Origin of the sequence: Mycolicibacterium aurum (genome assembly GCF_900637195.1) — a bacterium.
Lineage (GTDB): Bacteria > Actinomycetota > Actinomycetes > Mycobacteriales > Mycobacteriaceae > Mycobacterium > Mycobacterium aurum.
The window spans coordinates 917,068-974,336 of the sequence record NZ_LR134356.1 but is presented as its reverse complement, the minus strand read 5'-3'; the positions used below and the strand labels follow the sequence as shown (position 1 = coordinate 974,336).

The following is a 57,269-nucleotide window of genomic DNA, read 5'->3' as shown; positions in this document are numbered from 1 at the left end:
GGTGTGTCGAATTCCCCCATCAGCAGCGTGACCGGGTCACCCGGAGACAGATGTACGGCCAGGAACGCCGCCGACGCCGCCAACCACAGCACCACCACGGCAGCGAAGAGCTTCTCGCCGATGTAGCGGGCCTGGAAGGCGACACCTGCCCAGCGGCCCACCTGCCGCGGCGGCGCGGTGCGCCCAGAATCCTGGGCCACCGCGGCGTCCGCGCCGGGCAGGCTGGTGTGCGAGGTCTCGAGGACGGTCATAGATTTGCGCAGTCGGCCGGTCAGCCGAACGCTGCCTCCCCTACCGTATGCAGGCTCTTGGTGTGGACATGGTCGTCGAATCCGTCGCCGGGACGCTCGAGCCCGAGGGTGTCGCGCAGCGTCGTGCCCGGGTACTCGGTGCGGAAGATGCCCTTGCGCTGCAGCAGCGGCACCACGTGGTCGACGAATTCGGTCGCCACATCGGGTAATTGGGCCGACATGATGTTGAAGCCGTCGGAAGCCCCGGCCTGCACCCAGGTCTCGATCTGGTCGGCGACCTGTTCGGGTGAGCCGATCGCGGTGACGTGGGTCAGACCACCGCCCTGGCGGGCGATGATCTCGCGCACGGTGAACTTCTCGCGCCGGGCGGTGCCGATCAGCGCGGCGAAATGCCCGCCGGAGGCGCCGAGTTCGCCGTCCGCGGGAACGAGGTCCCACGGTAGTTCCTTGTCCAGATCCAGAGCTTCTACCGGCACACCGATCTGCAGGGCCAGCGCGTTGATGGCGAAGCGCTCGGTGTGCAACTCCCGCAGTTCGATCTCGCGCTTGCGGGCCTCGGCCTCGGTGGGAGCGACCAGCGTGATGAGGCCGGGGAGCACGCGGATGGTGTCGGGGTTGCGGCCCCAGCCGGCGGCGCGTTCGCGGACGGTGTTGCGGAACGCGATCGCTGATTCGATGGTCGGCTGCACGGTGTAGACGGCGTCCGCGAACCGCGATGCCAGGCCGATGCCGTCCGGCGAGGACCCGGCCTGCACCAGAACCGGATGGCCCTGCGGTGAGCGTGGAAGCGGCAGTGGGCCTGAGGTTTTCACGTGCTCGCCGGTGTAGTCGACGGCGCGAATCCGCGCTTCGTCGACGTAGGTACCGGTCTCCCGGTCGGCCACCCATGCATCGTCGGCCCAGCCGTCCCACAGCGCGATGACGGCCTCGACGAACTCGTGAGCGCGCTGATAGCGGGCATCGTGGTCGAGTCCGTGCTCACGGCCGAAGTTGCGCGCCACGTCGTCGCCGTTGGTGGCGACGATGTTCCATGCGGCGCGACCATTGCTGATGTGGTCCAGCGTCGAGATACGGCGCGCCAGATTGTAGGCCGAGTTGTACGAGCTGGATCCGGTGGCGACCAGGCCGATGTGGCTGGTGTGTTGCGCGACGGCGGCGAACGCGAGCGTCGGGTCGAGACCGCGGAAGGGTCGGTACTCGCCGCGGTAACGCCACACCGGGGTGTCGGCGAGGAACACGGCGTCAAAGAGGCCTCGCTCGGCGATCTTGGCAACCTCGATGTAGTGCTCGAGGCTGCTGTACTGCTGGGCGTCACCGTGGCCGGCGCGCCAGGCGCCCGGGAACACGCCGCCCGGAATCAGGTTGAGATTTAACGTGATCGAATCATGTGGGAAAGTCATCGTTCTCTACCTCTCTACCGGGAAGCCGACGATGCTCCCCCATTCGGTCCATGAGCCGTCGTACACGCGCACGTTGTCGTAGCCCAGCACTTCAGACAGCGCGATCCACCCGAGTGTGGACCGGTGCGACAGCCGGCAGTAGTTGACGATGAGAGCCGCTGTGTCGCCTACCTTCTCGTCCACCAGATGCTGGAGCTCGGCCCGCTCACGCAGCCGGCCGTACTCGTCGAGCAGGTCGCGGAAGAACAGGTGCTTCGCACCGGGGATGCGGCCGTGCCGCTCGGCACCGTGGTCGATCGGGGCGTTCGGGCCGCTGACACGCGCGCCGCTGTACTCCTGGGGGGTGCGGTAGTCCAGGATCACGACGTCGTCGCGGCCCAGCAGGGCGCGGACGTCATCCCGTCCGATCCGCAGGCGTTCGTCGGCCTCGGTGGGTTCGGGGACCGGCAGCCGCGCTTCGGGTGCGGTCCGCTCGACGGTGCCGCCGGTGCGCAACCCGCCGGCCCGCCATGCCTCCAGTCCGCCGTCCAGGTAGGCGACGTCGGTGTAGCCGCGAACCCGCAGTGTCCACAGCACATATGCCGCGAACTGGGTGGGGTCACCGGCGAGCACGATCCGGGATCCCTCGCCGGCGCCCAGCGCGAACAGACGCTCCGACAGTTCGGCGCCGGTGGCCAGTTCGCGTTCCAGCGGGTGCCAGGCGAGGTCCTTCCAGAACACCGGGCGAGCACCGGGGATCACTGGGCCGTCGGGAGCCGCGGCGTGCACTTCGATGACCGCCAGCTTGGGGTCGTCGAGCGTCGCGTCCAGTTCCTCGACGGAGATCACGCTCTGGGTGATCAGGGTCATGTGGGGCCATCCCGGGGTTTATTGTTACAAATGTCTTTGATACAAAATGTGTTGGCTTGCAAGCACATTAAAAGCCGCCCGGGGTGGCGTCCATATTTTCTCTTACCGCGAGAATAAGTACCGATACCTGCCGTACGCTGCGGATGAGGAGTTCGCGTCACGCGTATTTTTTCTCGGCCTCATCGACCCTGGGCAATGTTATGAAACATAATTCGTGATCGACGATGGAGGACACACATGAGTGAGGCGGCCCGCTCCGCCCACCTGATCGGCCCGGCCGAGCTGACCGCATGGCTCACCCGACGACCCGAGACGGTTGTGCTCGACGTACGGCATGCGATGCCGGCCGATCATGCCGACAGGGCGGCTTATCTGAGCGCCCACCTGCCCGGGGCGCAATTCGTGGATGTCGACGCCGATCTCGCCGGACCGAGTACGGGACGAAATGGAAAGCGCCCGCTGCCCGGCGCTGCCGAATTCGAGAAAACCCTGCGGCGCTGGGGCATCGACACCGGCACGCCCGTCGTCATCTACGGATCTGCCCGGTCCCCCGCCCCGGCGCGGGCATGGTGGCTGTTGCGATGGGCGGGCGTGGACTCGGTGCGACTGCTCGACGGCGGAGTCGACGGCTGGACCGGCGCGCTCGAGTCAGGGGAGCCGGGTGACGTCCGGCCCGAGAGCGACTTCGCGATTCGCCCCGGTGGGCTGCCGGTGGTGGAGATCGGGGAGGTGCCGTCGTTCGCTGAGCGCGGCCTGCTTTTCGACGCACGGCCGGCCGCCAAGTTCACCCATCCCACCGATGCAGGGGCCGGGCACATCCCGGGAGCCCGCAGCGCACCGGTTGCCGAATTCTTCGACGCCGCGGGCTTTCTGCTACCCGATGAACAGCTCCGTGACCGCGTGGCCGGTCTCGGGATACCCACGGGCGCGGAGCCGGCGGCATACTGCGGCACCGGGGTGGCGGCGGCGCTGGAGGTCTTCGTGCTGGCCGTGCTCGGGGTGCGGGCCCGCCTGTACGTCGGGTCTGCCTCCGAGTGGGCAGCCGATCCGGCCCGCTCCCTCGTGCGGTGACGCCGCCGACCGAACGAACGGGGAAGCGGCGTGTCTTTCTCGATCTGACACCATTTCGCCACAGCCGGGCCTTCACCCGGCTCTGGCTCGGTACGGCGCTCGGCAGCATCGGCCAGGAGATGACCGTCGTCACGGTCGCGCTCCAGGTCTATGCCATCACATCGTCGACCTTCGCCGTGTCGCTGATCGCCGGTATCGCGTTGGGACCCATGGTCATTCTCGGCCTCTATGGCGGCACGCTGGCCGACCGATTCGACCGCCGATGGGTGGCGATGATCGCCTCGGTGATCTCCTGGCTGGCCATCGTCGTGCTGGCCGTACATGCCATCGTCGGCGGTAGTTCGTTGTGGGTGCTGTACACGGCGGCGACAGTCAACGCGGTCGCGGGCACCGTCGGTGGAATCACCAGGCGCGCCATCATCCCGCGACTGCTGCCCCGCGAATTGCTCCCTGCCGCAGGCGCACTCAACGGCATCAATATGGGTCTGATGGCGACGCTCGGTCCGCTGATCGGTGCCGCCGCGGTCGGTGCGGGCGGGTTCCAGGCCGCGTTCCTGATCGACGCCGTGCTGCACACGGCGGCCTTTCTCGGGGTGTGGGCGCTGCCTGCGCTGCGCCCGCTCGACGAGACCCGCGCTGCCGCGGTGGGGGCTCTGCGCGCGGTCCGCGACGGGCTGGGTTACCTGCGCCGTGCAGACAACATTCGCTTCGCGCTGACGATCGACCTGTTCGCGATGGCGCTTGCCCAGCCCCGTGTGTTGTACCCCGCGCTGGGGGCGGTGACCCTCGGTGGCGGGGTGACCACTGTCGGCGTGCTGTCGGCGTCGTTCGCGGCGGGCGCGGTGCTTATTTCCCTGTTCTCCGGGTGGACGGGCACAGTGCGACGTCAGGGCGTCGCGATCATCGTGGTGTCCTACATCTACGCCGCGACGATCGCCGTTGCGGGAGTGATCCTGCTCCTTGCCGTGATTCGTCCGAGTTCTGGGACCAACACCGTGGCGATCGCTGCTCTTGCGATCACGCTCGCGATCGGTGGCGCCGCCGATGCGGTGTCCGCGATCTTCCGCGGGGCGATTCTGCAGGCCGCCGTGCCTGACGCCCTGCGGGGTCGCGTTCAGAGCATCTTTTCGATCATCGTCACCGGCGGTCCGCGGGTCGGCGATGTGGTCACCGGCGCGGTCGCCAGTATGTTCGCGATCTGGAGCCCGCTGGTCGCTGGCGGCATTGCCATACTGCTGGTGGTCTGGTTCCTGACGCGCCGCACGCCGTCGTTCCGGAACTACGACCGGGACGACCCGCAGCCGTGACCTAGTGCGGCGCCTGGGGTTGCACCGCGCTGCGGGCGCCCGGCGACCGGCCTCGTCCCCAGCCCAACACCGCCCGGTAGCCGCCGATCAGGCCGGCTTCCTGCAGGGCGTCGACGTCGCGGAAGCGCGAGTCGTCGGCCACGGGATACACCAGGGGCGCAACGAACAACGCGTCCACCGGACAGTACGCCTCGCACTGGAAGCACGTCTGGCAGCTGTCGTGGCGGGCGATCACCGGGATCCCGTCCTCGCCGCGGTCGAAGACCCTCGTCGGACACACCTCGATGCAGCGGTCGCAGGTGATGCATCGATCCGCGTCCACGATTTCGATCATGCGGCGCGCTCCCGGTCGGCCAGCCAGCGTGACTCGGGCTGGGTCCACACCTCGTCGAGGCCGCCGGTGACCAGCCGCTGCTGCTGCGCTGGATCGATGTCGGGGAAGTCGAATCGCTGGTGCATGCCGCGGGATTCGGTACGGCGCAGTGCCGCGTGATACATCCACCGGCCGTGCGCCAGCATCGCGGCAGTCTCGCGGGCACGCAGCCCCGTTCCGGCCCGCGCCGTCCCCCAGAGGGTGTCGAGCTCGGCGAGCGCGGGCGTCAGCCGGTCGGCATGGCGTAGGTAGTTGATCTCGTAGGCCGTCGACAGGCGGCGAACCTCCGGCAGCGCTTCCGGTGCCACCCCCAGGCCACCCACGTCGGTCAGCCGCTCCGGCGGCCGTCCCCTGGTATGGGCGAAGTCGGCGGCACCGCGGCCTGCCCACGCTCCCGAGCAGGCGGCCCAGGACGCGTTGTGCGCGCCACCACCGGTGTAGGCGCCCGCGATCAGCTGTCGCGTGGCCGTGTCACCCGCCGCATAGAGCCCGGGAACATCAGTGGCGCAGTCATTCCCGGCGATGCGCACACCACCGGTGCCGCGAACCGTACCCTCGCACAGCAGCGTGATCTCGAAGAGGTCGGTGAAGGGGTCGATGCCGAGCCTGTCGAAGATCAGGAAGAAATTCGGTTGTCCGGTGCGCATCGTGGCGCGGTCAGACTCGGCGGCCCGGTCCAGGCGGGCGTACACCGGCTCGTCCAGGAGGGTCTGCGCGATGAGCCTGCGGTCCTTGGTAGCGCCCGGGGCTTCGAGGAAGGAGCCGTCGGCACGGTAGAACGACGCCCACGCGTAGTAGGCGTTCTTCGTCATCGACGTGTCCTTCGGTGCCACCGCGTAGGCGTTGGAGAACTCCATGCCCGACAGCACCGCACCGGCCTCGACGGCCATCAGAGCGCCGTCACCGGTGTCGGTGTCGCACCCCATGGTCTTCGACTGGAACGCGCACCCACCGGTGGCCAGCACAACCGCCCCCGCGGTGATCCTCACCCGGGTCCCGTCGGCGCGGCGGACTGCGACCGCGCCGGAGACGGTGCCGTCGCGATCAGCCAGCAGGTGCAGGGCGGGCGTATGGTCGAGGATGCGAACACTTAGGCGCTGCAGCCGAATCCGCTGGCGTCGCATGTATTCCGGACCTTGGAGGTCCTCGCGGATCTGGGTGCCGTTCTCGTCGACGGGGAACGGGTAGCGCTGGATCCGCGCGAGCTCGTCCATCCGCACGATCGTGTCGTCCAGGACGCGGCTCATCCAGCGGCGGTCGGTGAGGTGGCCACCGATCAGTTCACGCTTGGCCATCGCGGCCTCACGCAGTTCGGGAACGTCGTCGACGTACCAGACTCCCGTCCCGGCCGACGCCGTCGCGCCGCTGGCGCCCGTGTACCCCTTGTCGGCGACGATGACATCGGCACCGGCCTCCGCGGCCTTGATCGCCGCCCACGTGCCCGCGGGTCCGCCGCCGATCACGAGCACGTCAGCTGCGAGGGTCTCGGCTTCTCGCGAGGTGGTCAGTCGAGTCGCCTTCCCGGGGTGCGCGGCGCCGAGTTGCGCCGCCCGGCAATCCTTCCCGATCGCGGGGCGTCCCGACAGCAATGCAATCGCCGCGATTCTTTCTGCGATTTCGGCGTGCTGGGTTGCCGCTGGCGCCCCCTGGCACGCCCAAATCGCCAGAGAACGTCAGCCGCGTGCCACCTCGCGGCCGGGTTCTGCGCTCCACTGGGACCACGACCCGGGGAACAGCGCCGCATCCACGCCCACCGACGCCAGCGCCGCGACGACGACCGCCGCCGTCACGCCCGATCCGCAGTACGCCGCGACGGCGGCCCCGGGTCGCACGCCACTGGCGCTGAACAGGTCGGTCAGGTCGGCGTCCGGCAGCAGGGCACCGCCGGCGGTGAGCAGGCTGGTGCTCGGCACGTTCACCGCGCCCGGAATGTGCCCTGCGACCGTGTCGACGGGCTCGTTGTCGCCGCGGTAGCGCTCGGGTGCGCGGGCATCGACAAGTACCGGCGAGTCGACGGCCTCGTCTGCAGTGACGGCGCTGCGCGCCCCGGCATATAGGTCCTCGTGCGCGACGGCAATGTCGCCGGGCTCGGGAGTCACTGAGCCGGTCTCCAATTCACCGTTCCAAGCAGCGAGGCCGCCGTCCAGGATGCGGACATCGGCGATGCCCGCCGCGGTCAGCACCCACCAGGCGCGGGCTGACCCTGCGCGGTTCCAGTCGTCGTAGACCACGACGGGGACCCCGGTACGGACACCCCAGCGCCGCGCCGCTTCCTGCAGGGCAGATCCGGAGGGTAGTGGGTGGCGGCCGCGCCCGTCGACGCTGTGGTCGGTGAGTTCATCGTCCAGCGATACGTACACCGCCCCGGGCAGATGGCCTGCCGCGTAGGCCGCGGTGCCGTCGGGCTGGGGCAGTGACCACCGGACGTCCAGCAGGGTGATGGGCTCACCGGCGTCGAGCCTGCGCGCCAACTCGGCGGCGGTGACGAATACCTGATCACGAGCGCTCATGAGTCCCTCTCGGTGGCGGCACCATCGGTCAGGCCCAGCAGCTTGGCGAGCTCGTGTTCAGCGAGCTCCCCGGGGCCGCGGCCGGAATGCGCGGTGTCCCTGGCCAACCGGGCCAGGGCCGTGTTCAACGGCGCTGCAGCTGCGCACCCGTGTGCGATGCGCACGATCTCACCGTTGAGGAAATCGGTCTCGACGCTGCCGCTGCGGCGGGCCAGGGACTGCCACGTCGAGTTCGAGATCACCTCCTCGGCGCCGGCCACCGGCCGCATCGTCGGGCCCTGTGCGCGAGCGGCGGTCGACACCTCGAACGACACGTACTCGATGCCGGCCTCCGCCAGCACCGCCTCGCCCTCGTTCCTGACCGCAGTGGCGACCTCGCCGTCGCGCTCCGAACCTGTCAGTGCGACAACGGCGTTGCTGAGGTTGCTCAGCAGCTTGTTGTACTTCCACGGTGCGACGTCGGGCGGGAGCGCGACGAGGATGCCGGCCGGCGTCCAGGTGGCGGCGATGTCCTCGAGCAGCGCACGGTCCTCAGGCGTCGCCAGGGCGGCAGGCCAGCGTGCCACGTGGAAATGTCCTGCCACCGGCCATGACTTCGTGATCACCTCGCCGGGTGTGACGTGGGCGGCAGGCATCCAGACGCACACTCCGAAGACCCTGGCGAAGAAGCGCAGCGCCTTGTCCTCGGCCACAACGCCGTTGAGGGCCGCCAGGACAGGCAGTACCTCACCTGCGCTGCCCACCGCGGCGTCGCCGTCGAACACCGGCCGGTCGACCCACTCCTGCAGCGCAGCGTCCAGTTGATGGGTCTTGGTCGCGAACACCAGGACATCGCGGGCCGTCAGGCGGACCTCGTCCGGAGCCGCGGCGACAGAGACCGGGATCTGGAACGCGCCGTCGGGGGTGCGCAGCGTCAGACCATTGTCGGCGAGGGCACGCGCATGCGCGCCGCGGGCCACCAGCACCACGTCGGCACCGGCGCGGGCGAGCACGCCGCCGATGGTCCCGCCGATGGCACCGGCACCGATCACGACGTAACGATGGGACACAGTCGAGCTCCTCTCACGCCGAAGTCGCCAGGGCGAGCACGTCTTCGGCTGACGGTGGACTCGCCGGGTGGTGGGACAGGCACCACGGAGCGACGACCCGGTGAAAGGACTCACCCTCGGTCGCGACGTAGAAGTTGCCGGCCCGCAGCCTGCTGATGTCATCGATCAATCCGCCTTTGGCGCGGGCCATCTCGCGGGCCGTGTCGATCTGGGCGGGTGAGTTCAGCAGCCCGTAGAACTGCGTGGCGGCGTTTCCGGGGATGTTGTGGTTGAGGCCCTTGGGCGCCTGCGTCGCGAAGACCAGGCCGAGGCCGTATTTGCGGGCCTGCGACGACAGCGCCAGCGTGCTGCGGGTGCACGCGGTGAATCCCTTGGCGGGCGCGAAGTTCTGGGCCTCGTCCATCACGAGCAGGCCGCCGAGCGGGCGATCACCGGCCGGATGGCGCTTGATCCAGGCGAACAGCGCCATCTGCAGCTGGTTGACGAAACTCTGCCGCTGGTCGTCCGAGGACAGACCGATCATGCTGATCACCGATACCCGGGCGCGGTGTCCGTCGGACGGTGTCAGCAGCACTCCCGGGTCGACGGGCGTACCGCCGCCGCCGAACATCGGGTCGTTGACCATCGCCGCCCGCAGGTTCTGCGACAGGTCACCGGCGATCTCATGCGCACCCGCAATGTCGCTGACGTCCTCGGGCAGGTCGGCGAGCAACCGGATGAACCCGCCGAGCGTCGGCTCCGATGTTCTGCCGAAGTGCTGCAACGCTTCCCGGAGTACAGCCCGAGCACGAGTGGCCTTCTGTGTCTTCCCCGATATCAGGGCCCGCGGTTCCAGCGCCTCGCATGCCGATTCCACAGCCTCGGTGAACTCGTCAAAATCGTCGACGACGCTGGAGAAGTCGGGTAGCGGCTGGAACGACAGCGGGCGGCCGTTGGTTCGGCGCGGCGTCCAGATCTTGACATCGGTGTTGGTCAGATAGTCGTCGGCACGCGCGTCGTCGGACTGCCGCCATCCGGACGGCTGCTGCGGCCACGCCGTCCCCAGCCGGGACAGGTCGTTGTTGGGATCGAGCACGATCGACGACACGCCCCGGAGCGCGCACTCCTCGACGAGGCGGCGGATCAGTACCGTCTTGCCCGACCCGGAGCCGGCGAAGATCGCGACATGCTTACGCAGCGCCGACAGCGGAATGGTCACAGGCTCTTCGGTTGTCAGATCCAGACCGAGGGGTATCTCCGTCGCGGAGACGGTGTAGTCGGCGACGGGTTCAGGAGCAGACTCTGGCTCGTCGTCTGCCACGACGGCCACGGGCTCGGGCGCGTCGTCGTCGGCCGCCAGCGTGTCCGCCAGCAACCTCAGCCCGTGGGCGGGTCTGCGGGCCCTCAGCCACGCGGGCAGTTCGGGATCGTCGTCGTTGATCAGGTCCCGCAGCGCCGTCATGGTGCGCACGTCATCTTCCGACAGCGGCAGGGTACGCCCGCCGGCCGCGTGGAATGCGTCGATCTCCGCAGCGGTGGTCCTACCGCTCGGCCACGGCGCGTTGCGCAGCAGGAACAGGTGTCGACGGTCCGATCCGGACGTGAACCCGGTGGCCGTCAACGCCTTCCGTATGCGGCTCAGGGCAGCGCTGGCGTTGGTCGCCGCGATGGCACGGAACGCCCAGTGCCGCTCGTCGTCGGTGTCGCTGTCCAGGCTTTCGCGCAGCCGGGCGTGCAGCATGACGTGGGTCCCCGGCGGCGGATCGGACACGAACGTGCTCTCGCCGTCACGCTCGGTGATCCATGCCCGCAACGCCGCCGACAGCAGCTCGGGCATCGTGATGTCCTCGCCGTCGTGCGCCACCGCTGCCTCGGGCACCGCCCGCCGCCGGTACTCGGCGAACCGCCGGTCCAAAGCCGAAGAGGCCGAGGCTGTTCCGTCGACGTCACGCGGTTCCCATGACGGCTGCGCATCGGCGCTCAAGCGTTCGAGCTCGACGACGTCGCCGTGCTTGAGGCACTCCCGCACGTGGGTGTCGGCCCGGATCAGCAACTGGCGCGGCGTGTAGGACGGCGCCTCCTCGAACGCCGCCGGCGCCAGCGGCCAACTCGGATACGGCGGCGTGAATCCTGCTGAGGCGTAGCTCGCGGCGAACCTGCGCTCCAGGATGGCGCGGCCGACGTCGGCGCTGGGCAACGGTGTAAGCACGCCGGTCATCCGGAAGCGGTCGGCGACACTGGCTGCGGCGCGGTCCTGAATGTGTTCCCACACCGCGGGCAGGCAGGCTACCACCGGCACGGTGCGCCGCGTCGTCTGCCGCAACGACATCAACCCGTGGGCGACCTGCTCGAGTACCCCGTCTCCGGCAGTCCCTGCCAGCGATTGCGCCAGCAGCGTGTCGATCTGGTCGACGGCGAGCAGCGATGGTCCCGCCAGCGCGACCAGACGCGTGATGTCGCGGACGCACTCCTGCGCCGACGCCGGCGCCGCGCGCAATCCCCACGGGCCGCGCTCTTCGACGCTGAACTCCTCACTGCCCTGCAGGAAGCCCTCACCGATGTCGTGGGCGATGAAGTCGTTGGACCCCAGCAGTACCAGCGCGCGCAGCGTCTGATGACATTGCCGCACAGTCTCTTTCGCGGCCGATGACATCGCCTTGATGAAGCGGTAGAGCGTCTCGGCGTCCAGGTCGTCGTCACCGATGATGGCCCGGCGATCGGCACGCGAGACGTGCGCCAGCGACGACAGCTCCCACAGCAGGTCCTTCAGCTGCGTCTCGCGCTGAGCGCCCGGGCGGCCGAGGCTCTCCAGGATGCCGCTGCGCACCGACTGCCAGAAGCTGGCGGCGTCGAGCAGTTCGACGACGAAGAAGAAGCCGCCGTCGGCCTGCACGCGTTCGCGGATCTGGCCGAGCAGGTGGGTCTTGCCCGATCCCGCCGGGCCGCGGATGACGACTCCCAGCGGATTGGACGTCTCAACGCGCAGCGCGTCGCCGAACGCATCCATCACGTCGTCGACGGCGTGCTCGTTGAGGCCCGTCACGTGGGTGGCCGCCTGGGGTCGCCACAGGTCGTCCGACGTCGGTGCCCACGTCAGCCGCAGCGAGGCGAGCGCATCCCGGTGGAGCGCGTCCATCACGCCTCGATCGCGATCAGGTGCTTGGCCCGATCCCCGATGACGACGGCCGCGGCGCGGTCCTCGGCGGTCAGGACTTTCTGGTCTTCCTGCGGGATCACGCTGACGCCCGGCGCGCGGTGCAGCGCGACCAGCGCGGCGTCGACGTCGGTGCGGGGCACGTCCAACTCGGCGCGCAGCCGGGTCAGCGAGACCCAGCCACCGGGGCGCGGTGCCAGCCGCCCGTACGCGTCGCGGATTCGGTCCTCGGTGGTGGACGCCGCCATGGACGACTCGGTGACGCCGAAGACGTCGGCCAGGCTGAGGTCGGCGTGGCTCAGGTACCGGCCGAGGGCGCCGAGCACGGTGTAGACCGTCTTTGCCGAACCGGTCGAGCGAGGCGGCGGTCCTGCATCGACGAGATCGCGGCACAGTCGCCAGCCGCTGTCGGTGAGCTCGTGGACGAATCTGTTTCCGACACGCTCGGATTCGATCAGACCGAGGCTGTTGAGCTTGTCTCGGCCGGGTTTGTCCAGAGCAGGGCCCAGCGCGGCCAGTTCCGGGTTGGGTACCGGCCGCGATTCGGCCATCAGCACCAGCAGCACCGCCCGTTCCGTTCCTGTCAGATCCCCCGGCGTCACACTCACGTCTGCCAACTTAACGGGGTGCGGCAGGATTGTTCTGCCATGGTTGATCCCGTCGGTGTTCCCGAAAACTCGAAACGGCGCGCGCTGGTCCGGCTGGCGCTGGTCGTCGCGGTTTTGACGGTGCTGTTCTATTTCACAGCAATCGAGCGGGTGATCGACATCGACGCGGTGCGTCGGCTGATCGAGTCGACGGGCCCGCTGGCGCCCCTGACGTACGTGGTGGTGTCGGCGGTCCTGGGCGCCCTGCTGGTGCCGGGGCCGCTGTTGGCGGCGGGCAGCGGGTTCCTGTTCGGGCCGGTGCTGGGCACCTTCGTCACGCTGGGCGCGACGGTCGGAAACGCGCTCATTTCGGCTTACGCCGGCCGCCGAGCCGGGCGGGACAGCGCGCGGGCGCTGCTGGGGTCGCAGCGCTCGGATCGCATCGACGGGATGATCCAGCGCGGCGGGCTGTGGGCGGTGGTGCTGCAGCGCTTCGTCCCCGGCATTTCCGACGCCCTGGCGTCCTTTGCCTTCGGGGCGTTCGGCGTGCCGATGTGGCAGATGGCCGCCGGGGCGCTGATCGGCTCGGCACCGCGGGCGTTCGTGTACACCGCGCTGGGCGCGTCGATCGGTGAATTCTCCGCACCGCTGGCCGTCACGGCGATCGTCGTCTGGTGTGTCACGGCGGTGCTGGGTGCGTTCGCCGTGCGCCGCGGCGTGCGGAGTTGGCGCGCGAGCCGCTCGGGCGACTGAGCGTCAGCCGCCGACGAGGGCGCGGTGGTGATCGCAGTACGCCGCCACGGAGGCGCCGACGACCATGCCGGACTGTTCGGGGGTGAGACCGTTGGCCGCAGCGATGCCGTCGGCGACGGTCTGCAGCGGCTGACCCCCGTCGAGGCCTGCACACACCGCCAGTCCCATCTCCACCGCTGACGCGGGTTCGGCGACGGGAACGCCCATCAGGTCGAGGACTTCGAGGAAGGTTTCGTCATCGGCGACCGCGGGGGCGGCGGTGAGCAGCGCGGCGGAGCCGATGAGGGCGGCCATCCCGGCCATTTTCAGCGATGTCACAGCTGCCCATCCTGCCCTACCCTCAGGCGCCACCGCATGAGCAGGCCGCGCGTAATCTGGGCGTCCATGCCCGGCTTCGTCCTGACCGAGGAGTTCCGCTCCGCGCTGGACCTGCTGGCCGGCGGCAGGCACGTATTCCTCACCGGCAAGGCAGGCACGGGCAAGTCGACGCTGATCCGCCGCTTCATGGCCGACACCGATCGCCACGTGGTCGTGGTGGCGCCGACGGGTATCGCCGCGCTGAACGTCGACGGCTACACGATCCACCGGATGTTCGGTTTCCGCTCGACGACGACGCTGGACGAGATCCGGCGCGGAGAGTACCGGCCGGGACGGTTCACCAAGACGCTGGCCTCGCTGCAGACGCTGATCATCGACGAGGCGTCGATGGTGCGTGCCGACGTCTTCGACATGGTCGCCGCGGCCCTGGAGCGATTCGGGCCTGCCCCGGGCACGCCGTTCGGCGGCGTCCAGATCGTGCTGGTCGGCGACCTGTATCAGCTGCCGCCGGTGGTCCGCGAGGACGAAGCCGGCTACTTCACGACCACCTACGAGACCCCGTACTTCTTCTCGGCTCGCTCGTTCCACCGCGACGACTTCCCGACGGTGTCGCTGACGACGGTGTTCCGTCAGCTCGGCGATGACCGGATGACGGCCATTCTCAACGAGATCCGCGAAGGTGTGCTCCTCGGGCACGCCCAGGAGCAGCTCAATGCGCGCGCCGACAAGGACTTCGTCCCACCCGACGACGAGTTCTGGCTGACGCTGGCGCCGACCAACCGACTCGTCACGGCCCGCAACCGCCAGCAGCTGGAGCGGCTCCCCGGCGACGAGATGGTGCACCACGCGAAGGCCTCGGGTGACCTGGCGCTGTTCGACCCACCGGTCGAGGAGACACTGCGGTTCAAGGTCGGCGCGCAGGTGATGATGCTCAACAACGACCAGGGCAACCGCTGGGTCAACGGCACCGTCGGCCGCGTCGCCGGAGTGGGTTACGACCGGTACGGCGCCGTCGTCGAGGTCGAATTCCCGGACGGTACGAGCGCGGACGTCTCGCCGTTCACGTGGGAGGTGACGCGGCCGGTGGCCTCGGGCGCGTCACTGGGCCGGGAGGTGGTCGGGTCGTACACGCAGCTGCCGTTCAAGTTGGCGTGGGCGATCACGATCCACAAGAGCCAGGGGCAGACGCTGGACCGGGTGGTCGTCGACCTCACCGGAGGCATGTTCTCCACCGGTCAGCTGTACGTGGCGCTGAGCCGGTGCACGTCGCTGGCTGGGCTGGTGCTGAAAAGACCTGTGCTGCCAAAGGATCTGAAGACGGATCGCCGGATCGCACGTTTCCTGCGCACCCCGGCGGGCGACTCCGGCGCGCGGCGGTACTGCGCGATCGGCATGCTGACGGTCGGCGACGAGGGCCGCATGTCGCGGCCCCGCCCCGTCGAGCTGGCGGTGGCGTTCGACGACGGCACCGCGGTGACCACGCTGATCAACCCGCAGCGCGATCTCGCTGACGCGCGAACAGCATTCGGCATCACGGTGTCCGACGTGCTGTTGGCACCCACGCTGCGGGAGGCGTGGGCGGTGATCGCGCCGATGCTGGCGGGGTGCACGCCAGTGGGTGTCGGCGTGGACGAGCAGCTGGGCCTGCTCGATTTCGAGCTCAAGCGGCTCGGATATGTGACGACGATGCCGCTGGGAGTGGAACTGCGCGGTACCCGTATCCAGGGCCGCACCGCGCTGGAGCGGGCCCGCTCGGCGCTGGACGCCCACCGGGTCACCGAAGCGGAGGCCGGCTCGTCGGCCTTCGACGAACCCGAAGCCGTCGAGGCGGCAGGGCTGCTGGTCAGCCGGGATTCCACGGTGGCGACACCGGTGGCCGATCACCTGCCGGGCCTGTCGGCGCTGATGCGGATCAGCCGCGACGTCGGCGCAGTACTGCTGGGCGGGGCGGCACCGCAGCGTGCCGACGACACCGGCTGGGAGGCCGCGGCGCGGCAGTCGGTCGCCGATCAGCTGCGGGCGGCGGCGGGCCGGGTGCAGCTGACCAACGACGTGGTGTCCCGGTTGCAGGCGGCCGAAGAACTTCTCGGTGTCGAGATCCTCACCGGGGCAGATCTTCTCGTCCAGCACGACATCGACGGGGTGCTGACCTCCGGTGCGCGCATCTGTTTCACCGGCACGGCCCAGGATCCCGCGGGCCGGATCGTCGAGCGCGACGACATGGAGCTCTTGGCCGCCGCGGCCGGGCTGGTGCCGGTGAAGACGGTGACCAAGACCCGCTGCGACGTGCTGGTGACGGCCGAGGCAGGCACGCAGTCGGGTAAGGCCCGCAAGGCGCAGGAGTACGGCAAGCCGGTGTTCTGTGCCGACGAGTTCTTCACCTGGCTCGCCACCCACGCGCCGAACTGAGATTCCCGGTCGCGATATGGCCGCAGATCACGACCCTCACGCCCGGTTCGGCGACGAGTGCACAATGGGGGGCGTGCCGTCCTCCGCCTTCGCCTCGGACAACGCCGCGCCGGCGCACCCGTTGGTCCTCGAAGCCCTCAACCGTGTCAACGACGGGCCGGCGCCCTCCTACGGCGACGACCCGGTGACCGCGCACGCCGTCGATGCCATCAGGGCCGCCTTCGACTCCCCCGATGCGGACGTGCTCTTCGCCTTCACCGGCACAGCGGCCAACATCATCGCGCTCGCGTCGGCGGTCCGGCCGTGGCACGAGATCTTCTGCAGCGACGTCGCCCACGTCCTCGTCGACGAGGCCGGCGGGCCGGTCCGACTCTCCGGCGCCCAGCTCACCAGGCTGGCGAGCGCCGACGGGCTGATCACTCCGCAGGAGCTGGAGCGCAGGGTGCTCGGCCGCAGCGCGGTGCACCACTCACAACCGCGCATCGTGTCGGTGACCCAGTCGACGGAGAACGGCAGGGTGTGGACGGCCGCCGCCCTGCGCGAATTCGTCGACTGCGCGCACAACCTCGGGCTCCTCGTTCACATCGACGGCGCCCGCATTGCCAATGCCATTGCCGCACTCGGCGTCTCGCCGCTGGAGGCCATCGGTGACGCCGACATCGTCAGCGTGGGCGGCACGAAGAACGGCATGTTGTTCGGTGATGCGGTCCTGGTCCGGCGTCCAGAGCAGTTCGACGGAATCCGGTTCGTGCAGAAGCAGATCGGCCATCTGGCGAGCAAGCACCGGTTCATCGCCGCCCAGTTCACCGCGCTCTTCGACGACGGCCTGTGGCTGCGCAACGCGGCGCACGCCAACGCGATGGCCCGACGCCTGAGCACCGGGCTGGAGGCACTCGGCCTGCAGCTGGCGGCCCCGGCCGAATCCAACGAGATCTTCGTCAAGCTCGACGCGCATAGTCATCGCGGCCTGGCCGAGCACTACCTCGCGCACCAGCCCGACGTCGGCGTGCCGGTGGTGCGGTTCGTCTGCTCGTGGTCGACCACCGAGGCCGAGGTCGACGACGCGCTGGCAGTGCTACGCACCCTCGTGTGACGCGCTGTCCCACCACTGCAGTACCCGAGTGGCGAAGAGGACATGGTCCGCTCAGCGCGCCTTCCGGACGGCGCCTGGCTACAAGGCGAGGCCCACCAAGGCCGGATATCATTGCCGCCAGGGACTTCTCGGCGACATCATCGCGGACCGCCCCGTCACGGGCTGCGCCGCGACGCCCTGGCTGCTACGGTCTTGTATACAGTACACCCGGGAGGAACTTGTGGTTCGGCTCTCCGAGAGTGACCGGCACATGCCCGGTCATGCCGCGCTCGTTGTCGTCGACGTACAGAACGACTTCTGTAGTCCGCAGGGATCGCTGCCCGCCGGATATGGCTTCGACCTGCAGTTTATCGACGCGATGGTGCCACGGCTCCAGAGGCTCATCGAGGCCGCCCGAGGCGCCGGGATCCCGGTAGTCTTCGTGCGCACCGTGCATGATCCGTCCAACGACAGCCCGGCCTGGCTGGGCCGCCTCGGCGACGGCGACGGCACCGAGCGCACCGGGGTCACCTGCAGGACCGGCAGCTGGGGTGCGGAATTCTTCGGCGTTGCACCAGCATTCGGCGACCACGTGATCATCAAGAATCGCTTCTCGGCCTTCGTCGGCACCAACCTGTCGCTCACCCTGCGGTCGCTGGGCGTCGGCTCGGTTCTGTTCGCCGGCGTCGCCACCGAGGTCTGCGTGGAATCATCGCTTCGCGACGGCCTTTTTCACGATTTCTATGTCACGCTTGTGCAGGACTGCGCGGCGTCGTACTCCCAAGCGGCACACGATGCGTCGGTCCGCGTAGTGGGCAAGCACTTCGGACTGGTGACGACGGCGGACGAACTCGTCTCGCGGTGGACACCGGCCCGCCGAGCGGAGGAGGTCGGCGTTGGCAGCCAGTGAGACTGCTTCACAGTCGATTCCGGCCATCCAGCAGGGCCCGGTACTGCGCGAACGCGTCTACTCGACGCTCGAGGACCTGATCGTGCGGCGGGTGCTGCAGCCCGGAGAGCGCCTGCTGGAGAACGAGCTCGCCGCCGCGCTGGGCGTGAGTCGCAACCCCGTCCGAGAAGCGTTGACCATGCTGGCCCGTACCGGCTGGGTGGACATCCACCCCCGCACCGGAGCCTACGTGCACGCCCCCACTCCTGACGAGATCGACGACTTCTTCGACATGCGGACGCTGCTGGAGTCCTACGCCGCCGAACGTGCCGCCAGCCGGGTCACCGCCGAGCAGCTCGACGTCCTTGAGGAGATCTGGCGCGAGGGGGTCAGCGCAGTCGAGTCGGGCGACGTGCAGGGGATCGTGTCGGCCAACTCGGCCTTTCACGACCGGATCAGCGAGTGGTCGGGCAACGGCATGCTGCACTCCACCCTCTCCATGATGAAAAAGCGTGTCCGCTGGTATTTTTCGTCGGTTGCCGATGTGCGCGGCATGGCGTCGTGGAACGAGCACCGGCGCATCATCGACGCGCTGCGAGCCCGGGATGCTGCGCACGCGTCCACCTTGATGCGGGCCCACACGATGGCCACCGCCGACATGTACCGCAGCCGGGCGGCAGCCGAGACCGCAACCGCCTGACGCCGACGACATTAGACGCACACAGTAAACTCGCACGAAATACTCAGGAAACACTCCGGTGGTCCACTCTCTGTATACAACATACCGAGAGGAGCTGGTATGGCACCGGCGACCGTGGAGTCCTCCGTCGCGACAGACGCCATCACGATCGCGGGCCTGACCAAGGTCTACGAACGGATCAGTGGGCGGGAGATCGTCCGCACCTATGCGCTGAGCGGTGTCGACCTCGCCGTCCGCCCGGAGGAGTTCGTGTCCCTGGTTGGTCCGTCCGGCTGCGGGAAGACCACGGTGCTCAAGGTGATCGCCGGACTGCTTCCTGCGTCGGCCGGTCGTGTCGAGGTCAACGGTAAGACGGTCACCGGCACCGGCACCGACCGCGGCGTCGTGTTCCAACAGCCGTCGCTGTTGCCGTGGCGCACCGTGCGGCAGAACATCATCGAATCGCTGCAGTTCGCCGGCATCCCGCGCGCCGAGCGCCGCCCCCGCGCCGATAAGTACCTCGAATTGGTCGGACTCGCCGGGTTTTTCGATCACTACCCGGGTGAGCTGTCCGGCGGTATGCAGCAACGCGTCGGGATAGCCCGCGCGCTGGCGCTCGAGCCGCAGGTGCTGCTCATGGACGAGCCGTTCGGCGCGCTCGACGCGATTACCCGCCAGCACATGCAAACCGAGTTGATGCGCATCTGGAGCCAGGAGAAGCGGTCGGTGCTGTTCGTGACGCACTCGATCGAAGAGGCGATGCTGCTGTCGGACCGCGTCGTGGTGATGTCGGACGGCAAGGTACGCGCCGACGTCGATGTCCCGATCGACCGTCCGCGGTCTCGCACCGAGCTGATCAACGACCCCGCGGCCCGCGCACTGCGCACCCGCCTGGAAGAACTCCTGTAACCCTCCCCTTCACCCGATCGGACAAGCATGCCTGCAGTCATCGAGCGCGAACGAATCACCACCGCACAACTGGTGCAGCGCAAAGTCTTCAACTGGGAACGCCTGGTTCAGGTGGTCCTCGTCGTGGTGGTCCTGACAGTCTGGGAGATCGCGGGACGGATCGTCGGAGACTTCTTCCTCGCGCCGCCCTCGAAGCTGCCGGGTGCCTTCTGGGAGATGTGGGAGACCGGCGAGCTCCTGCGTGCCGTGCTGGACAGTCTCAGTTCACTACTGGTGGGCTTCTGCCTGGCGATCGTGGTCGGAATCGCCGTCGGTTTCTTCATGGGCTGGTACGGGCCGGCCGGTCGCACGCTCAATCCTTTCGTATCGGCGCTCTACGTGGTACCGACCGCGGCACTGGTCCCGATGTTCATCATCTGGTTCGGTCTGGGATTCACGGCGCGCACCGTCACCGTCTTCCTGTTCTGCGTATTCGAGATCCTCATCAGCACCTACACCGGGGTGCGCAACGTCGACCGCAACCTGGTCGACGCGGCACGAGCATTCGGCGCCAGCCGCTTTCAGCTGTTCACCAAGGTGGTGTCCTACGCCTCGCTGCCCTACATCTTCGCCGGGCTCCGGATGGGCATCTCGCGCGCCGTCAAGGGCATGGTCGTCGCCGAGCTGCTGTTCGCCGTCACCGGGCTCGGAGGACTTATCAGCACCGCCGCCAACTACTACCGCACGGACAAAGTGTTCGTCGGGGTCATCGTGCTCGCACTGCTCGGCGTGACACTCGCGGCCGCGGTGCAGGTCCTCGAACGCCGTCTCATGCCGTGGCACCGCGGCATCCACGCTTAACAGAGTCAGTCGACCAGAAGGGAACATCATGAAGTTCACACGTATCGGCGCGGTGGTGGCCGTGGCCGCGCTGGCCCTCGCGGGCTGTTCGTCGGGCAGCGAAGGCTCGCAGGACAACTCGACAGCGCCGCTGAAGGTGGCGTTCGCCTCGGACCTCGACCCCGCGGACATCGCCGACTACCTCGGTGCGCAGAAGGCCGGCGCCGAGATCACCGCGCTCAACGAGGACAGCGCCGTCGTCGCCGGTTTGCAGAACGGCAACTTCGACATCGGCAACATGGACGGCGCGTCGGCCATCAAGGCAGCGCAGAGCGGCATCGACGTCAAGATCGTCTACGTCAGCCAGGTCATCCCCGAGTTCGTGCTCGTCGCGCAGTCGCAGTACCAAAACATCGGTGACCTCGCCGGCGCCCGCGTCGCCTATCACGGACCTGGTTCGCCCACCGAGACCCTGCCGCGCGAACTCGCCCGGCAGACCGGTCCCGATCTGGAGAACCAGATCAACTGGAGTGTGCTGCCGGAGTCACCCAATCGGGCCGCGGCCATGCTCGGTCAGCAGATCGACGCCACCGCACTGGAATTCGGCGACGTACTGACACTCCAGGACGAGGGCGAGTTCACCGTCCTCGGGGACTGGAGCGACCTCAAGGGTGACAGCGCCAGCGCGTTCAACACCGTCTGGGTCACCTCCGGCACGTTCCTTGAGTCCAATCGGGACCGGGTCGTCGACTTCCTGACAAATGTGCAGACCGCCTACGACGAGTTCTACCAGGACGAGGCCGCGTGGACCGCCGCCGTCAAGGAGCAACTGCCCGACGTACGTGAGGACTTCCTGCCCCAGATCTATCAGTACTACAGCGAGGCGTCGTTCTACCCGAAGGCCGGCACCGCACCGTTGTCTGCAGAAAGCTGGGCCGGTATGGACGCGTTCTTCCAGTCACTCGGTGAGTACAACCAACCCGCCGATCCCTCAATGGTCGACTTCGACGTGATCAACGAAGTGTCCGGCGCCAAATGACCCAGGGCACGGGCATGGTCGCCGCCAGCCATCCGCTCGCCGTCGACGCCGCGGTCGCCGTCCTCGACGAGGGTGGCACAGCGGCCGACGCTGCGGTCGCGGCGGCGGCGATGCTCACCGTCGTCGACCCGCGGTCGACCGGCGTGGGCGGCGACCTGTTCGCGCTGTATTGGGAGCCGGGCGCCGACGAACCGGTCGGGCTGGCCGCGGCAGGAGGTGCACCCGGCGGCATGACCGTACAGGCGCTGCGGGAGCAGGGATTCGACGCCATGCCGCCCGACGGGCCGTGGACCGTCACCGTCCCCGGCGCCACCTGGGGATGGACCGCACTGCTCGATCGATACGGCCGCCTGGGCAGCCGGCGTCTCCTGCACCCTGCCATCGAGACGGCGCGCGCGGGCTTCACCGTGGCCCCCATCATCGCCGAGGAATGGCAACTCGGCGCGGACAAGTTACGCCGCAATCCCGCTGCCGCGGAGGTGTTCCTGCCGGGCGGTCAGGTACCGCAGGCGGGCGAGACATTCGTCAACCCAGGGCTCGCCGACGCACTGGAGAGCTACGTCAACGACGGCCACGAGCCGTTCTACACGGGGGCCATCGCCGCCGGGTTCGTCGACGCGGTCCAGCAACTGGGCGGGCCGCTGAGCGCATCCGATCTCAGCGGCTGGGGCGGCCCGGAATGGTCCACGCCGATCTCGGCCCAGTTCCGCGGCCTCGACATTTACGAAATGCCGCCGCCGGGACAGGGTGTCGTGGTTCTGGAGGCGGCCCGTCTCTACCAGGATCTGCCGCTGACCTCTCAGGGCGAGGCCGATCATCACCTGATCGAGTGCCTCAAGATTGCGTTCGGCGACGCCGCCGACCACGTCGCCGATCCGCATTTCGGTCCCGTACCGGTGGCGGACCTACTGGAGGAAGACCGGCTGTCGAAGCTGCGCGACCAGATCGGTCCGGAGGCGTCGGACGCGAGAGCGCCCGGCGTGCCGTCGGACACGGTGTACGTGTGCGTGGTGGACCGGGAGGGTGCGGCCTGCTCCCTCATCCAGAGCCTCTACGAGAGTTTCGGTTCCGGGGTGATGGCGCCAGGAAGCGGCGTTCTGCTGCACAATCGCGGCAACGGTTTCACACTGCGCGACGGCCACCCCAACCGCCCGGAGGGCGGTAAGCGCCCCTACCACACCATCATCCCGGCAATGCTGGGTGACGGGACCGGGTTCCGGGGCTGCCTCGGCGTGGTCGGCGGGTTCATGCAACCCCAGGGACAGCTGCAGATCCTGCGCAACGTGATCGACCGCGGCATGACGGCCCAGCAGGCCGTCGACGCGCCGCGGTTCCGCGTCATGCAGGGCCGGACGATCGGGCTGGAGGCGGGATTTGACGATGTCTCGGCAGCCGAACTCGCCCGCCGTGGGCACCTGTTCACCGAGCTGCCGCGATTCGAATGCGGCGGTGCACAGATGATCCTGCGCACCGACACCGGACTGACGGGCGGCTCCGACCGGCGCAAGGACGGCTACGTCGGTGTCTGCTGACCACTACGGAGGAGCATCATGAAGGGGATCGGCCTCAGCCTGCCCAACCGCGGGATCCTGTTCGGCGCCATCAGTGTCTCGGAGATGCTGGAGCTGGCCGAGTTCGCCGACAAAGGTGAGTTCTTCGATTCGGTCTGGGTCGGAGACGGCCTCATCGCCAAGCCCAGGGTGGAGGCGGTCGCCAGCCTGGCCGCCATCAGCTCCCGCACCGAGCGGGTCAAGCTCGGGGTGTGCTGCCTGGCCACGTTCCCGCTCCGCCAGCCCGTGGTCTTCGCCGCACAGTGGGCCAGCCTCGATGTGCTCTCGGGCGGGCGCGCACTGCTCGCGGTGTGCCTGGGTGCGACGACCGAACGCAGCGGGGGCAACGCCGCTGCCGAGCTGACAGCGGCGGGCATCACCAGCCGCGAGCGCGTACCGCGTCTCGAAGAGGGCATCCGGCTGGTGCGTGCCCTGTGGAACGGCCCGACGTCGTGGGACGGCCAGTTCTGGTCGTTTCCCGAAGTCTCGTTGGAACCCAAGCCCATTCAGGACCCCTGCCCCATCTGGATTGCGAGCAACCCCGACCCCGCCCGCATGCCCGAACGCCGGTACCGCGCCGCGATCGAGCGCGTCGCCACCCTGGCCGACGGCTGGCAGACGGCGGTGACGACACCCGAGGAGTTCGGCCGCAAGTGGGATGAGATCCGTACCGCCGCGGACGCCGCCGGGCGCGATGCGTCGGCGATGACGTCGTCGGCGCACCTGATGATCAACCTGGGCGATGACCGGGCCGCGGCACGGGCGGAGGGCAAACGGTTTCTCGACACCTACTACTCGATGGACAGCAGCGACGAGATCCTGGACCGTTGGGGAGCTTTCGGCACTCCCGACGATGTGCTCGCACGAATCGACCAGTACCTCGAGCGGGGTCTGGACCTCCCGATCCTGCGGTTCGCGTCATTCGATCAGCCGCAGCAGATGGCGCTGGCCGAGCAGACGTTGCTTCCCGAGCTGCAACGTCGCCGCGGTCCGGTGCCCGCCTGTTGATGGCGGACTACCTGGAGAGCACGCTGCTCACGCTCGTCGGCACCGACACGTCGGTACCCGCGGGCGCCACCGAGATCCTGCCCGGCGACAGCCGGCTGCACCACGCCGTGGACTCCGCGGTACTCCCCCTGATCGACGCGCTCGGGCCCGACGAGATCCGCCGTCATCCCTGCGGTGACATCGCGGCACGGTTCGGGCCCGACACCGCTGACGGACTCCTGCTGCAGACCTACATCGTGTCGCAGCACGGAAATCTGATGGCCGATCCGCACGCGGGCCGCGTCGTCGACGGGGAGACGCTGGGCCTGTCCGGTCCGACGGTGGTGGGACAGGGCGCCAATCAGAACAAGGGGCCGATGGCGGCAGCCCTGGCCGCCGTGCGGGACTTGACGTCGCTGCGGCGCGCGGTGTGGCTGACGGTCAACTGCGAGGGGCGCAGCAGCCACGACGGATCCCGGCGCATCTACGGTGACCTCGAGGTCAGGGTCGCGCATTCCATTCTGGCATTCGGAACCAACCTCGCGGTGTCCCTGGGCAACCGGGGACGCGTCGACGTCGAGATCACCGTTGGGGGTTCGTCGTCGCACTCCAGTCAGCCCGAGCTCGGCCGCAACCCGATTCCACCGGCCGCCGCCGTGGTGGCCAGGCTGTCCGACACTCCACTGCCACCGCCGCATCCCGATCTGGGGCCGGCCACCGCAACGCCCTACCAATTCCGGTGCGACCCGATCGCGCCACACACCCTGCCGTCGACCGTGCGCGTCGTGGTGGACCGCAGGCTGCTCCCCGGCGAGCGTCCCGACGAGGCGGTCGACGGACTTCGCCGTCATCTCGACGGACTGTGGCCGGAGCTCGACGTCGCCGCCGGCGCATCGATGTTCCCGGCGCTCGTCGACTCGGCGACGCCGGTGGTGAGCGCGCTGGGCAGATTCCCGACAATGTACAGCCGCAACGCGTTCGACGCCGGGTACGGATGCTCACTGGGGGTCCCGACCGTCATGTTCGGCCCGGGCAAGCGCGATTTCGGGGCGGGCGTGGTGACTGCCGAGGCGGTGTCCCTCTCGGACTGCCGAGTGGCGGCGGCTGCCTTCAGCGAGGCCGCCCGGGCGCTGTGCGGCTGATCTGTGCTGGAGATCGCGATCGTCATCCTGGCAGGGCTGGCGGCGGGCGGGATCAACGCCGTGGTGGGCTCGGGCACCCTAGTGACCTTCCCCGTGCTGATCGCGCTTGGCTATCCGCCGGTGGTCGCGACCATGAGCAACGCGATCGGTCTGGTGGCGGGAGGGGTCAGCGGCGCGTGGGGGTATCGGCGGGAGATCGCCGCCCAGCGACGGACCGTGATGGCCCTGCTGCCGGCGTCGGCCGCAGGCGCGCTGACGGGCTCCTTCCTGCTCCTGGCGCTGCCCGACGACACCTTCGAGGTCGTGGTTCCGGTGCTGCTCGTCGCGGCGCTCGGCCTGGTCGTCGTGCAACCGCGGCTGCAGAAGTGGGTGGCCAGGCGGCGTCCCGGCGCAGCGCCGGTGGTGAGTCCCGGGCTGGTCGTCGCGGTATACCTGGCCGGTGTCTACGGCGGGTACTTCGCTGCCGCACAGGGCGTTCTGTTGATGGGCGTGCTGGGGGTGCTCTTGGCGCAGGACCTTCAGATGTCCAACGGTCTGAAGAATCTTCTGGTCGGCGCGGTCAACCTGATAGCGGCGATCACGTACACGGTCGTGGCGTTCGACCGCATCGCGTGGACGGTGGCCGGCGCCGTCGCGGCGGGCGCGCTGGCCGGCGGCTGGCTGGGCGCCAAGTACGGTCGTCTGCTGAGCCCGGTCTGGCTGCGGGTCGTGATCGTGGCTCTGGGACTCACCGCGCTGCTCCGGATGGTCATGGCCGGCTGAACGGCACGTTTCGCTCATAGTGAACTATGCTGTTGGGCAACAGCGTTGACGACAATCGCGCGGCTGTCATCGGTTCCATACGGGAGGCTTCCCTACGGTGGAAGGCACACCCGACACAAAGGAGTGCATGGTGACGCGATACCAACTGCCCGATACGAACGACCTGCGCCGGCTCGGAGAACCGCACGAGATGGCCATCACGGTCTACGTGGAGACGCTGCCCGGACCCGATCAACGCACCAACAACCTGCTGACCGCCAAGAGCGCTGTCGACCGCATGTTGCGCGAGCTCCGAGAACGCGCCACCCCTCGCGGCGTTGAGCAGCGCCTGCGTGAGCGATGGGAAAAGATTGCGGAATCCGATGTCTGGCTGCGCCTTTCGCGCTCGCTAGCCATCTTCATCGCCGACGATTTTCACGAGGTGTACGTCCTGCCCAACGCTCTGCTCAACCAGTCGCAGTTGGGGGCGTACTTCGACATCGGCCAGTTGGTTCGGGCCGTCACCACACCGCAGGAAGCGTACGCGCTGACGTTGTCGGCCAACGGCTGGAATCTCTGGCACGCCACCGCCACGTCGCGCGCAGAAGAGATGACTCTGCTCGGCGACCACCCCACCGACGTCGCCGACGCGACCAACAGGGCGACCGTTCGTGACCGCGACCACGTGCGCCGGCTCGTCGGCGACGAAGGCAAGAAGGTGCTGCTGGAGACGTACGCGAGACGCGTGGCGGAGGCGGTCGAGGCCGAGCTGGGTCACGTCGATCCTGCCGCGCACACACCGCTCTTCGTGTTCGCATCCGACCCGATACTGAGCATCTACCGCGGACTGGACAGCAAGCACGAGATTATTCCGGTGCCCGGTGCGCCCGACTCGCTGCGACCCGATCAAGTCGACGACACCATCCGGGCGTCGCTGTCGGAGCTCAACACACGCCGCACCGATGCGCTGGTCGACACCATCGGCGACGGCGTCGCCCGTGGGCTGGTCGCCACCGACCTCGCAGACATCGCTCGCGCCGCGGTTGCCGGGGCGATCTCCACGCTGGTCTACGACTTCACCGTGGACGTCATCGGGCGGTTCAACGAGGCCAACGGTCGGGTGACCTACGGCAACGGCGGGTACGACCTGCTGTCGCGCATCGCGATCATGGTGCTCGACAGGGGCGGCGACGTGGTTGCGGTGCGTCCGGCCGAGGTCACCGCCGACATCTGGAACGGTACGGCGGTCGCCGCGCTCCGGTTCCCGCTGTCCTGACAGTTCCTGGCAGACAGTTCCCTGGTCAACGACCCCGCGGACCGCTATTGACACTGTGAACAACACGGTGCACGCTTGTCTATGGCAGCCATTCTCGCCCCCGAAATCGGCGGGGGCGCAACAGGTTTGCGCGCGACCGTAGGGCCCCGCGCCTGAGACCAGCGGGGCCGACATGGTGGACGTGGACTACTGCGTGGTGGGTGCGGGTTTCGCCGGGTTGAGCGCCGCGCTGCGCCTCAAGCAGGCCGGACATTCTGTGACGCTGTTGGAAGCCCGCGACCGGGTGGGCGGGCGCACATTCACCGAGACCCGCTCGGACGGTTCGTGGATCGACCGAGGCGGCGCGTGGATCGGTCCGGGGCAGGATCGGATCTACGCGTTGATGCAGGAATTCGGCATCCCGGAGTACAAACAGTACGCCGAGGGTCAGGCCATGATGTGCATCGACGGCAAGACGTACAGATACCACGGCACCATCCCGCTGACCATGAGTCCGTTCGCCGTCGCCAACATCGGTGCGGTGTTCCTCGAGCTCACCCAGATGTGCAAGTCCATCCCGGCGGACGCGCCGTGGAACGCGCCCAAGGCTAAGCACTGGGACAAACTGACATGGGCCAAGTGGGTCGAGGGCCACACGTTGTCCAAGCCCGCACGGCAGCTGCTGGAGTCCGCCGTCGCCGGGTTGTATACCTCGGCCGCCTCCGAGGTCTCGCTGCTGTTCGCGCTCTACCAGATGGCGTGCTCGGGTGGGCCGGGCTTCGTCCTCGGAGTGAAAGATGCCGCCGAGGACGCCCGGCCGGTCGGGGGCATGGGCGCGATCTACCGCGCGATCGCCGCCGAACTCGGCGACGCCGTCCACCCGTCTCAGCCCGTGCGCAGCATCACTCAGGACGCCGACAGCGTCAGCGTTCGCTCGGACGACATGGCGGTGCGGGCCCGTCGGGTCGTGGTCGCCGTACCGCTCTGCATCGCCTCGCAGATCATCTACGAGCCGCTGCTGTCGGTGGATCGTCACTTCCTGCACCAGCGCATGCCCAGCGGCGCGGTGTTCAAGATCGCAATGATCTACGACGAGCCCTGGTGGCGGGCCGACGGGCTGTCCGGCCAGTCGTTCGGGCCCGGCACGTTCGCCAACCTCACCATCGATTCCTGCACGGACACAGCAACATCCGGGATCCTGACAGCTATCACCGAAGGTCCCGACGCGCGACGGCTGTGCACGCTCGGCGCCGACGAACGGAGGCAGGCGATGCTGTCCGCGGTCGCCGAACGGTTCGGGGACAGAGCGCTGTCACCGATCGACTACGTCGAACAGAACTGGACCGTGGAGCGCTATTCCGGTGGTGGGATGATCTGCCACGCTCCACCCGGCGTGCTCACCGAGTTCGGACATGCGTTGCGCGAGCCGTGCGGACGGATTCACTGGGCCGGAACAGAATCGTCGGCACACATGTACGGATTCATCGACGGCGCCGTGCGCTCCGGCGAACGGGCGGCGCTCGAGGTCGTCGAACATGACGCCATGACGCACGTCTGATTCCGGTTGCCAGGCGGCCCGGCCGGGTACGCCGTAGTCATGACTGCACCTACCGAGCCGCCAGAACGCCTCACCCCGACCGAGGTGCCCGAGCGCCTCGTGCCCGACGACCTTCCCGATACCGCTCCGGGACCTGCCACCACGCCCGACCCGGGCCCGCCACAGCGGCGGTAACACCCACGGGCTGATGTCGCGGTGTGTACCCGGGCAGCGGTGGGTAGTCGGTGCGCATGAGTGACGCAGGCTTGATCGTGATAGGAAGTGGACCGGCCGGCATCGGCGCCGCGGAGGCGTTCCGCGCGCGCAGGCCCGACGCCCCGCTGCGGATCTTCACCGCCGACACCCAGCAGCCCTATCAGCGCCCGCCACTGAGCAAGGAGTTCCTGCGCGGCCACACCGACGACGTCGCGATGGACATCACGACACCACTCGCGACCGACCTGAGCACACCTGTCCAGCACATCGACTTGAGCAACCGGATTGTCACTGCAGGTGACGCCGAATACCGGTATGAGTCACTGGTGCTGGCGTCGGGGGCCAGTCCGGTACCGCTGCCGGTGCCGGGCGGCGACCAGGCCCTGCAGTTGCGATCCCTCGACGACGCCAAGCGCCTGCGCGAGGCGACCAACTCCGCGAAAACCGCCGTCGTGGTCGGGGCGGGATTCATCGGCTGCGAGGCCGCTGCTTCCTTTGCCGCACAGGGTCTTTCCGTGACTCTCGTGGCCCCGGACGAGGCGCCGCAGCAGAAACGGCTCGGCGACGAGGCGGGAAAGCAGCTCCTGCGGCTCGTCGAGGCCACCGGGGTGCGATTCATCGGAGGCACGAAGGTCACGTCTCTGCGCGACGGCTCTGTCCAGCTCGACGACGGCACGGTGCTCGATGCTGACCTGGTCCTCGCCGCGACGGGCGTCAGCCCCAACGCCGGATTGGCCGAGGCCGCCGGAATCACATTGCGGGACGGTCACATTCCGGTCGGCGCCGATATGAGCACCGGGTTCGACGGCGTATACGCGGCGGGCGACGTGGCATTCGCGGTCAATGCGGGGGCAGGCCGGGCGCTCGCCGTCGAGCACTGGCAGGACGCCGCAGACCAGGGCGAGATCGCCGGTGCGCGAGCCGCCGGCGACGACGACGCGACATGGTCCGGCGTTCCCGGCTTCTGGACCACGATCGGCGATACAGATGTCAAGTACCACGCCTGGGGAGACGGCTACCAGCGGAGCCGGCTGATCGAGCGGACCGGCGGATTCACCGTCTGGTACGAGTCCGACGGCGCCGTCGTGGGCGTGCTCACCTGCAACGCCGACGACGACTACGAGCAGGGCGAAGAGCTGATCACCGCGGGCAAGCCCGCCCCGGTACCGATGTCCTGAGCGACCCCTCGCACCCTCACTCCAGGGTGGCCCAGAATTCCGTCAGCGCCGCAGCTCCGCGCTGCGGATCTTCGAGCATCCACCAATGGCCTAGGCCCTCAAGCACTTCGGTACGCGCACCCGCCCGGTCGGCGGCGCGTCGCCGATTGTCACTCTGGCCGATGAAGGGGTCCGCGGTCGCCAACAGCGACAGCCCCGGTCGAGTCGCGGCCGACTCCAGCGCGCGGCCCGCGTCGGCCATCGCCGGCTGGGCCGCCGACCGGTACAACGCCAGGATCGCCGTGATCATGTCGTCGTTCTGATGTTCGGCCACGGCCGCCGCGACGTCCTCGGGAAAACCGAACGAGACCATCAGTTCCGTGCGTGCGGGCAGGCCGCCGCCGATCATGTTCTGCAGCATCTCCTCGCCCGCACCCGGGGTCTGCCACACCTGAGCCATGTCGTGCCAGACGTAGTCCTCGTCGAACAGCCCGACCACGTCGGTGGCCCAGCTACGGATCAGTTCGGGCCGGTGCATCACGACGTTGACGACGTGCCCGCCGCCCCAGTCGTGTCCGACCAGATCGACCGGGCCGTCGAGCTTCTCCAACTCGGCCTCCAGCCAATCGCGGTATTCCAGGAAGGTCGCGCCGAACCCGTCGGGCAGCGGGGCGCCGAAGCCGGGCGGCGACAGCAGCACCACATCGTCGCGGCCGAGCACCGCGAGCAACGGCCCCCAGATCGCGTCGGTCTCCGGATTGCCGTGTACGAACACCACCGTCATGACCGCCATCCTGACACGAGGACGTGAGGCTCCGCGAGCGTGCACACAGGGTCGTGGATCGCGCGGAATCACGACCGTGTGTGCACTCTGGCGACGGTCTCCTCAGCCCCAGAACGCACTGCAATCTCGCTGGTCACACCCGTCACATACACCGTCGGGAAGCCTCGCGACACTCCCGTCCCCCAACCCGGTGATGTCCCCGCCGTGGCCTATGTTGGGGCGTCGGCGAACCGGCACGGGCACGATGAACACAGAGCAAGGGGTCAGGTGGACGACAACGCGACGCTGTCGGCGGCCACCCTGCTCGAACTCAATCGCGACCTGCAGGGCTCGCCTGCGATCCGGTTGCTGGCCACCAGCAACCTCGGCCTTTACGCCACGTTGATGGAGCGTCACCTGTCCGGCGGCGTCACCCCCGAGACCGAGCTCGTCGTGCACCTGGAGCGCGACCTCGACGACCTCGACGACGCGCAGTCCGGACTCGCGCTGATCAAGTCCTGGGCCAGCCAAGGCTGGCTGCACCGCATCGTCGACCCACGCAGCGACCAGAACGTCTGCTACCTCACCCAGGATGCGCGGCGCGCACTCGATCTCGTACGAGGTATGCGCCGCAACGACACCATCGCCACCGGCGGCTCCATCAACGGCATCGCCTCCCGGCTCAAGCACGTCGCCCTGAAGGTCGGCACCGACCCGGCCCGGATCCGCAAAAGCATCGAGGCCGAGATCGAGGCGCTGCACGCCGAGCTCGACGAACTCGACAAGGGCGAACGTCCCCGGACCGACGTCGACCTCACCGACTCCTACGACGAAGCCCGCGCCATCGCCCTGCAGATGGAGCGGCTGATCACCGACATCGGCCAGTACGCCACCATGATCGAGCAGGCCACCGCCGCCCTCGACGAACCGATCGACAGCAACGTCGAGTACCGCGACCGGCAGCGCCAGATGTACGCCGACTACCAGGCCGCGTGGGACTCCCAGGGCCGCGACAGCCACCGCGCGTTCCTGCGGATGATCAACGACCCCGACCAGCGTGCCGAGTTCGAGGCCGACGTGGCCGCGGTCGCGGGCGCCCTGCCCGGTCTTGACCCGGAGCTGCGCAAGGTGATGGCGGGGTTCTTCGAGCTGGTGGGCTACCAGATCGACGAGGTGGAACGCATCCAGCAGCGGTGTGCGCAGCGCGTCAAACGGTTCACCGCCTTCGGCACGCTGGAGCAGAGCCGCGGCGTGGCGCGCCAGCTCAACGAGGCCATCGGCGCGGCGCGCGCCCTGCTGAGGACCAGCCTCATCGACTCGCGCATCGACCTCGAGCTTCCCCTGGCCCGCCACGCGATCACCTCCGTCGGCGCGCTGAGCTTCAAGATCGGCGACCTGTCCAGCCCCAAGCCGGCCGCAGCCGCCGCAGGCACGCTCGACCTCGCCAGCTTCTCCGCACTGACCACCCAGGTGGACGCGCCCGCGATGTCGGACATGCTCAACGCCGCGGTGTCCAAGGCCCCGGTGTCGCTGCCGGAGGCGGTCGAGATGCTCGGCCGTTCAGGACAGGGGGCCTACCTCGGGCATGTGATCGTGCTGTGGTCCTGGGCGCTCAAGCAGCAGCAACCGCAGGCATCCGAAAACGACGCCGAGCCAGGCGATTCGGTGACCGTCCGATTCCGCTCCCTCGACGGCACAGACCGCGAGATCGCCGTCCCCGACCTGATGTTCACCGAACCGATCACCACCCTTGCTGGAGTTGCACAGTGACCGCCGAGATAGACGCCGACCTCGCCGCGTTTTCCGAACTGCCGCAGGTCGACCAGAACGCCCGTCCCCCGCACCAGCGCAGGCCACGGTTCGACGGCGACGTCTCCGAGCTCCCCGACCGTGCCTGCTGGGCGCTGCAGCACCTGCTGACACGCCGCTACATCAGCGCCGAGACCGACAGCGACATCTACGCCTGGGTGCTGGAGTACCGCGCCCAACTGAGCACCCGGCTCTCCGAACTGGACCTGCTGCTGCGCATCGTCGACAGCTCCGACGTCGCGTACGTCGAACAGGCCCGCTACGAGTCGGCACGGGGGATGAAGCTTCTCCGCCGCGAGCCACTGGGCACCTACGACTCGATCCTGGCGCTGCACCTGGCGCAGATGATGCGGGCCGCAGGCGGACAGAGCGTGCTGATCAGTCGCGAGGAGATGCACGGCCTGTTCTCCGGCGTGCTCAACGAAACCGACCGCGACGCCGTCACATTCGCGGGCCGCGTCGACGGTGCCATCGCGCGGCTGACCGGCTTGGAGATCCTGCGCAGGAGCCGTGACGACGAGGACAGCTACACCATCAGCCCGGTGATCACAGCAGTCATGACGGCCAGCGTGATCACCGAGTTGCAGCAGCAGTTCGAGCTGCTGCTCACCGGGGGCGCCCCCGCCGGCGAGGAGGTCGAGCTCGATGACTGAACAGTTCCACCTGTCCCGGCTGCAGGTCATCAACTGGGGTGTGTTCGACGGTTACCACTCGATCCCGTTCAGTGCGGGCGGCGCGCTGATCGCCGGTGCCTCAGGTAGCGGGAAATCCTCACTGCTGGATGCGATTTCACTGGGGTTCCTGCCGTTCAACCGGCGCAACTTCAACGCCTCCGGCGACAACACCGCAGCGGGTTCCAGCGCCGGGCGGCGCACCGTCGACAAGTATGTGCGCGGGGCCTGGGGCCAGCGCAGCGACGGTGGCACCAGCCGGGTGATGTACCTACGCGGGGACGGCACCGCCTGGTCGGCGGTGGCGGTCACCTACGCCGGCGACTCCGGACGCACCGTGACGGGCCTGGTGCTCAAGTGGCTGACCGGCGAGTCCCGGGCCGACTCCTCGAGCCGGTTCGTGCTGGGCGACGGCGATCTCGACATCGAGGAGATCTGCAACCGCTGGGCGGCAGGGCGTTTCGATACGGGCGTGTTCAAGGATGACCGGGGCGACGGGAAAAGTCTGGGCTGGCGGTTCACCACCAAGGTCGAGTCGCAGTACCTGGCTCAGCTGTACGCCACCATCGGGATCCGCGCATCGGATGCCGCCCAGCAGCTGCTGGGCAAGGCGAAATCGCTGAAAAGCGTTGGCGGGCTGGAACAGTTCGTCCGTGAGTTCATGCTGGACGAGCCGGAGAGCCTGGGCCGGCTGCCGGAGGCGCTCAAGCAGATCGACCCGCTGGTGGAGGCCCGCGAGCTGCTGGCGGTCGCACAGCGCAAACGCAAGATCCTCGGCGACATCGAGAAGATCCAGCAGCGCTACGCCTCCGAGTCCACGGATCTCGGCATCATCGACCTGGTGGACCTGCCCATGGTGCGGGCCTACACCGACCACGTACGGCTGGCCCAGTGCCCGGCGCAGGTCGGCCAGCTCGACACCACCATCGACCAACTCGAGAACGAATACGAAGACGTCACCCGCTCACTGAATCTGGCCAAGGCCGAGGCAGATTCGCTCAACGCTCAGATCAGCGGATCCAGCGCCAACATCGCCCCGCTGCAGTCACAGGTGACCGCCGCCGAGACCGAGGCCGAGCAGGTCGAGCGCCGGCGCGCCGCCTACGAGGACATGCTGTCCGCCCAGGATCTCGAGGTCCCCGACACCGCAGAGGAATTCTGGAATCTGCGCGAAGAGTTGCTGGGCCAGGCCACCGAGCTGCTGGCCAAGGTGGAACGCAACCGGGAGGCGTCCACCGACGCCGAGTACGCACAGAAGGCCGCGCGCATCACCCGCGACGACGCCGCCAAGGAGCTCAAGCGGGTCGAACACGTGGGCTCCGCGCTGCCCGAGTTCGCGTTGCTCATGCGTGAACAGATCTGCGGCGCCGTCGGTCTGGACGCGGCCGACCTGCCCTACATCGCGGAGCTGATGGACCTCAAGCCGGATCAGACCCGCTGGCGCACCGCGGTGGAGAAGGTGCTGCGCGGCGTCGGCCTGCGACTGATGGTGCCCGATCAGCACTGGACGAAGGTGCTGGCTTTCGTCAACGAGACGAACATGCGGGGCAGACTGCAGCTGCACCATGTCCGCGCGAAGTTCCTCGGCGCGACACCGGTGGAACCGGAGCCGAACACGTTGGCGGGCAAGCTCTTCGCCGTCGATCCCCGGCACCCTTGCGCGGCCGAGGCGGTCGACGTCGTCACCGGTGCCGGCGATCACCTCTGCGTCGACAGCCCGGACGTGTTCGCGCGGTTCCGCCGCGCGGTCACCGATACCGGTCTCTACAAGGACTCCGACCGCCTGGCCATCAAGGACGACCGCAGCCCGCTCAAGCAGTCCGACTACCTGTACCAGGGCGACGTGTCGGCGAAGATCAACGCCCTCACGGTGGACCTGGCGGCCGCCGAGGAGGCCTATCAGAAGGCACGGCGCGTCGCCGACGACATCGCGGCGCAACGCCAGCAGTGGCGCGACCGGGCAGGAGCGTGCAAGGCCATCTGCGAACAGTTCCCGCAGTGGAGCCAGATCGACACCGAGACCGCCGACGGTCACGCCGACCGGCTGCGCGAGCAGTACGAGCTGCTGCTGGCCGACCATCCCGACATCGAGGCGCTCAACGGCCGCGCGGACGAATGCTGGTCGCAGATCCAGAAATTCATGACCAGGCGCGGGGCCATCCAGACCCGTCGCGATGATCTCGATCAGCGGCGGACCAGGCTGCTGGAGCTCTCCGAGCGGCTGGAGCCGGCGTTCGTCTCGGAGCCGCTGACGGAGTTGCTGCACCGGTACGCGGGCCAGGTGCCGGTGAGCCTGGAGCTGCTCGACCCCGAACCGCACCGCGACGCGTTGTTCACTGCGATCAAGAAGGAACGCGAGCAGCTGCGGGAGAGCAGGCGCCGGTCCTACGACGAACTGGCGCGCATCCTGAACACGTTCGACACGGCATTCCCCGACGCGGTGCCCAACGACTCGGACAACTTCGACGAGCGGGTACACGACTATGTGGCCCTGTGCCGGCACATCGACGAACGGGAGCTGCCGGAAGCCTACGAGCGGATGATGCGCCTGGTCACCGAGCAGGCTCCGGACGCGATCCTCACGCTGCACCGGGTGGCCGAGCAGGAGACGCGCCGCATCAGCGACCAGATCGACCGCGTCAACACCGGTTTGGGGGCGGTGGAGTTCAACCGCGGCACCCGGCTGACACTGCGCGCCACCCCGCGCAGCCTGACCGCGGTGGCCGAGCTGACCGAGATCGTGCGGGCCATCTCGCGGCGCATCGCCGAAGTGGGCCTGGGCGACAAGCAGGCGATCCTTGATCAGTACGCCGACATCCTGCGGCTGCGTAACCGGCTGGCGTCGACGGCGCCGGAGGATAAGGCGTGGACGCGCGACGCCCTGGATGTGCGCAACCGCTTCACGTTCGACTGCGCGGAGTGGGACGTCGCCTCCGAGGAGCTGATCCGGACCCACAGCAACGCCGGGGACAACTCCGGTGGCGAGCAGGAGAAGCTGATGGCGTTCTGCCTGGCCGGTGCGCTGAGCTTCAACCTTGCCAGCCCCGAAAGTGGGGACAACCGGCCGGTTTTCGCGCAGCTGATGCTGGATGAGGCGTTCAGCAAGTCCGATCCGCAGTTCGCGCAGCAGGCACTGCAGGCGTTCCGTAAGTTCGGCTTCCAGCTGGTGATCGTGGCGACGGTGCAGAATGCGACCACCATTCAGCCGTATATCGACAGCGTGGTGATGGTCAGCAAGACAGAGGCGACGGGACGCAACGCACGCCCGGTCGCGACCATCGCCACCCGGACCATCTCGGAGTTCGGTGAGCTGCGCCGGGAGATGCGGGCGAGCGCGAGGGTGCCCGCGGGGGTGTGATATGTCGCGGTGGACAGGGTGATGTGCCGCGGTGACGGGGGTATCTCGGTCAGGTGGCGATGTGATGTCACCTGGTCACTATCGCGCCGCGCGCTGCCATCATCGGACGCGTGACACCCAGACCCGCCTTCACGACGGACAGCAGGCTCGCCGGACGCTTGGCAGCGTTGGCGTCGCTCGGCGCGGCGGTGATCCACTTCGCGGTCGTCCCGACGCACTGGCAGGAGTGGATTCTGTCGGGCCTGTTCTTCGTCTTCCTCGCGCTCTTCCAGCTCACCTGGGCGGCCCTGGTGCTGTCGCGGCCCACCGCGCCGGTGCTCGCCGCCGGAATCATGATCAACGGGGGTGCCATCGCGCTCTGGGCGTTGTCGCGGACCGCAGGCGCACCGTTCGGCCCGCACGGCGGAACCGCCGAGCTGATCCAGGCCGCGGATCTGTGCGCACTACTTCTTCAGGTCTACGTCATCATGGGAGCCGGCTGGGTGTGGCACCGCGGCTATCGCGGAGCGCCGATACCCGCACACGCCACGGCGCTCATCGCCGTCGGTGCCGTCGCCGTCGTGGCGCTGGCGTCGACGGTCGGCGTCGCGTCGGGCATGCGGCACGGCCATCACGGGCCCGCCGTCGCGGACGTGGATCATCACGGGCCGGGCACCGACCACCACGAGCCGCATCCCGCCCCCGCGTCACCGCGGGTCGTCACGGTTGTCGATGCGCCTGCCACACCGGCGCCACTCGTTGCCCCGTTGCCCGCGGCGGTGCCGGCGGACGCCGGCCACGGCGACCACGGCGACCACGCCCACTGACGCGGCCCCCGCCACACCGACGGCCCATGTGGCCAGTCGGACGCCACGCGGGTTTTCAGCGGGCACCATGAATGTCATGGAGAACCCGACCGTGTCGCCGTCCGAGGGTGCGCGAGGTTACCGCGCGCTGGTGGTGGACGACGAGGTGCCGCTGGCCGAGGTGGTGGCCAGCTATCTGGAGCGAGAGCACTTCGAGGCGATCGTCGCCAACAACGGCGTCGACGCCATCGCGGTCGCGCGTGAACTCGACCCCGACGTCGTCATCCTCGATCTGGGCCTGCCCGGCATCGACGGTTTGGAGGTGTGCAGACAACTGCGGACGTTCTCCGACGCCTACGTCGTGATGCTCACCGCCCGTGACACCGAGATGGACACCGTCCTCGGTCTGACTGTCGGCGCCGACGACTACGTCACCAAGCCGTTCAGCCCGCGTGAATTGGTAGCCCGCATCCGGGCCATGCTTCGCCGGCCCCGCCTGGCGCCGACCCCCGCGGCGTCGGCCGCGCACGAGACGGCGCCACCGCGGTGCGTCGGCCCACTGAGCATCGATGTCGCCGCACGCGAGGTGCGTATCGACGGTGATCCCATCCTGTTGACGCGCACGGAGTTCGACATCCTCGATGTGCTGTCGGCGCATCCCGGCATGGTGTTGAGCCGGCGCCAGCTTCTGGAAACCATCCGTGACGGCGCCTGGGTCGGCAACGAACACCTCATCGATGTGCACATCGGGCACCTGCGGCGAAAGCTCGGTGACGACGCCGCGCAGCCGCGCTACATCCTCACGGTGCGCGGCGTCGGATACCGGATGGGGCCGGGCCGATGACCACCACGTCGGCGGCACAGGTATCCCGGCGGTGGCGACGGTCCGGCATCGGGCCGCGACTGCTCGCCGCCCAGGCCATCGTCCTGGCGGCGGGCGCGGCCACGACCTCGGTGGTGGCCGCCCTCGTCGGGCCACCGCTCTTCCGCGAACACCTGGACCGGGCGGGGGTGCCGATGCACTCCCTGGAACAGCTCCACGCCGAGGAGGCCTACGCCTATGCGACGGTCATCTCCATCGGTGGCGCACTGGCAGTGTCGGCTCTGGCGGCGCTGGCGGTCAGCTGGTACGTGAGTCGCCGTCTGCAGCAATCACTCACCGAGGTGGCCTCGGCGGCGACGGCCGTCACCGAGGGCCACTACGACGTCCGGGTGTCGCCACCGCACCTCGGCCAGGATTTCGACACGCTGGCCTTGGCCTTCAATCAGATGGCGGCCCGGCTGCAAGCGGTCGAATCGACACGGCAGCAACTGTTCAGCGACCTGGCGCACGAGATCCGCACACCGGTCGCCGTGCTGGAGGCCTACATCGAAGCCCTCGAAGACGGGGTGCGCACCCTCACACCGCAGACCGCGGCGATGCTGCGCGATCAGACCCGACGGCTGGTCCGCTTCTCCGAGGACGTCGCCGCCCTGGCGAAGGCCGAAGAGAGCGCAGTGGCAATGGCTTACGCGTCCGTCGACGTGGATCGTCTGATCCGTCGGTGCGCCGCGGTCGCCCAGGAACGTTACGACGCGAAGGACGTCACCCTCGACGTACGGGTGCCGGAGGGCCTGCCACCGTTGTGGGCCGACGAGCAGAGACTGTCTCAGGTGCTGGGCAATCTTCTCGACAATGCTCTGCGGCACACCGCTTCTGGCGATTCGGTGCGGGTCGAGTGCCACCGCGACGGAGATCACCTGGCCATCGTCGTCGCCGACAGCGGAGACGGCATCGCCGCCGAGCACCTCCCCCGGGTGTTCGAACGGTTCTACCGGGCCGACGCCGCGCGGGACCGTGACCACGGCGGGGCCGGGATCGGGCTCGCGATAGCCAAGGCGCTCGTGGAAGCCCACGGCGGCAGCATCGTCGCGACAAGTGCCGGACCGGGCAGCGGCTCGGCGTTCACGCTCACGTTGCCGACGACGCGCGTCACTTCTCCAGCAGGCCCTTCATAGTGACGATCTCCTCCTGCTGCGTGGTGACGATCGATCGCGCGAGGTCGACCGTCGCCGGGAACTGCCCGGTGTCGATCTCCTGCTGGGCCATGGTGATCGCACCCTCGTGATGTTCGATCATCTGGGACAGGAACAACCGCCCGGCTTCGTCGCCCTGGGCGTTCTGCAACGCCGTCATGTCGGCCGCCGACATCATGCCGTGACCCGCCATTCCGGGCATTTCATCCATGTCGCCGCCGGGCATGGTGTGCCCCGGCATGTCGTGGCCGGGCATCCCGCCGCCGGGCATGCCCGGCATTCCCCACTCCTGCAGCCAGCTCTGCATCTGCTCGATCTCCGGGCCCTGGGCGTTCTTGATCGCCGTGGCCAATTCCCGTATCTGAGGGTCGATGCCCTGCTTGCCGAGCAGCATGTCGCTCATCTCGATGGCCTGCTGATGGTGGGGAATCATCATCCGGGCGAACATCACATCGGCCTGGTTGTGCGTGGCCTCGGCGCCGGTACCGGTTTGCGTGGTCGCCGGAGCCGCCGCGGTGCTCGACGACGCCTCGGTCTGGCTGTCCGTCGAACAGGCACCGAGCACCAGGACCACCACACCCGCCGCCACGAGCCCCAGCGCGTGATTTCTCTGCCGCATCGCAGTTCCTTCCTGACTTGGCGGTGGCATCACGTGCCCGATGGCACGGTGCACCCACCCCGCCTCACCAGCCTGTCGTGTCGGCGTATGGGGCTGTTCAGCATCCGATGAAGATTCGATAAAGGAGGTGCACCCACACCGCGATCTCGATGCACCTGCCCGCCTACAGTGGACAGCCAGGGGGTGGCGATGACTTCGACGCAGTCGGTCTCGACGTGGGCGCCGCTGCGATCGCCGGTCTTCCGCGCGCTGTGGATCGCGCAGTTCGTGTCCAACCTCGGCACCTGGATGCAGACCGTCGGGGCGCAGTGGATGCTCGTCGGCGATCCCCGCGCGGCCGTGCTGGTGCCGCTGGTACAGACCGCGACGACGCTGCCGGTGATGCTGCTGGCCCTGCCGTCCGGCGTGCTGGCCGACCTCATCGACCGACGTCGGCTGCTGATCGCCACCCAGGGCGCGATGGCCGCCGGCGTCGGCCTGCTCGCATCCCTGACCGGCGCCGGCCTGACCACCCCGGCGGTGCTGTTGATGCTGTTGTTCGTCATCGGCTGCGGGCAGGCGCTCACCGCACCGGCCTGGCAGGCGATCCAGCCCGATCTTGTTCCTGCTGAGCAGATTCCGGCTGCGGCGGCACTGGGCAGCATGAGCATGAACGGGGCACGTGCCATCGGACCGGCCATCGCCGGTGCGCTGGTGTCCTTGACGGGCCCGACCCTGGTCTTTGCGCTGAACGCCGTCTCCTTCGTCGGGATCGTGTGCGTGCTGATCTGGTGGCGACGTCCCGCCGTCGAGGACAACTACCCGCCCGAGCGCGCGCTGGCAGCGCTGAACGCGGGCGGACGATTCATCCGCAGCTCGCCGATCGTGCGGCGGATCCTCCTGCGCACGGCACTGTTCATCGCACCGGCCAGCGCGCTGTGGGGCCTGCTCCCGGTGATCGCCAAAGATCAACTCGGGCTCTCGTCGTCGGGATACGGGCTGCTGCTCGGGGCACTGGGAGTCGGCGCCGTCTGCGGCGCGTTCCTGTTGTCACGCCTGCGGTCTCGCTTCGGTCAGAACACCTTACTGACCGTCGGCGCGGCCGGCTTCGCCGTTGCCACCGCGGTGCTGGCGCTGGTGCACAGTTTCGGCATCGTGCTGGTGGCCCTGGTGATCGGCGGCGCGGCATGGCTGCTGACGCTGTCGACGCTGAACGCCGCGATGCAACTGAGCCTGCCGGCCTGGGTGCGCGCCCGCGGGTTGTCGGTGTACCAGTTGGTCTTCATGGGCGGTCAGGCGTTGGGATCACTGCTGTGGGGCTTGGTCGCCGGCGCCACCACCAGTGTCACCAGCCTGTTGGTGAGCATGGCCCTGCTGCTGGTCTGCGCCGTGTCGTCGCTGTTCTGGCCGTTGCACGCCAACACCGGGAATCTCGACCTGTCACCGTCGACGCACTGGCCGGAGCCCACCCTGGTGTTCGAACCCGAGCCGCTCGACGGCCCGGTCCTGGTACTCACCTCCTACCGCGTCATGCCGGAGGATGAGGAGGCGTTCCTGGCGGCCATGGCCGTGCTCGGACGGTCACGCCAACGCACCGGAGCGTCACAGTGGCGCCTGTTCCGCAGCGTGGAATCCGAGTCGACCTTCGTCGAGACGTTCATCGTGCGGTCCTGGGGTGAGCACATGCACCAGCACTACACCCGCCTCACGGGGCAGGATCTGCTCATCGAACAGGCCGTCGAGCGCCACACCCAGGGCGACCCGGTGTCCCGGCACTACCTGGCGGTGCACGATCCGCTGCGGTGACCGTCAGCCGTCCTTGGCGCGCTCCGCGGCGAACGAGACCGCCACGACGTCGGCGACCTTCACGGCGCCCATCATCATCGAGTAGGGCTTCACCCCGAAGTCGGCCTGGGAGACCTCGGCCTCACACGACATCCGCCAGGCGCCCCCGGCGTCCTCCACATGCAGGTCGATCACCTGCTCGCGGACGGTGCCGTGGATCTCCAGCGTGCCGATCAGGCGATAGCCGCCAGCCGTCTCCTCCACGGAGTCTGTTCGAAAGCGAATGTGCGGGAAGCGCTTTGCATCGAGACACTTGAGGGCATTCGACCGTGCCAGCGCCTTCTCCGGGCCGGACAATCCCGTCACGCCGCCCTCGCCCCGCTGCACCTGGAGGGAGTCCACGTCCACCGTCAGCTCGACGGACACGGGTCGGCCGGAGAGCCACCGCACGGTGGCCGTCCAGTCCATCGCGATGGTCAGCCGGTGGCCCATCTTCGCCGCCGGGCCCGCTACGCCGGTGGTCAGCAGCAGCTGCCCGTCCGGGATGCCCAGCTCCCACGCCGTGTCGGCCATGGACCGAATCTATCGGGTGGCGCCGGTGTGACGCACCCGGTCGCTGTCGGCCGCCGGAGATAAACAATGATGTTTCTGAAAAGCCGGTATCACCGGCGCTATGTGTGCGGGCAGATCCCGCGGCTGTGGCATCGTTGACTGGGACCGCGGGGAGAACCATGACCGTTGAACACTCACTTACCGACGACGACCAACACCGTGTGGTCGCGGCGGTGCATGACGAGCTGGCCCGGTGGGGGATCGACCGATTCGACATCGGGGCCATGGCCCACCGCCACGGCCTGGATGCCGACGCGATCCTGCGCCGCTGGCGCGATCCGGAGCTGCTGATCCTCGACGCTCTGGCTCAGCGGCCCGGCGACACGGCTCCCCCGGACACCGGCTCGCTGCGCAGTGACCTGTTCTACCTGGCCGTGCGGATGGCCGCCATGGTGACCTCGGAGTCCGGGCGCAAGCTGCACGGCGGACATCTGATCAGCGACATCCGCTACGGCGGCGTCGAGATCCGGCAGTCGGCCTGGCGAGCCCGCGCAGCCACGCTCGCCGTGGTCTTCGACCGCGCCCGCGAGCGAGGTGAGATGCGCGACGACGTCGACTACCGGACGGTTCTGGAGCTGTTGTTCGCACCCATCAACATGCGCGCGATGTACACCGGCGAGCTGGTGGACGACGCCTACTGCCAGACCGTCGCCGACCTGGTCTACTGCGCCGTGTCGACGTCCTGAGCCGTCGGTGACGGAGTCAGCGGGAGAGCGCCGCGAACGGGTGAGTGCCCGACTGACGCCGCCGGCCGGCCGGGTGCTGGTGTTCGATGTCAACGAGACGCTGCTCGATATCGAGTCGCTGACACCGATGTTCGACGACATCTTCGGCGACCCGGCGTCGATGCGCGAATGGTTCGCCCAGCTCGTCCTGTACTCGATGACGCTGACGCTCTCGGGTTCCTACCTCGACTTCTTCAGCCTCGGACGCGCTGTGTTGCACATGCTGGCCGACGTCCGCGGCGTCACGATCAGCGACTATGAGCGTGAGCGGTTGTCGCTGGCCATGTCCACGATGCCGGCCCATCCGGACGTGGAAGAGGGTCTTCAGTCGTTGCGGGAGAACGGGTTTCGGCTGGTAACCCTGACCAACTCGCCGACAGGTACAGGCGGGCCGAGCCCGATCGACACCGCGGGGCTCGGCGACTACTTCGAGAGGCAGTTCAGCGTCGATCCCTGCCGCGCGTTCAAACCGGAGCCGACCGTCTATCAGCAGGTGTTCCGGGATCTGGCGGTGCAACCGGCGGACTGCATCATGGTGGCCGCGCACTGCTGGGACACCCTCGGCGCACAAGCCACCGGTATGCGCGGCGCTCTCATCACCCGACCGGGCAACGCCGCCCTCAGGGCCGCACACATCCCGCAGCCGGACATCGTCGCCCCTGACCTTCGCGACCTCGCCCGCCAACTCGCCGCCACGTAACCTCTGACGAGCCCCCGAGTGCACGGATTCTGATGGCTCTCAGCCGGTTTCCTTCAGAAACCGTGCGTTCGCGGCGCGTGGGCGCCACATCGGTCAGCTGCCGTACCGCGCCAGTTGCTCGGTCAGCTCCCGCGCATAGCCGAGCTGCTTGGCCAGTGTCTTACACGCGTCCTGGGCGCGGGTGTGGCACACCGCCAGATACGCTGTGGCCTGGTCGCGTTCGGTATCGGTGGCCTCGGTGGAAGACAGAACATCCAGTGCCTCAAGCAGATTGCGCATCTCGTCGAGAGTGAACCCCAGCGGCTTCATCCGGCGGATGGCGATCAGCCGTCCCACGTCGTCGGCAGTGTAGAGGCGGAAACCCCCGGCAGAGCGCGCCGACGGCGTCACCACCCCGACATCGTCGTAGTGCCGGATCGTCTTGATGGACAGCTCGGTCCGCGCGGCGACTTCGCCGATCTGGAGCAACTCCGCATCGCCCACCGGTACCCCTTCCCTAGTGCGCGCTCAGCTGCCCACTGAGCCGCGCATGTCGCTCCGCGCTGCTGTCGTTCATCCCGATGATGGTGACAGTCTTACCCTTCGCAGCGTATTTGGTGGTGACGGCATCCAGGGCGGCCACCGTGGACGCGTCCCAGATGTGGGCGCCGGTCACGTCGATGACGACGTTGTCGGGGTCGCCCGCGTAGTCGAATTGGTAGACAAGGTCGTTACTGGAGGCAAAGAACAATTCGCCCGTGACGACGTAGCGGCGGGTGTTCTCGTCGCTGCCGGCCACCGGCTTCACCTCGGTGAAGTGCGCGACGCGGCGTGCGAACAGCACCATGGCCGCCAAGGTGCCGACGGCCACGCCGTAGGCCAGGTTGTCGGTCGCAACGGTGATCGCGACGGTCGAGAGCATCACGAACGTTTCACTCTTGGGCATGCGGCGCAACGTCTTCGGATGGACACTGTGCCAGTCCAACGTCGCGACCGACACCATGACCATGACGGCGACCAGTGCCGCCATCGGGATCAGGGCGACGACGTCGCCGAGTCCCACGACGAGGCCGAGCAGGAACACACCGGCCAGGAAGGTGGAGATGCGCGTGCGGGCGCCGCTGACTTTGACGTTGATCATGGTCTGGCCGATCATCGCGCACCCGCCCATACCGCCGAAGAAGCCCGTCACGACGTTGGCGACGCCCTGGCCGACGGCCTCGCGAGACTTGTTGGAGTGGGTGTCGGTGATGTCGTCGACGAGTTTGGCGGTCATCAGCGACTCCAGCAGGCCCACGACAGCCATCGCCAATGCGTACGGCGCGATGATGCGCACGGTCTCGAGCGTCAGCGGCACGTCCGGGATGAGCAGCGACGGCAGGCTCGACGGCAGACGCCCTTCGTCGCCGACGTCGGGCACCGACCACCCGAAGCCGACGGCGGCCGCGGTCAGCACGACGATCGCCACCAGCGGGCCGGGGATCGCCGTCGTCAGCTTCGGCAACGCGACGATGACCAGGATGCCGACAGCGACCATCGGATACACCAGCCACGGCACCCCGAGCAGGTGCGGGACCTGCGACAGGAAGATGAGGATGGCCAGGGCGTTGACGAAGCCGACCATGACGCTGCGCGGGACGAACCGCATCAGCCGGGCCACGCCGAGACCGCCGAGCACCAGTTGCAGCACGCCGCCCAGGATCACCGCGGCGATCAGGTAGTCGAGACCGTGGCTCTTCACCAGGGGCGCGATCACCAGCGCGATCGCTCCGGTGGCGGCGGAGATCATGGCGGGTCTGCCGCCGACGATCGCGATGGTCACGGCCATGGTGAACGACGCGAAGAGCCCGACGCGGGGGTCGACGCCGGCGATGATGGAGAACGAGATCGCTTCAGGAATCAGGGCGAGCGCGACCACCAGGCCGGCCAGCACTTCGGTGCGCAGGCGGCGCGGAGATCGTAGGGCGGCAAGGACGGACTGCTCCTGCGCAGGTGTGGCAGTTGCGGGCACCAAGGCTCCTCTCGCGTCACGCGAACATAATCGAGCGCGCGACATTGCGCGAAAGATAGTGCGGGAAAGGCTAATTCACCGACAAGTGACAGCCAGTTGCGGCGTCGGCCTAACTCTACCCCTACGGGAGGGTTGCGACGCAAATCCTGTGGCGGACCTCACCGCCGGCTTCACCCCGCGTCGAAACGCTCGACGCCCAGCGCGTGCAGCACGGAGTCGACCACCCGGTCGAGGAATTGCGGGGTGGTGTCCTGCCGACGTCCGCAGATGCGCCAGAAGATCGGGGCCGCAACCAGATCCAGCGCGTATTCCACGTCGACGTCCGGGCTCAACTCGCCGCGGTCTATTGCCGCTCCGATCACCAGATGTCCGTATTCGCGCCGCGACACGGCGATTCGCGCGGTGAGCGCCGCCGCGAGGTCGGTGTTGCGCTTGGCCTCCGCAAGCAGGTCCGGCAGGATGCGCGACATCAGCGGGTCGCTGAGCCAGTCGTTCACCCCGTGCACCAGGTCCGCGATATCGGCGGGCAGAGCCCCGGAGCTGGTGGACTTGCCCGCAGGCAGGCTGATGCTCGTCACCGCGTCGAGAACCATGTCCTGCTTGGACGGCCAACGGCGGTACAGCGCGGCCTTGCCGGCCCGGGCCCGGCGTGCGACACCGTCCATCGAGAGCTTTCCATAACCGACGGCGGCCAACTCGTCGAGAACAGCCCCGAGGATCCCGTCGGTCACGTCGGATCGCAACGCGGCCCTGGCCGACCGGGACGGAGTCACCTCAGCCATGGCCGCACCCTAACAACTCGGCGGTCGCCGTCGCCGCTTGCGGACGTCGTCTCCATCGGGGAATACTATCGCGAGACGGAACCGTTCCGTTTCGTAGAGGAAAGGACGGAGAACCCGATGACCCACGATGTCCAACAACACGATGACCACGGTGGCCAACGCCGAGCCCGAGCCGATGGCGTGATCGACGCATTGCTGGACAGCCTGCGGCGCAACGATATGCGCGCCTTCGCCGATCAGTGGGCACCCGCCGGGGGGATGGAGTTCCCCTTCGCGCCGCCCGGCTACCGCATCCTGCGCAGCCGCGACGACGTCTGGGACTACGTCAAGGACTATTCGAGCTCGGTCCGCATCGACGAGATCATCGAGCACAAGCGGCACCACACCCTGAACCCCGGCACGGTGATCCTGGAATTCTCCGCGAAAGGTGTTGCCGTGCAGACCGGTGACGACTACCGCATGGACTACATCGCGGTGATCTCGATCGGGCCCGACGGCATCGACCACTACCGGGACTACTGGAACTCACTGGCCGCGGCCGCGCTGATGGGCGGCCCCGAGGCCATGATGTCGGGGTTCGGACCGGCCGCCGATGAGTGACGGCTGGGTTCTGGTCACCGGCGCGACCGGCAAGACAGGCACCCACGTCGTCTCCGGGCTCCGTCGCCTCGGCCACGCCGTACGTGCGGCGACGCGGCGACCCGCCGCCGGTGACGGTGACGCCGTGCCCTTCGACTGGGCCGACCACACCACCTTTCCCGCTGCGCTCGCCGATGTCCGCGCCATCTACCTCGTCGCCCCTGCCGGAGTCGCCGACCCGCTACCCCTGGTGCGGCCGTTCCTCGAGCTGGCCGCAGCCGGCGGCGTGCGTCGCGTAGTGCAGCTGAGCTCGTCAGCGGTCGCACGGGGAGAACCCGCCCTCGGCCAGATCCATGACGCCGTCGCCGACCTGTCCGACGAGTACACCGTGCTGCGGCCGTCATGGTTCATGCAGAACTTCGTCGGCGAGCATCTCCTGGCCGAGGGGATCAGACGCAACCGTGAGCTGACGACAGCCACCGGTGACGGCCGGCTCGGTTTCATCGACGCCGCCGACATCGCTGCCGTCGCCGTGCAGGCCCTGGTGTCACGCGCGCCCATCGCCGAGGAGCTGGTCCTCACCGGACCCGAAGCACTGTCCTATCCGCAGGCCGCGGCAATCGTCGCGGAGGTCATCGGCGGACCCGTCACCCACGTGGACCTGACAACCGCCGAACTGACGACGCGACTGGTGGAGTCCGGCCTGCCGCCGGACTTCGCGCCCGGGCTGGCCGCCCTCGACGAGCGCATCCGGCGGGGCGAGCAGGATTTCGTCACCACCGCGGTCCGCGACGTCACCGGTCGAGCGCCGACCTCGCTACGCGATTTCCTCACCCGCCACGCGGAGCTCCTCACGCCCTAACGGGAGTCGACGACGTCGGCTCTGGCGAACCATCCTCCCCCATCCGGTGACACCAGAGCCCGACGCGTCCCTCGGCCCAGGCGTCGCGCCACCCCTCGCTGCGCGCGCCTGGGCGACTCCGCACAAGCGGAGCCGGGAAAATCTTACATAAACGATGATGTTCTCGGTAAACATTGCAGTTCACATTCGGCGGCAGCCGCAGTTCGTCGCGATCTCAGCTGTTTCCTCCGCGCTCTATACTTCGGCAGACCAGCAACGGTGGGTGCCGCGACACAAGGAGGCCACGAATGGCCAAGCGGCTTGCGTCGGGACGCCATCAACTCACCCGCGACGAGGTCGCCGCCCACCAGAAGCAACGACTGTTCAAGGCGCTGGGTGCCGTGATGGGCGTGAAGGGGTACAGCAGCACCACCGTCGACGACCTGATCAAGAACGCGGGAGTGTCCCGGGCGACCTTCTACCAGCACTTCGAGTCCAAACAGGACTGCTTCATGGCCGGCTACGCCCGGATGCAGGGCCACATCATCGACGCCATCGGGCGGGCGCCGACCACCGGGACGCCGATGCAGCGCTTCAGCACGATGCTCGATCAGTATCTGGGCTTCATGTCGATGGACCCGCCGACCGCCCGCCTCTACCTGGTCGAGGTGTACTCGGCAGGCCCCGAGGCGATGACCCGACGATTCGAGCTCCAGCAGGAGTTCGTCGCCGGCGTCGCGAAACTGTTCAATGCGCGTAGCCAGGCCGACCGTTTCGCCTGCAAGGCCCTGGTCGCGGCCATCTCGTCGCTGGTGATCGGCGCTTTGACCGACGGCAGGCCCGAGGACTTCCTCGCGCTGAAGAAGCCGGTGCTGACGTTCGCCGAACGTGCGATGGGGCCCGCCGCCCAGCCGTGACCCGCAAAAAGTCACAGGGATATTTGCTCGTCGTGGCAGCCGATGCGCCACACTTGACCGGTGCCAGCGTCCGCCACGTCCCCGAGCCTGCGGGAGCGCAAGAAAGCCCGGACCCGTCTGGCGATCCGGCAGGAAGCGTTCCGGCTCTTCGACCAGCAGGGTTACGCCAACACCACGATCGACCAGATCGCGCATGCCGCGGACGTGTCACCGCGCACCCTCTACCGCTACTTCGGCGTCAAGGAAGCGTTGCTGGTTTCCGACGATCACACCACGCCGATTGTCGAGGCCTTCGCGAACGCACCCCGCGAGCTGTCCATCGTCGCCGCCTATCGGCATGCGCTCACCGAGGTGTTCGGTGCCCTGACCCCGGAAGAGCGGGAGAACTCCATCGCCGGGCAGCGGATGCTGTACCAGGTCCCCGAGGCCCGCGGGCTCATCTATGCCGAGTACATCCGGCTGATCGATCTGCTGACCGCTGCGCTCGCGAGGCGCCCTGACGCGCCGAACACGGAGATGGAGCGACGGGTGGTCGCCGCGGCGATCGTCGGCGTACTGATGACTGTCTCCCATGACAGCCCGCTCCCCGAGGATGCGCTGCAACGGGCGCTCACTATCCTCGACGCGAAGCTGCGCTGAACGTCAACGGGCGAGCGCCTCGGCCGCAGGACCGAGGTCGAGGAACACCGTCTCGCCGTTGGCGTCGTCGAGCCCGTCGTTGTCGGTGACGACATAGAGCGTGCCGTTGCCCGCCACCGCGAAGCCCTCCACCTTTTCCTGCACAAATCCGTTGCCGGCCTGCAGATCGGGAAGGAGATTGCGCGCCAGAGTTTTCGGCAACACCTGCGGCGCTCCGGAGATCACTCCCCCGCTGTCCGGTATCGCCACGCGGTAGATCGCCTTCACGCGCGCGTCGGGCCCGTTGAGTTTGTCGCGCTCCAGTATGAGCAGGGCGCCGTCGTGGACCTGGATCTCCGACAATCCGATCCAGTCGCCCTCCGCATCGGTGGTGTCCAGCTGGTAGCCGAACCACTCCCAGGTGTTGTCGGCAGGGGTGAAGCGACCCAGCCGCACCACACCCTCGGGATCGGTCTTGACCTCGCGCTGCAGCGCCACCCAGACCGAGTCACCCTCGACTGCAACACCTTCCAAGCCTTGGCCACCGAGCCCACTCGCAACGTCCCCGGGCAGCGACACCTTCTTCTCGACGGCGCCGTCGGCGGCGACGAAGACTAGCTGATTGCCCGGGCCCTCCTCGCCTTCCACGGCCAGCACGAAGCCACCGTCGGGTCTGGCGGCCACGCCTTCGACATCGAGGGTGACGGCGTTGCCGCCGTCGGTGATCGGCAGCCGGGTGTCGATCAGCGCCGGTGTCTTCGTGGTGTCGATGCCGAGGATCCGCGAGGGCCCGTAGGCGTTATCGGTGGAGGTGTAGAGGCGGTTCTCGTCCTGCGGGTCGGCCGACAGGGCGCCGAGCGCACCCCACGCGATCGGTGCGTCGTCGACGTCGCCGGACACGATGGACGGGAACGACGGTGTGACACGGGCGAATCGGTCGCCGTAGCCGTAGACGTTCACCGACGCGCGGACACGGGCCTCGGCGTCGTCGGCCTCCGACGAGATCACCAGCAGCTCGCGCGACGGAATCGGCAGGACGCCCTCGGGGCCGGGTGTGGTGGGCAGGATCTGGCGGAACGCCGGTGCTGAGACGTCGCTGACGTCGTACACCGCGACGAAATTGCTGCGCTCCGACGCGATCAGTGCGGTGGGCCGGCCGCCGATGTCGGTGATCGCCAGCCCCTCGGGCTCAGGACCTTTGGATTCGGCGCGGCTTTCGATGTGCATGCCGGTGCGCACCGCGAGCTGCTCGACGCTGTTGCCCGCGTCCCACACCACCTCGCCGGTGCCGGCATCGAAGATGCTCCAGCCGCGGGTGCCGCCCTTCCAGTCCCCTTCGTTGGCGGTGGCGATGTGGTTGTCGCCGATCCAGCCGATGGCGTCGGGTTCACGCGGGGTGTCGGTGATCGAACCGGTCTGGTCGACCGCGCCGTCCTCCGCGGTGTCGATGCCGGCGACCGATTGGGTTCCCGCGCTGAAGATCTTCTGCACCTCGCCGGTGCGGCCGTCGATGATGGCCAGGCCGTTGTTCTCCTGCAGCGACAGGGCGACCTGCCCGCGGGAGTTGATGCTGACGTACTCGGGCTCCAGGTCTTCCGGAGTGTCCAGCCCTGCGGCGCGGGCGGCGTCGACGTCGAAGTCCACCCGGCGGGCCGACCAGCCGGTGGGCGCGCCGGTGAGGGTCAGGAGTTGCAGAAAGCCCGTCGGCGGTTGGGGCAGGTCGCCTTCCTCCGCGCCGGGCGGGGTGAACTCCTCGTCGCGCTGGTTCTCCATGGCGATCGCGGCGAACGAGCCGTCCTTGGCGATGGCGATGGAGTCGGGCTGTCCACCGAGATCGATGCTGTGCACGCGGGTGCGGTCACTGACGCGGACGACGTCGAGGCGGCCTTTCGGGCTGGCGAAATCGCCGCCGGTGGTGTCGACGACGACGAGGACGAACTTACCGACGGCGGCGACGGAGGTGGGCTGGTCGTCGGCGTCGCCGAGTTCGGTCAGCGACAACGTGCCCAGCCCGAAGGGTTTCGCCGGATCGCGGACGTCGACGAAGCCGATGCGTTTGGCGGCGGCGTCGGTGTAGATGACGGTGTTGCCGTCGGGCGTGACGGTCGAGATCTCGGCGACGGTCTCCGCCTGGACGGGGTCTTCGGCCGGTTTGTTGAGGTACACCGGGTACGTGGCGGTGCGGTGGTAGCGCTCGGCGTCGGGGAGGGTGAACTCGATCGGTGAGGTTGCGCGGGCCTGCTCGGGGCGGGGTTCGCCCGGCGCCTCGTCCTGCGGGGCGGTGGAACACGCTGCCAGCAGCAGTGCGGTGATCGCGGCCACCATTGCGGCCCGCCTCACGGCCGATCTTCTCATCGCACTCATCGCGCCCTCTTCAGTTGTGCCGATCGGACGGCTGAGCTTGGCTCGGAAAGGTGAGGAGATCGCGAGCAGAAGGTGAACAACCGGCGACGGGTGGGTGTCCGGACCGGCGCGCACGCCTCGGTCCCCCGGCTTGACAAGCGGGTACGCCCTCGGTGGACGACAATGAGCTGTGGACACTTCCGAGTTGAGCGCGGTGGCTTGGGATGTGGTGGAGCATTGCCGCGGCGCTCTGACCGTCGACGAACTGAGCGCGGCATTCGTCCGATTGGGCGTCGGAGAGCCCAGCGACGCCATGACCATCGCCCTGAAGCCGGTGATCCGCGACGGAGGCCCGGCGTTGCCGGATCTGTTGCGGGACCGCCTGATCCAGGTGCGGCAGGTGTACTACCTCGACCGGGAGCTCAGCGAGCTGGTGGACCAGGTGACCGGGACAGACCGCGCACCCTGACTGGCGACCGCCTGCTCCTCGACTCCCATTCCCGCGGCCCCCATTCCCGCCGGCCCATTCCCGCCGAAACGGAATTCCAGCAGGCCGCTACTCGAACTTTCTCTGCTGGAATGCCGTTTCGGCGGGAATGGCGGGTATGGCGGGCATGGCGGGTCGCTCGTAGCGGATGAACGTGCCGTCACCGTCGGACCCCACCCGGCACCTCACCCCGTAGACCTCGGCGATCAGCTCCTCGGTCAACACCGTGGCCGGCGTCCCTGCGGCCACCACCCGGCCGCCGGACAGGACGACGATCTCGTCGCAGAACATCGCGGCGAGATTCAGGTCGTGCAGCGCGACGATCGCGGTGAGGTCGAGAGTGCCGATCAGCGAGAGGATCTCGAGTTGGTGGGCGATGTCGAGGTGGTTGGTCGGCTCGTCGAGCAGCAGCTCGCCGGGCTGCTGGGCGAGCGCGCGGGCGATCTGCACGCGCTGGCGCTCACCACCGGAGAGGCTGTGCCACAACCGATCCACCATGTCGGTCAGCCCGGTCGCGGCGAGCGCGTCGTGGACGGCGGCGTCCGCGTCGGGATCGGCACCGAGCACCCGCCGGTGCGGGAGTCGACCCAGCCGCACGATGTCGCCGACGTGGATGTCGAGTTCGGTGTCGGCGTGCTGGCCGACCATCGCCACCTCGCGCGCCACCACCTTGCGCGCGAGGTCGGTGATCGGCCGACCGTGCAACTCCACGCGCCCGGAGTTCGGACGGTCCAGTCCGGCCAGCAGCCTCAGCAGCGACGACTTGCCGGATCCGTTGGGGCCCAACAGTCCGAGCACGGATCCGCGGGTGGGCTCGACCGTCACGCGGTCGAGCACCACGGCGCCCGACCGGCTCCACGTCACGTCGAGCGCACGCAGCGTCACCGTGTCACACCCCGGCGGCGGAACAGGATCAGCGCGAAGGCGGGCACCCCGACCAGCGCGGTGACGACGCCCGTCGGTAGTTCCTGCGGTTCGAACACGGTGCGGGCCACCGCGTCGACCCACACCATGAACACCGCGCCAAGCAGCGCGACCGTCGGCAGCAGGCGGGCGTGCGCGGGCCCGACGAGGAAGCGGGCGGCATGCGGCAGCACCAGGCCGACGAAGCCGATCGCGCCCGCAGCGGCGACCACCGTGGCGGTCATCAACGCCGTCAGCACCAGCAGCACGGCGCGGGTGCGCTGCACCGACACCCCGAGTGTCGCCGCGGTGTCCTGGCCGAACGCGAATGCGTCCATGGTCGGCGCCATCAGCAGGCAGCACACCAGCCCGAACACCACGACGATCCCGCACAGCCGCACATCGGTCCACGACGCCCCCGACAGCGAGCCGAGCAACCAGAACAGCACACCTCGGGTCTGTTCCGCGTTGGCCGACGACAGCACCACGAACGACGTCAGCGCCGAGAACAACTGCGTGCCTGCGACACCGGCGAGCACCACCCGGTCGGTCCCGCCGCCGGCGAAGTACGCCAGCGACAGCACCAGCCCGAACGACACCACCGCCCCGATGAAGGCGCCGCCCGACAGCGTCAGCGCACCGCCACCCACGCCGAGCACGGCGACCAGCACGGCCCCGGTCGACGCCCCCGACGACACCCCGAGCACGAACGGGTCCGCCAGCGGGTTGCGCAGCAGCGACTGAAGAATCGCCCCGCACAGGGCCAACCCGGCCCCACACAGCGCCGCCAGCACCGCCCGCGGGAGCCGGAGCTGCCAGACGATGCCGTCCTGCAGCCGGGACACCTCGGCGGCGGGCCCGCCCAGGTGGTGCACGACGACGGCGTAGACGTCGGGCACCGAGATCGAGGCCGGGCCGATGGTGATGGCCACCGCCCCGGACAGCACGAGCAGCACGCCGGCGACGGCCCACAGCCCGGGCAGCAGCCAGGGTCGCGTCCTCACCTGGGAGCCGTGAGACCGAACCGGTTCAGACCGTCGGCGACCTTCTCGACGCCGTCAACGGTGCGGATGGACGGGTTCAGGTCGGCGCCGCTGACGACGATGTAGCGCTTGTCGCGGACCGCATCGAGTTGCCGGGTGACCGGATTCGATTCCAGGAAGCCGATTTTGGAATCGAGTGCGTCGCCGTCGATGGTGCGTCGGCTCAGGTCGGCCAGCACCAGGACGTCGGGGTCACGGTCGGCGACGGTCTCCCAGCTAACCTGCGGCCACTCGTCTGCGGTGTCGTCGAACACGTTGCGCAGACCGGTCTCGGCGGCGATGATGCCGGGTGAGCCGCAGCAGCCGGCCATGTAGGGCGTCTGCGTGTCGGAGAACCAGAACGCGGCGTCCACGTCGGAGTTGACGGGACTGGCGGCGGCGAGCCGCTGCTGCAGCTCCGCGATGAGCCGGTCGCCGCGTTCCCCGACGTCGAAAATGCCTGCCAGGTCGGTGATCTCGCGGTAGATCAGGTCCATGGTCAGCGGTGCGGTGCGGGCACCGTCCTCGCTGTTGGCGACCTTGCCCTCGCAGTCGCTGGGCGACAGGTAGGTCGGCACGCCCAGCTGTTGCAGTTCGGCGCGCTCGGCCACACCGCCCGGGCCGAGCGTGCCCACGAACGACGCGGTGACCAGATCGGGGTCGGCGTCGAGGACGGTCTCCAGCGACGGCTTGTTCTCGGCGAGCCGTGCGACCGTGCCGTTGTCGGCGGCCAGGTTGTCGCGCACGGGATCGGTCCAGGTGGCGGTGCCGGCCATCCGATCGGCGAGCCCCAGCGACAGCAGGATCTCGGTGGAGCTCTGGTTGAGCGACACCGCGCGTTGCGGCGGCGCGTCGACGATAACGTCGACCCCGCAGTTGTCGATGGTCAGCGGAGCGGAGGCGCCCGTCGCCGGGACGGGGTCGTCGTCTCGGGCGCATGCCACGGAGGTGAGCAACAGGAGCAGTAACGCGGCGAAATAGCGCACGACGAATTTCCTTTGGTGTCAGACTCATTCGCGGAGTCAACCGACATTGTCAGAGGACGCCGGCGGTCGGACTCAGGCCGGTGAAGGCCCATACCGTTGCGCGTCAGTCCCGGATTCACACCGGATTCCCGACGTCCTCGCCACGGACTGTAGCAAGCCCTGGATCGTCAGAGGGTGCCCGCTCTCACTGTCGTTGTGCGACGCCGTCCACCGCGGCGAGTGCGTCCGCGGTGAGCTCGTCTCGAATCCCGCTCCGCGCGTGGGCAAAAGGGATGAAAGCGCGCAGCAGGGCAGGCGCCCTGAGCGCCATCTGCGCCGGAATGTCGTAGTGCGGTTGGCCGAGCACCCGTTCGACGCGCGGCACACTCCACCGCAGCGGATCGCCCGCCGCGTCCAGGATCGCCACCAGCAGATCGTGGTGCTCGCCACTGTCCCACGCCGCCCCGTGCTCGGAGGCGAAGAACGCCGCGCTCAACTCGTCGGCATCCCACTTCGGCGACCGGTACTCGGTGCCGCCACCCGGGAGTCGCCCGACCAGCCAGCGCAGCAGCGGCCGGCATCCCGGCCACGAGTCCGATTCGGCCCAGAGCAGGGGATTCTCCGGCCCCTGCTGGATCCAGGCCCGCGCGTCCGCGAGGCTCATCTCGACGAAGCTGCGGTCGGGATCCGTGTTGCGCTGCGAGGCAACGGAAACGACGCCGTCGATGGGACCGGGCACGAAGAACGCGTCTTTGACGGCGGACATCGCGTCGTGATCGATGAACACCGCGCAGGTCAGTTCATCGCCGCCCACCAGTCGCGCACCGATGAGCACCTCGTCGCCGTCACCGAGCACATGGGTCATGCGGATCGCCCGGTAGGCCTGCGTGCGGGTCAGGTCGGTGAGCCACGTGGGCAGGTGGTCGCGTCGGGCGGTGGCCTCGTCACGGCAGCGGCCGCGCAGGCCGCCGTCGTGGAGCAGTTCCGCGAACACCGTCAGCAGCGCGGTCGTCTCGGGGACCTTCACTCCGACGAGACTGTCGACGAGTTGGTCCAGGTCGACCCGCTCGTGCGGGTGGTCCGACGTCAGTAATGCCGCCGGAACGGGCTGGGTCGCTTCGATCAGCAGGCTGGCCATGCCGAGCAGATCCAGCGGATGCCCGGTGTCCAGTGCCTGCCGCACTCCGTCGAGAAGGGGCGCTTCCTCAGCCGGCTCGGTCATGACACGGACGCTACCGGTGCGATGTGGTCAGCCCAGCGCGCGCCTGCGGTCGCGCCACCGGCGGCCGGCGCCGGTTCCGGTGCGTCGCTGCTCGTACATGGCCTGGTCGGCAAGGTCGAGGACGGCGTCGATGGAGCGGCCGTCCTCGGGCCGATGGGCGGCGAAGCCGATCGTCAACGCGACCGGGATCTCGGCGCCGTCGGCCAGCGTGATGGGTGCGCTGTCCAGTTGGTCGGTGATCCGTTGGGCGAGGCGAGCCAGGCCGTGCTCCTCGACCGAATCGGTGATGACCAGGAACTCGTCGCCTCCCCAGCGGGCCACCAGGTCGTCGTCGTCGACGGCTGCCAGCAGCCGGCCGGCGACCTCGACCAGCAGCTGATCGCCGGCGTGGTGGCCGCGCCGGTCGTTGACCGATTTGAACCGCTCGATGTCGCAGAACAGGACGCCATAGCCGTGATCGGCCGTGTCGAGTTCTTCCAGGCGACTCCAGGCTGCGGAGCGGTTCGCGACGGCCGTGAGCGGGTCGGTGGCCGCCCGACGGACCAGCTCCGCTTCCCGGGCGCGTTCGGCGGTGACGTCCACGATCTGCGAGACGAAGCAGCGAGGCTGGTCGCGGGGCGCGTGCACGACGACGACGGTCAGCGCGCACCACACGATGCGGCCGTCGGCGGCGATGTAGCGTTTGTCGATCCGGTACGACCGCCGGCGGCCATCCAGGCATTCGGCGAGCAGCGCCAGGTCGGATTCGAGATCGTCGGGATGGGTGATCTCCTGAA

The 57,269-nt window shown here is 68.5% G+C and carries 54 protein-coding genes (2 of these 54 only partly in view); 32 read left to right on the top strand and 22 right to left on the bottom strand.

Annotation, left to right across the window (positions count from 1 at the left end):
- The 3 genes in view from EL337_RS04705 to EL337_RS04695 are tightly spaced (at most 20 nt apart) and all read right to left on the bottom strand, a layout consistent with a single transcriptional unit that may run on beyond the window.
- Positions 1 to 251, bottom strand: the 5' portion of a protein-coding gene (locus tag EL337_RS04705; RefSeq protein ID WP_053086856.1) for an ABC transporter permease. It extends 787 nt beyond the left edge of the window; 251 of the gene's 1,038 nt are visible here — the first part of the coding sequence; its start codon is at positions 249 to 251; its stop codon lies beyond the left edge, outside the window.
- 20 nt (positions 252 to 271) lie between these two features.
- Positions 272 to 1,651, bottom strand: coding sequence for an NtaA/DmoA family FMN-dependent monooxygenase (locus EL337_RS04700; RefSeq protein ID WP_048634109.1), 1,380 nt, complete (start codon positions 1,649 to 1,651; stop codon positions 272 to 274).
- Between the two features lie 6 nt (positions 1,652 to 1,657).
- The gene (locus EL337_RS04695; protein WP_048634108.1) at positions 1,658 to 2,500 is read right to left on the bottom strand and encodes a sulfurtransferase; all 843 of its coding nucleotides are present in this window, start codon (positions 2,498 to 2,500) and stop codon (positions 1,658 to 1,660) included.
- A 237-nt stretch (positions 2,501 to 2,737) separates the two neighbouring features.
- Here EL337_RS04695 and EL337_RS04690 point away from each other — a divergent pair, with 237 nt between their 5' ends.
- Complete coding sequence (locus EL337_RS04690) at positions 2,738 to 3,571, top strand: sulfurtransferase (RefSeq protein ID WP_048634107.1); 834 nt, start codon at positions 2,738 to 2,740, stop codon at positions 3,569 to 3,571.
- Positions 3,568 to 4,878: an MFS transporter gene (locus tag EL337_RS04685; protein ID WP_048634106.1), complete on the top strand. Its 1,311-nt coding sequence runs from the start codon at positions 3,568 to 3,570 to the stop codon at positions 4,876 to 4,878. Before EL337_RS04690 ends, EL337_RS04685 begins: the two co-directional genes overlap by 4 nt.
- Position 4,879: 1 nt before the next feature.
- On the opposite strand, the gene EL337_RS04680 is transcribed toward EL337_RS04685, so the two are convergent.
- From EL337_RS04680 to EL337_RS04655, 6 genes are all read right to left on the bottom strand, one after another.
- Positions 4,880 to 5,212, bottom strand: a complete 333-nt coding sequence (locus EL337_RS04680) for a 4Fe-4S dicluster domain-containing protein (protein ID WP_048634105.1) — start codon at positions 5,210 to 5,212, stop codon at positions 4,880 to 4,882.
- Complete coding sequence (locus tag EL337_RS04675; protein WP_048634138.1) at positions 5,209 to 6,759, bottom strand: FAD-dependent oxidoreductase; 1,551 nt, start codon at positions 6,757 to 6,759, stop codon at positions 5,209 to 5,211. Before EL337_RS04675 ends, EL337_RS04680 begins: the two co-directional genes overlap by 4 nt.
- Before the next feature lie 165 nt (positions 6,760 to 6,924).
- The gene (locus tag EL337_RS04670; protein WP_048634104.1) at positions 6,925 to 7,761 is read right to left on the bottom strand and encodes a sulfurtransferase; all 837 of its coding nucleotides are present in this window, start codon (positions 7,759 to 7,761) and stop codon (positions 6,925 to 6,927) included.
- Positions 7,758 to 8,792 carry a ketopantoate reductase family protein gene (locus EL337_RS04665; protein WP_235666613.1) on the bottom strand — a complete coding sequence of 345 codons (1,035 nt, stop codon included), beginning with the start codon at positions 8,790 to 8,792 and terminating at the stop codon, positions 7,758 to 7,760. The genes EL337_RS04670 and EL337_RS04665 overlap by 4 nt, the downstream gene beginning before the upstream one ends.
- A 31-nt stretch (positions 8,793 to 8,823) precedes the next feature.
- Positions 8,824 to 11,925 carry a helicase HerA domain-containing protein gene (locus EL337_RS04660; protein WP_048634102.1) on the bottom strand — a complete coding sequence of 1,034 codons (3,102 nt, stop codon included), beginning with the start codon at positions 11,923 to 11,925 and terminating at the stop codon, positions 8,824 to 8,826.
- Positions 11,925 to 12,551: a hypothetical protein gene (locus EL337_RS04655; protein WP_048634101.1), complete on the bottom strand. Its 627-nt coding sequence runs from the start codon at positions 12,549 to 12,551 to the stop codon at positions 11,925 to 11,927. Before EL337_RS04655 ends, EL337_RS04660 begins: the two co-directional genes overlap by 1 nt.
- Before the next feature lie 39 nt (positions 12,552 to 12,590).
- Between EL337_RS04655 and EL337_RS04650 the strand changes: the two genes are divergently transcribed.
- The gene (locus tag EL337_RS04650; RefSeq protein ID WP_048634100.1) at positions 12,591 to 13,283 is read left to right on the top strand and encodes a TVP38/TMEM64 family protein; all 693 of its coding nucleotides are present in this window, start codon (positions 12,591 to 12,593) and stop codon (positions 13,281 to 13,283) included.
- 3 nt (positions 13,284 to 13,286) lie between these two features.
- Here EL337_RS04650 and EL337_RS04645 read toward each other — a convergent pair whose 3' ends face one another.
- The gene (locus EL337_RS04645; RefSeq protein WP_126316495.1) at positions 13,287 to 13,601 is read right to left on the bottom strand and encodes a DUF732 domain-containing protein; all 315 of its coding nucleotides are present in this window, start codon (positions 13,599 to 13,601) and stop codon (positions 13,287 to 13,289) included.
- 66 nt (positions 13,602 to 13,667) lie between these two features.
- On the opposite strand from EL337_RS04645, the gene EL337_RS04640 reads away from it, so the two are divergent.
- The 15 genes from EL337_RS04640 (at position 13,668) to EL337_RS04575 (ending at position 30,023) form a co-directional block, all read left to right on the top strand.
- Positions 13,668 to 16,010, top strand: a complete 2,343-nt coding sequence (locus EL337_RS04640) for an AAA family ATPase (protein ID WP_048634098.1) — start codon at positions 13,668 to 13,670, stop codon at positions 16,008 to 16,010.
- A 64-nt stretch (positions 16,011 to 16,074) separates the two neighbouring features.
- Entirely contained in the window at positions 16,075 to 17,103 is a 1,029-nt protein-coding gene (locus EL337_RS04635; protein ID WP_109860189.1) for a threonine aldolase family protein, read from the top strand.
- Positions 17,104 to 17,131: 28 nt separating this feature from the next.
- Entirely contained in the window at positions 17,132 to 17,992 is an 861-nt protein-coding gene (locus tag EL337_RS04630; protein WP_235666612.1) for a cysteine hydrolase family protein, read from the top strand.
- Positions 17,979 to 18,671, top strand: a complete 693-nt coding sequence (locus tag EL337_RS04625; protein ID WP_048634096.1) for a GntR family transcriptional regulator — start codon at positions 17,979 to 17,981, stop codon at positions 18,669 to 18,671. Before EL337_RS04630 ends, EL337_RS04625 begins: the two co-directional genes overlap by 14 nt.
- Before the next feature lie 99 nt (positions 18,672 to 18,770).
- A complete protein-coding gene (locus EL337_RS04620) occupies positions 18,771 to 19,559 on the top strand; it encodes an ABC transporter ATP-binding protein (protein WP_048634095.1) in 789 nt (262 codons plus the stop codon).
- Between the two features lie 27 nt (positions 19,560 to 19,586).
- Positions 19,587 to 20,399 carry an ABC transporter permease gene (locus EL337_RS04615; protein ID WP_048634094.1) on the top strand — a complete coding sequence of 271 codons (813 nt, stop codon included), beginning with the start codon at positions 19,587 to 19,589 and terminating at the stop codon, positions 20,397 to 20,399.
- A 28-nt stretch (positions 20,400 to 20,427) separates the two neighbouring features.
- Entirely contained in the window at positions 20,428 to 21,417 is a 990-nt protein-coding gene (locus EL337_RS04610; RefSeq protein ID WP_048634093.1) for an ABC transporter substrate-binding protein, read from the top strand.
- Positions 21,414 to 22,949, top strand: a complete 1,536-nt coding sequence (locus EL337_RS04605; RefSeq protein WP_232786869.1) for a gamma-glutamyltransferase family protein — start codon at positions 21,414 to 21,416, stop codon at positions 22,947 to 22,949. Before EL337_RS04610 ends, EL337_RS04605 begins: the two co-directional genes overlap by 4 nt.
- 18 nt (positions 22,950 to 22,967) lie before the next feature.
- A complete protein-coding gene (locus EL337_RS04600; RefSeq protein WP_048634092.1) occupies positions 22,968 to 23,975 on the top strand; it encodes an LLM class flavin-dependent oxidoreductase in 1,008 nt (335 codons plus the stop codon).
- Positions 23,975 to 25,096 carry a peptidase dimerization domain-containing protein gene (locus EL337_RS04595; RefSeq protein ID WP_048634091.1) on the top strand — a complete coding sequence of 374 codons (1,122 nt, stop codon included), beginning with the start codon at positions 23,975 to 23,977 and terminating at the stop codon, positions 25,094 to 25,096. Before EL337_RS04600 ends, EL337_RS04595 begins: the two co-directional genes overlap by 1 nt.
- A gap of 3 nt (positions 25,097 to 25,099) precedes the next feature.
- Positions 25,100 to 25,858: a sulfite exporter TauE/SafE family protein gene (locus EL337_RS04590; protein WP_048634090.1), complete on the top strand. Its 759-nt coding sequence runs from the start codon at positions 25,100 to 25,102 to the stop codon at positions 25,856 to 25,858.
- Positions 25,859 to 25,985: 127 nt separating this feature from the next.
- A complete protein-coding gene (locus EL337_RS04585; RefSeq protein WP_275992867.1) occupies positions 25,986 to 27,113 on the top strand; it encodes a baeRF11 domain-containing protein in 1,128 nt (375 codons plus the stop codon).
- A gap of 172 nt (positions 27,114 to 27,285) precedes the next feature.
- A complete protein-coding gene (locus tag EL337_RS04580) occupies positions 27,286 to 28,650 on the top strand; it encodes a flavin monoamine oxidase family protein (protein WP_048634089.1) in 1,365 nt (454 codons plus the stop codon).
- A 39-nt stretch (positions 28,651 to 28,689) separates the two neighbouring features.
- Complete coding sequence (locus EL337_RS29170) at positions 28,690 to 28,824, top strand: hypothetical protein (RefSeq protein ID WP_264035437.1); 135 nt, start codon at positions 28,690 to 28,692, stop codon at positions 28,822 to 28,824.
- A gap of 56 nt (positions 28,825 to 28,880) precedes the next feature.
- Positions 28,881 to 30,023 (top strand): NAD(P)/FAD-dependent oxidoreductase, encoded by a 1,143-nt coding sequence (locus EL337_RS04575; protein WP_048634088.1) that lies wholly within the window; start codon positions 28,881 to 28,883, stop codon positions 30,021 to 30,023.
- Between the two features lie 16 nt (positions 30,024 to 30,039).
- Here EL337_RS04575 and EL337_RS04570 read toward each other — a convergent pair whose 3' ends face one another.
- A complete protein-coding gene (locus EL337_RS04570) occupies positions 30,040 to 30,786 on the bottom strand; it encodes an alpha/beta fold hydrolase (RefSeq protein WP_048634134.1) in 747 nt (248 codons plus the stop codon).
- A 267-nt stretch (positions 30,787 to 31,053) separates the two neighbouring features.
- Here EL337_RS04570 and EL337_RS04565 point away from each other — a divergent pair, with 267 nt between their 5' ends.
- The 6 genes from EL337_RS04565 (at position 31,054) to EL337_RS04540 (ending at position 39,386) form a co-directional block, all read left to right on the top strand.
- Positions 31,054 to 32,535, top strand: a complete 1,482-nt coding sequence (locus tag EL337_RS04565) for a DUF3375 domain-containing protein (protein WP_048634087.1) — start codon at positions 31,054 to 31,056, stop codon at positions 32,533 to 32,535.
- Positions 32,532 to 33,227: a DUF4194 domain-containing protein gene (locus EL337_RS04560; RefSeq protein WP_048634086.1), complete on the top strand. Its 696-nt coding sequence runs from the start codon at positions 32,532 to 32,534 to the stop codon at positions 33,225 to 33,227. The genes EL337_RS04565 and EL337_RS04560 overlap by 4 nt, the downstream gene beginning before the upstream one ends.
- Positions 33,220 to 36,603 (top strand): ATP-binding protein, encoded by a 3,384-nt coding sequence (locus EL337_RS04555; protein ID WP_048634085.1) that lies wholly within the window; start codon positions 33,220 to 33,222, stop codon positions 36,601 to 36,603. The genes EL337_RS04560 and EL337_RS04555 overlap by 8 nt, the downstream gene beginning before the upstream one ends.
- A gap of 110 nt (positions 36,604 to 36,713) precedes the next feature.
- On the top strand, positions 36,714 to 37,409 hold the full coding sequence (locus tag EL337_RS04550; protein ID WP_197724178.1) for a hypothetical protein: 696 nt from the start codon (positions 36,714 to 36,716) through the stop codon (positions 37,407 to 37,409).
- A 76-nt stretch (positions 37,410 to 37,485) separates the two neighbouring features.
- A complete protein-coding gene (locus tag EL337_RS04545; RefSeq protein ID WP_370737195.1) occupies positions 37,486 to 38,232 on the top strand; it encodes a response regulator in 747 nt (248 codons plus the stop codon).
- A complete protein-coding gene (locus tag EL337_RS04540; RefSeq protein ID WP_048634082.1) occupies positions 38,229 to 39,386 on the top strand; it encodes a sensor histidine kinase in 1,158 nt (385 codons plus the stop codon). The genes EL337_RS04545 and EL337_RS04540 overlap by 4 nt, the downstream gene beginning before the upstream one ends.
- Here EL337_RS04540 and EL337_RS04535 read toward each other — a convergent pair.
- A complete protein-coding gene (locus EL337_RS04535; RefSeq protein ID WP_048634081.1) occupies positions 39,361 to 40,023 on the bottom strand; it encodes a DUF305 domain-containing protein in 663 nt (220 codons plus the stop codon). The genes EL337_RS04540 and EL337_RS04535 overlap by 26 nt on opposite strands.
- A 189-nt stretch (positions 40,024 to 40,212) precedes the next feature.
- Between EL337_RS04535 and EL337_RS04530 the strand changes: the two genes are divergently transcribed.
- Entirely contained in the window at positions 40,213 to 41,808 is a 1,596-nt protein-coding gene (locus EL337_RS04530) for an MFS transporter (RefSeq protein ID WP_048634133.1), read from the top strand.
- A gap of 3 nt (positions 41,809 to 41,811) precedes the next feature.
- Here EL337_RS04530 and EL337_RS04525 read toward each other — a convergent pair whose 3' ends face one another.
- On the bottom strand, positions 41,812 to 42,360 hold the full coding sequence (locus EL337_RS04525) for a YceI family protein (protein ID WP_048634080.1): 549 nt from the start codon (positions 42,358 to 42,360) through the stop codon (positions 41,812 to 41,814).
- 158 nt (positions 42,361 to 42,518) lie between these two features.
- Here EL337_RS04525 and EL337_RS04520 point away from each other — a divergent pair, with 158 nt between their 5' ends.
- Positions 42,519 to 43,085 (top strand): TetR-like C-terminal domain-containing protein, encoded by a 567-nt coding sequence (locus EL337_RS04520; protein ID WP_048634079.1) that lies wholly within the window; start codon positions 42,519 to 42,521, stop codon positions 43,083 to 43,085.
- Between the two features lie 52 nt (positions 43,086 to 43,137).
- Positions 43,138 to 43,824 carry a haloacid dehalogenase type II gene (locus tag EL337_RS04515; RefSeq protein WP_048634132.1) on the top strand — a complete coding sequence of 229 codons (687 nt, stop codon included), beginning with the start codon at positions 43,138 to 43,140 and terminating at the stop codon, positions 43,822 to 43,824.
- Between the two features lie 93 nt (positions 43,825 to 43,917).
- On the opposite strand, the gene EL337_RS04510 is transcribed toward EL337_RS04515, so the two are convergent.
- From EL337_RS04510 to EL337_RS04500, 3 genes are all read right to left on the bottom strand, one after another.
- Complete coding sequence (locus EL337_RS04510; protein ID WP_048634078.1) at positions 43,918 to 44,307, bottom strand: MerR family transcriptional regulator; 390 nt, start codon at positions 44,305 to 44,307, stop codon at positions 43,918 to 43,920.
- A 13-nt stretch (positions 44,308 to 44,320) separates the two neighbouring features.
- Positions 44,321 to 45,859, bottom strand: coding sequence for a SulP family inorganic anion transporter (locus EL337_RS04505; protein WP_232786868.1), 1,539 nt, complete (start codon positions 45,857 to 45,859; stop codon positions 44,321 to 44,323).
- Positions 45,860 to 45,984: 125 nt separating this feature from the next.
- Positions 45,985 to 46,596: a TetR-like C-terminal domain-containing protein gene (locus EL337_RS04500; protein ID WP_048634076.1), complete on the bottom strand. Its 612-nt coding sequence runs from the start codon at positions 46,594 to 46,596 to the stop codon at positions 45,985 to 45,987.
- 117 nt (positions 46,597 to 46,713) lie between these two features.
- Between EL337_RS04500 and EL337_RS04495 the strand changes: the two genes are divergently transcribed.
- From EL337_RS04495 to EL337_RS04480, 4 genes are all read left to right on the top strand, one after another.
- Entirely contained in the window at positions 46,714 to 47,196 is a 483-nt protein-coding gene (locus EL337_RS04495; protein WP_048634075.1) for a nuclear transport factor 2 family protein, read from the top strand.
- Complete coding sequence (locus tag EL337_RS04490; RefSeq protein WP_048634074.1) at positions 47,189 to 48,037, top strand: NAD(P)H-binding protein; 849 nt, start codon at positions 47,189 to 47,191, stop codon at positions 48,035 to 48,037. Before EL337_RS04495 ends, EL337_RS04490 begins: the two co-directional genes overlap by 8 nt.
- A 287-nt stretch (positions 48,038 to 48,324) precedes the next feature.
- Positions 48,325 to 48,933 (top strand): TetR/AcrR family transcriptional regulator, encoded by a 609-nt coding sequence (locus EL337_RS04485; RefSeq protein WP_048634073.1) that lies wholly within the window; start codon positions 48,325 to 48,327, stop codon positions 48,931 to 48,933.
- A gap of 60 nt (positions 48,934 to 48,993) precedes the next feature.
- Positions 48,994 to 49,572: a TetR/AcrR family transcriptional regulator gene (locus EL337_RS04480; RefSeq protein WP_048634072.1), complete on the top strand. Its 579-nt coding sequence runs from the start codon at positions 48,994 to 48,996 to the stop codon at positions 49,570 to 49,572.
- 3 nt (positions 49,573 to 49,575) lie between these two features.
- Here the strand turns inward: EL337_RS04480 and EL337_RS04475 are convergent, their stop codons facing one another.
- Positions 49,576 to 51,906 carry an esterase-like activity of phytase family protein gene (locus EL337_RS04475; protein WP_197724177.1) on the bottom strand — a complete coding sequence of 777 codons (2,331 nt, stop codon included), beginning with the start codon at positions 51,904 to 51,906 and terminating at the stop codon, positions 49,576 to 49,578.
- A gap of 202 nt (positions 51,907 to 52,108) precedes the next feature.
- On the opposite strand from EL337_RS04475, the gene EL337_RS04470 reads away from it, so the two are divergent.
- Positions 52,109 to 52,363: a hypothetical protein gene (locus EL337_RS04470; protein ID WP_232786872.1), complete on the top strand. Its 255-nt coding sequence runs from the start codon at positions 52,109 to 52,111 to the stop codon at positions 52,361 to 52,363.
- Between the two features lie 87 nt (positions 52,364 to 52,450).
- Here the strand turns inward: EL337_RS04470 and EL337_RS04465 are convergent, their stop codons facing one another.
- The 5 genes from EL337_RS04465 to EL337_RS04445 all read right to left on the bottom strand — a co-directional run.
- Positions 52,451 to 53,266: an ABC transporter ATP-binding protein gene (locus EL337_RS04465; RefSeq protein WP_048634069.1), complete on the bottom strand. Its 816-nt coding sequence runs from the start codon at positions 53,264 to 53,266 to the stop codon at positions 52,451 to 52,453.
- Entirely contained in the window at positions 53,263 to 54,288 is a 1,026-nt protein-coding gene (locus EL337_RS04460) for a FecCD family ABC transporter permease (RefSeq protein WP_048634068.1), read from the bottom strand. The genes EL337_RS04465 and EL337_RS04460 overlap by 4 nt, the downstream gene beginning before the upstream one ends.
- Entirely contained in the window at positions 54,285 to 55,292 is a 1,008-nt protein-coding gene (locus EL337_RS04455; protein ID WP_083443189.1) for an ABC transporter substrate-binding protein, read from the bottom strand. Before EL337_RS04455 ends, EL337_RS04460 begins: the two co-directional genes overlap by 4 nt.
- Positions 55,293 to 55,476: 184 nt before the next feature.
- Complete coding sequence (locus EL337_RS04450) at positions 55,477 to 56,493, bottom strand: hypothetical protein (protein WP_053086855.1); 1,017 nt, start codon at positions 56,491 to 56,493, stop codon at positions 55,477 to 55,479.
- A gap of 27 nt (positions 56,494 to 56,520) precedes the next feature.
- Positions 56,521 to 57,269: the end of an EAL domain-containing protein gene (locus EL337_RS04445; RefSeq protein ID WP_048634067.1), read on the bottom strand. The gene runs 1,402 nt beyond the window's last position; the window shows 749 of its 2,151 coding nt (coding positions 1,403–2,151); its start codon lies beyond the right edge, outside the window; the stop codon is at positions 56,521 to 56,523.

Excerpts from the sequence above, each read along its gene's own strand:
- EL337_RS04555 (WP_048634085.1), top strand. The coding sequence starts at position 33,220 with ATGACTGAACAGTTCCACCTGTCCCGGCTGCAGGTCATCAACTGGGGT.
- EL337_RS04485 (WP_048634073.1), top strand. The coding sequence starts at position 48,325 with ATGGCCAAGCGGCTTGCGTCGGGACGCCATCAACTCACCCGCGACGAG.
- EL337_RS04650 (WP_048634100.1), top strand. The coding sequence starts at position 12,591 with ATGGTTGATCCCGTCGGTGTTCCCGAAAACTCGAAACGGCGCGCGCTG.
- EL337_RS04575 (WP_048634088.1), top strand. The coding sequence starts at position 28,881 with ATGAGTGACGCAGGCTTGATCGTGATAGGAAGTGGACCGGCCGGCATC.
- EL337_RS04635 (WP_109860189.1), top strand. The coding sequence starts at position 16,075 with ATGGGGGGCGTGCCGTCCTCCGCCTTCGCCTCGGACAACGCCGCGCCG.
- EL337_RS04535 (WP_048634081.1), bottom strand. The coding sequence starts at position 40,023 with ATGCGGCAGAGAAATCACGCGCTGGGGCTCGTGGCGGCGGGTGTGGTG.
- EL337_RS04525 (WP_048634080.1), bottom strand. The coding sequence starts at position 42,360 with ATGGCCGACACGGCGTGGGAGCTGGGCATCCCGGACGGGCAGCTGCTG.
- EL337_RS29170 (WP_264035437.1), top strand. The coding sequence starts at position 28,690 with ATGACTGCACCTACCGAGCCGCCAGAACGCCTCACCCCGACCGAGGTG.
- EL337_RS04615 (WP_048634094.1), top strand. The coding sequence starts at position 19,587 with ATGCCTGCAGTCATCGAGCGCGAACGAATCACCACCGCACAACTGGTG.
- EL337_RS04585 (WP_275992867.1), top strand. The coding sequence starts at position 25,986 with ATGGTGACGCGATACCAACTGCCCGATACGAACGACCTGCGCCGGCTC.
- EL337_RS04620 (WP_048634095.1), top strand. The coding sequence starts at position 18,771 with ATGGCACCGGCGACCGTGGAGTCCTCCGTCGCGACAGACGCCATCACG.
- EL337_RS04490 (WP_048634074.1), top strand. The coding sequence starts at position 47,189 with ATGAGTGACGGCTGGGTTCTGGTCACCGGCGCGACCGGCAAGACAGGC.
- EL337_RS04670 (WP_048634104.1), bottom strand. The coding sequence starts at position 7,761 with ATGAGCGCTCGTGATCAGGTATTCGTCACCGCCGCCGAGTTGGCGCGC.
- EL337_RS04695 (WP_048634108.1), bottom strand. The coding sequence starts at position 2,500 with ATGACCCTGATCACCCAGAGCGTGATCTCCGTCGAGGAACTGGACGCG.
- EL337_RS04570 (WP_048634134.1), bottom strand. The coding sequence starts at position 30,786 with ATGACGGTGGTGTTCGTACACGGCAATCCGGAGACCGACGCGATCTGG.
- EL337_RS04545 (WP_370737195.1), top strand. The coding sequence starts at position 37,486 with ATGGAGAACCCGACCGTGTCGCCGTCCGAGGGTGCGCGAGGTTACCGC.
- EL337_RS04450 (WP_053086855.1), bottom strand. The coding sequence starts at position 56,493 with ATGACCGAGCCGGCTGAGGAAGCGCCCCTTCTCGACGGAGTGCGGCAG.
- EL337_RS04540 (WP_048634082.1), top strand. The coding sequence starts at position 38,229 with ATGACCACCACGTCGGCGGCACAGGTATCCCGGCGGTGGCGACGGTCC.
- EL337_RS04690 (WP_048634107.1), top strand. The coding sequence starts at position 2,738 with ATGAGTGAGGCGGCCCGCTCCGCCCACCTGATCGGCCCGGCCGAGCTG.
- EL337_RS04700 (WP_048634109.1), bottom strand. The coding sequence starts at position 1,651 with ATGACTTTCCCACATGATTCGATCACGTTAAATCTCAACCTGATTCCG.
- EL337_RS04595 (WP_048634091.1), top strand. The coding sequence starts at position 23,975 with ATGGCGGACTACCTGGAGAGCACGCTGCTCACGCTCGTCGGCACCGAC.
- EL337_RS04530 (WP_048634133.1), top strand. The coding sequence starts at position 40,213 with ATGACTTCGACGCAGTCGGTCTCGACGTGGGCGCCGCTGCGATCGCCG.
- EL337_RS04605 (WP_232786869.1), top strand. The coding sequence starts at position 21,414 with ATGACCCAGGGCACGGGCATGGTCGCCGCCAGCCATCCGCTCGCCGTC.
- EL337_RS04580 (WP_048634089.1), top strand. The coding sequence starts at position 27,286 with ATGGTGGACGTGGACTACTGCGTGGTGGGTGCGGGTTTCGCCGGGTTG.
- EL337_RS04475 (WP_197724177.1), bottom strand. The coding sequence starts at position 51,906 with ATGAGAAGATCGGCCGTGAGGCGGGCCGCAATGGTGGCCGCGATCACC.
- EL337_RS04520 (WP_048634079.1), top strand. The coding sequence starts at position 42,519 with ATGACCGTTGAACACTCACTTACCGACGACGACCAACACCGTGTGGTC.
- EL337_RS04660 (WP_048634102.1), bottom strand. The coding sequence starts at position 11,925 with ATGGACGCGCTCCACCGGGATGCGCTCGCCTCGCTGCGGCTGACGTGG.
- EL337_RS04505 (WP_232786868.1), bottom strand. The coding sequence starts at position 45,859 with ATGTCGCGCGCTCGATTATGTTCGCGTGACGCGAGAGGAGCCTTGGTG.
- EL337_RS04600 (WP_048634092.1), top strand. The coding sequence starts at position 22,968 with ATGAAGGGGATCGGCCTCAGCCTGCCCAACCGCGGGATCCTGTTCGGC.
- EL337_RS04640 (WP_048634098.1), top strand. The coding sequence starts at position 13,668 with ATGCCCGGCTTCGTCCTGACCGAGGAGTTCCGCTCCGCGCTGGACCTG.
- EL337_RS04610 (WP_048634093.1), top strand. The coding sequence starts at position 20,428 with ATGAAGTTCACACGTATCGGCGCGGTGGTGGCCGTGGCCGCGCTGGCC.
- EL337_RS04500 (WP_048634076.1), bottom strand. The coding sequence starts at position 46,596 with ATGGCTGAGGTGACTCCGTCCCGGTCGGCCAGGGCCGCGTTGCGATCC.
- EL337_RS04680 (WP_048634105.1), bottom strand. The coding sequence starts at position 5,212 with ATGATCGAAATCGTGGACGCGGATCGATGCATCACCTGCGACCGCTGC.
- EL337_RS04495 (WP_048634075.1), top strand. The coding sequence starts at position 46,714 with ATGACCCACGATGTCCAACAACACGATGACCACGGTGGCCAACGCCGA.